This is a genomic window from Microcoleus sp. S13_C5, from assembly GCF_036700845.1.
GTDB lineage: Bacteria > Cyanobacteriota > Cyanobacteriia > Cyanobacteriales > Microcoleaceae > Microcoleus.
Genome location: NZ_JAUBPR010000042.1, coordinates 1 through 49016 on the forward strand (window position 1 = coordinate 1; position 49016 = coordinate 49016).

General features: G+C 45.0%; 38 protein-coding genes. 22 read left to right on the top strand and 16 right to left on the bottom strand.

The features are described 5' to 3' along the window. The first annotated feature begins 76 nt into the window (after positions 1–76). The 7 genes from QUA04_RS13505 (at position 77) to QUA04_RS13535 (ending at position 7415) form a co-directional block, all read left to right on the top strand. On the top strand, positions 77–385 hold the full coding sequence (locus tag QUA04_RS13505) for a hypothetical protein (RefSeq protein ID WP_333257848.1): 309 nt from the start codon (positions 77–79) through the stop codon (positions 383–385). 99 nt (positions 386–484) lie between these two features. Further along, entirely contained in the window at positions 485–1273 is a 789-nt protein-coding gene (gene modA / locus QUA04_RS13510; RefSeq protein WP_333257850.1) for a molybdate ABC transporter substrate-binding protein, read from the top strand. A gap of 27 nt (positions 1274–1300) precedes the next feature. Further along, positions 1301–3811 (top strand): ATP-binding protein, encoded by a 2511-nt coding sequence (locus QUA04_RS13515; RefSeq protein WP_333257852.1) that lies wholly within the window; start codon positions 1301–1303, stop codon positions 3809–3811. Positions 3812–3871: 60 nt separating this feature from the next. Continuing rightward, the gene (locus QUA04_RS13520; RefSeq protein WP_333257853.1) at positions 3872–5164 is read left to right on the top strand and encodes a response regulator; all 1293 of its coding nucleotides are present in this window, start codon (positions 3872–3874) and stop codon (positions 5162–5164) included. A 1066-nt stretch (positions 5165–6230) separates the two neighbouring features. Beyond that, on the top strand, positions 6231–6440 hold the full coding sequence (locus QUA04_RS13525; RefSeq protein ID WP_015176940.1) for a DUF2997 domain-containing protein: 210 nt from the start codon (positions 6231–6233) through the stop codon (positions 6438–6440). 40 nt (positions 6441–6480) lie between these two features. Beyond that, positions 6481–6867 carry a DUF1257 domain-containing protein gene (locus tag QUA04_RS13530; RefSeq protein ID WP_242716193.1) on the top strand — a complete coding sequence of 129 codons (387 nt, stop codon included), beginning with the start codon at positions 6481–6483 and terminating at the stop codon, positions 6865–6867. Positions 6868–6944: 77 nt separating this feature from the next. Next, positions 6945–7415, top strand: a complete 471-nt coding sequence (locus QUA04_RS13535) for a ferredoxin (RefSeq protein ID WP_333044207.1) — start codon at positions 6945–6947, stop codon at positions 7413–7415. A gap of 94 nt (positions 7416–7509) precedes the next feature. Here QUA04_RS13535 and QUA04_RS13540 read toward each other — a convergent pair whose 3' ends face one another. The 8 genes from QUA04_RS13540 to QUA04_RS13575 all read right to left on the bottom strand — a co-directional run bounded on the left by QUA04_RS13540 (position 7510) and on the right by QUA04_RS13575 (position 13019). Further along, positions 7510–7791, bottom strand: coding sequence for a YiaA/YiaB family inner membrane protein (locus QUA04_RS13540; protein WP_333257855.1), 282 nt, complete (start codon positions 7789–7791; stop codon positions 7510–7512). Between the two features lie 221 nt (positions 7792–8012). Next, a complete protein-coding gene (locus QUA04_RS13545; RefSeq protein ID WP_333257857.1) occupies positions 8013–8435 on the bottom strand; it encodes a PIN-like domain-containing protein in 423 nt (140 codons plus the stop codon). Beyond that, on the bottom strand, positions 8432–9157 hold the full coding sequence (locus QUA04_RS13550) for a DUF433 domain-containing protein (protein ID WP_333257859.1): 726 nt from the start codon (positions 9155–9157) through the stop codon (positions 8432–8434). Before QUA04_RS13550 ends, QUA04_RS13545 begins: the two co-directional genes overlap by 4 nt. 146 nt (positions 9158–9303) lie before the next feature. Then, a complete protein-coding gene (locus QUA04_RS13555) occupies positions 9304–10398 on the bottom strand; it encodes a hypothetical protein (RefSeq protein WP_333257861.1) in 1095 nt (364 codons plus the stop codon). A gap of 99 nt (positions 10399–10497) precedes the next feature. Further along, positions 10498–11475, bottom strand: coding sequence for a hypothetical protein (locus QUA04_RS13560; protein WP_333257862.1), 978 nt, complete (start codon positions 11473–11475; stop codon positions 10498–10500). Between the two features lie 56 nt (positions 11476–11531). Beyond that, complete coding sequence (locus tag QUA04_RS13565) at positions 11532–11900, bottom strand: hypothetical protein (RefSeq protein WP_333257864.1); 369 nt, start codon at positions 11898–11900, stop codon at positions 11532–11534. A 59-nt stretch (positions 11901–11959) separates the two neighbouring features. Next, the gene (locus QUA04_RS13570; protein ID WP_333257866.1) at positions 11960–12664 is read right to left on the bottom strand and encodes a hypothetical protein; all 705 of its coding nucleotides are present in this window, start codon (positions 12662–12664) and stop codon (positions 11960–11962) included. A gap of 88 nt (positions 12665–12752) precedes the next feature. After that, positions 12753–13019, bottom strand: coding sequence for a hypothetical protein (locus QUA04_RS13575; protein ID WP_006634886.1), 267 nt, complete (start codon positions 13017–13019; stop codon positions 12753–12755). A gap of 254 nt (positions 13020–13273) precedes the next feature. Here QUA04_RS13575 and QUA04_RS13580 point away from each other — a divergent pair, with 254 nt between their 5' ends. The 3 genes from QUA04_RS13580 (at position 13274) to QUA04_RS13590 (ending at position 15244) form a co-directional block, all read left to right on the top strand. After that, positions 13274–13597 carry a helix-turn-helix domain-containing protein gene (locus QUA04_RS13580; protein ID WP_006634885.1) on the top strand — a complete coding sequence of 108 codons (324 nt, stop codon included), beginning with the start codon at positions 13274–13276 and terminating at the stop codon, positions 13595–13597. A gap of 15 nt (positions 13598–13612) precedes the next feature. Continuing rightward, entirely contained in the window at positions 13613–14302 is a 690-nt protein-coding gene (locus QUA04_RS13585) for an ImmA/IrrE family metallo-endopeptidase (protein ID WP_333139673.1), read from the top strand. An 87-nt stretch (positions 14303–14389) separates the two neighbouring features. Then, positions 14390–15244: a YheC/YheD family protein gene (locus QUA04_RS13590; protein ID WP_333257868.1), complete on the top strand. Its 855-nt coding sequence runs from the start codon at positions 14390–14392 to the stop codon at positions 15242–15244. A 70-nt stretch (positions 15245–15314) separates the two neighbouring features. Here QUA04_RS13590 and QUA04_RS13595 read toward each other — a convergent pair whose 3' ends face one another. Both QUA04_RS13595 and QUA04_RS13600 read right to left on the bottom strand, forming a co-directional pair. Beyond that, positions 15315–17174 (bottom strand): hypothetical protein, encoded by a 1860-nt coding sequence (locus QUA04_RS13595; protein WP_333257869.1) that lies wholly within the window; start codon positions 17172–17174, stop codon positions 15315–15317. A gap of 21 nt (positions 17175–17195) precedes the next feature. Further along, entirely contained in the window at positions 17196–18278 is a 1083-nt protein-coding gene (locus QUA04_RS13600) for a restriction endonuclease (RefSeq protein ID WP_333257871.1), read from the bottom strand. Positions 18279–18442: 164 nt separating this feature from the next. Here QUA04_RS13600 and QUA04_RS13605 point away from each other — a divergent pair, with 164 nt between their 5' ends. Next, a complete protein-coding gene (locus QUA04_RS13605) occupies positions 18443–18856 on the top strand; it encodes a hypothetical protein (RefSeq protein WP_333257873.1) in 414 nt (137 codons plus the stop codon). Continuing rightward, entirely contained in the window at positions 18853–19113 is a 261-nt protein-coding gene (locus tag QUA04_RS13610; RefSeq protein ID WP_172190774.1) for a ParE family toxin-like protein, read from the top strand. Before QUA04_RS13605 ends, QUA04_RS13610 begins: the two co-directional genes overlap by 4 nt. Before the next feature lie 108 nt (positions 19114–19221). Here QUA04_RS13610 and argS read toward each other — a convergent pair whose 3' ends face one another. After that, positions 19222–20979 carry an arginine--tRNA ligase gene (gene argS / locus QUA04_RS13615; protein ID WP_333257875.1) on the bottom strand — a complete coding sequence of 586 codons (1758 nt, stop codon included), beginning with the start codon at positions 20977–20979 and terminating at the stop codon, positions 19222–19224. A 349-nt stretch (positions 20980–21328) separates the two neighbouring features. Between argS and QUA04_RS13620 the strand changes: the two genes are divergently transcribed. The 3 genes from QUA04_RS13620 (at position 21329) to QUA04_RS13630 (ending at position 27959) form a co-directional block, all read left to right on the top strand. Continuing rightward, the gene (locus QUA04_RS13620) at positions 21329–21724 is read left to right on the top strand and encodes a hypothetical protein (protein ID WP_333257876.1); all 396 of its coding nucleotides are present in this window, start codon (positions 21329–21331) and stop codon (positions 21722–21724) included. Between the two features lie 880 nt (positions 21725–22604). Further along, complete coding sequence (locus QUA04_RS13625) at positions 22605–23996, top strand: malic enzyme-like NAD(P)-binding protein (RefSeq protein WP_333257878.1); 1392 nt, start codon at positions 22605–22607, stop codon at positions 23994–23996. 120 nt (positions 23997–24116) lie between these two features. Next, complete coding sequence (locus QUA04_RS13630) at positions 24117–27959, top strand: PAS domain S-box protein (RefSeq protein WP_333257880.1); 3843 nt, start codon at positions 24117–24119, stop codon at positions 27957–27959. Positions 27960–27982: 23 nt separating this feature from the next. Here the strand turns inward: QUA04_RS13630 and QUA04_RS13635 are convergent, their stop codons facing one another. From QUA04_RS13635 to QUA04_RS13645, 3 genes are all read right to left on the bottom strand, one after another. Next, positions 27983–28477 (bottom strand): GNAT family N-acetyltransferase, encoded by a 495-nt coding sequence (locus QUA04_RS13635; protein WP_333257881.1) that lies wholly within the window; start codon positions 28475–28477, stop codon positions 27983–27985. 90 nt (positions 28478–28567) lie between these two features. Further along, positions 28568–29164, bottom strand: coding sequence for a tRNA isopentenyl-2-thiomethyl-A-37 hydroxylase MiaE (locus QUA04_RS13640; protein ID WP_333257883.1), 597 nt, complete (start codon positions 29162–29164; stop codon positions 28568–28570). A gap of 38 nt (positions 29165–29202) precedes the next feature. After that, on the bottom strand, positions 29203–31383 hold the full coding sequence (locus QUA04_RS13645; protein WP_333257885.1) for a tetratricopeptide repeat protein: 2181 nt from the start codon (positions 31381–31383) through the stop codon (positions 29203–29205). A gap of 99 nt (positions 31384–31482) precedes the next feature. On the opposite strand from QUA04_RS13645, the gene QUA04_RS13650 reads away from it, so the two are divergent. Beyond that, positions 31483–32148: a glycosyl hydrolase 108 family protein gene (locus QUA04_RS13650; RefSeq protein ID WP_333257886.1), complete on the top strand. Its 666-nt coding sequence runs from the start codon at positions 31483–31485 to the stop codon at positions 32146–32148. A gap of 314 nt (positions 32149–32462) precedes the next feature. Here the strand turns inward: QUA04_RS13650 and QUA04_RS13655 are convergent, their stop codons facing one another. Both QUA04_RS13655 and QUA04_RS13660 read right to left on the bottom strand, forming a co-directional pair. Next, a complete protein-coding gene (locus tag QUA04_RS13655) occupies positions 32463–33005 on the bottom strand; it encodes a GUN4 domain-containing protein (RefSeq protein ID WP_333257888.1) in 543 nt (180 codons plus the stop codon). Between the two features lie 101 nt (positions 33006–33106). Next, positions 33107–36751, bottom strand: a complete 3645-nt coding sequence (locus QUA04_RS13660) for an FG-GAP-like repeat-containing protein (protein ID WP_333257890.1) — start codon at positions 36749–36751, stop codon at positions 33107–33109. A gap of 300 nt (positions 36752–37051) precedes the next feature. Here QUA04_RS13660 and QUA04_RS13665 point away from each other — a divergent pair, with 300 nt between their 5' ends. From QUA04_RS13665 to QUA04_RS13690, 6 genes are all read left to right on the top strand, one after another. Further along, complete coding sequence (locus QUA04_RS13665) at positions 37052–38182, top strand: serine/threonine-protein kinase (RefSeq protein WP_333257892.1); 1131 nt, start codon at positions 37052–37054, stop codon at positions 38180–38182. Between the two features lie 645 nt (positions 38183–38827). Further along, a complete protein-coding gene (locus tag QUA04_RS13670; RefSeq protein WP_333257894.1) occupies positions 38828–42334 on the top strand; it encodes a PAS domain S-box protein in 3507 nt (1168 codons plus the stop codon). A 212-nt stretch (positions 42335–42546) separates the two neighbouring features. Next, entirely contained in the window at positions 42547–43818 is a 1272-nt protein-coding gene (locus QUA04_RS13675; protein ID WP_333257895.1) for an FAD-dependent hydroxylase, read from the top strand. Between the two features lie 274 nt (positions 43819–44092). After that, on the top strand, positions 44093–44314 hold the full coding sequence (locus tag QUA04_RS13680) for a hypothetical protein (protein WP_333257897.1): 222 nt from the start codon (positions 44093–44095) through the stop codon (positions 44312–44314). Positions 44315–44342: 28 nt separating this feature from the next. Then, positions 44343–45674 (top strand): P-loop NTPase fold protein, encoded by a 1332-nt coding sequence (locus QUA04_RS13685; RefSeq protein WP_333257899.1) that lies wholly within the window; start codon positions 44343–44345, stop codon positions 45672–45674. Continuing rightward, the gene (locus QUA04_RS13690; protein ID WP_333257901.1) at positions 45675–47762 is read left to right on the top strand and encodes a tetratricopeptide repeat protein; all 2088 of its coding nucleotides are present in this window, start codon (positions 45675–45677) and stop codon (positions 47760–47762) included. It abuts the gene before it with no gap. Positions 47763–49016: the final 1254 nt, after the last annotated feature.

Genomic DNA, 49016 nt, shown 5'->3' on the forward strand with positions numbered 1-49016 from the left:
TTTGATAATTTTCGAGAACGCGTATTAGCTTGCTTTTCTAATTAGATAAAAATATCACCGCAACTTCAGGAGAGCCATGTTGATTTTAACTTTCCGCGATTATGTTTCAGCAGAGCTTCATGGAAATCAGCGTTTTATTCCTGTACAAAGTGATGAATGTACAATCCTCACTTGTTTCTTGGAGTATCAGGAAAACAGCGTAGCAGTCCATGACTTACTCTATCAAAAACAGGGCGATGGGTGGTCATTCAGTGCCAGTTCTTACCAAAAACTGCGGCTCAATAAATATTGGTTGTGCGATCGGCTATCTGAAATAGGTTTACAGGTACTTCAGAACGAGATGATTAATGGAATGGTTTTTATCATTGCCAAGAAATTATATTAAAGACTTTATATTAAAGACAACCGAGAGTCGCTGTAGTGACTGTTCCGACATTTACAGCCCCATCCAAGGCTTAGAAACTGAAATCTCACAAAACCTGACATGAAACTCCTCCGATGGCTGACATTGTGCTTTCTCTCCTTGACACTCACCCTCTGGCTGGGTAGTTGCTCCTCCCCACCCCAAATCCAGGCGGTGACGCTCAATTTGGCTGCGTCAGGCATGGTTCGCACTGCCGTGGAGGAAATCGATCGACTCTATCAGCAGGAACACCCCCATATCTGGTTGAATCCGACATTTGCCGGCACTGCCTTAATCCGGGCAGCCCTTGACCAGGGAGAACCTTTTGATGGGGTTTGGTTCGCTGATATTGCACCGCTGGATGCGTTGCAAGCCCAATGGCTAATTCTGCCCGAAAGCCGTCGGGAGTTAGTGACCACCGATATTGTGGTGATTGCTGCGGCTGATTCTGCGGTGCAACTGACTGATTTGCACGAGTTAGCGAGCGATCGCCTCAAAACGGTGGCAATAGGCAACAAAGACCTGTCGCTTGGCAATTATACCCACGCCATTCTGAGTCGGTTAGGCATCCTTCAGGCAGTGCAGTCCAAGGCAGTCTGGGCAAAGGTGGATGTGCGGGAAGTCTTGCGAGCCGTCGAGCAGGGAGAGGCAGACGTGGGCATTACCTTTCTGCCAGAAGCCAAAGCCTTTGGCAAGGTCAAGGTGTTAGCCACCGTATCGCCCGACCTCTATAAGCCAATTCGCTCCGGTGCCGCTGTGGTTAAAACCTCTCCCCATCTCCAGGAAATGCAGGCGTATCTGGACTTTTTAAGCACCGATCGGGCAATGGCAGTCTTTCAAAAATTTGGACTCCGCCCTCTGCGGTCTTAGATCGACGAAACTAAGCACAAGACAGACATGATGAAACAACAATCTCACTTTCTCAAAACCGTTGCCGGGAGCCTGGGAGCAGCCACTTTCCTGGCATTAGCAGTGAGTGGAATCGCATTTTGGAGCGCTAACCGCACCTTAGAAACTAACCGCCTGATCGCCGAACATCTGAAAGCGCTCAATAGTTTGAAAGCGTTGACCAGTGCATTTCAAGATGCTGAAAAGATGCAGCGGCAATACCTGCTCACCCAAAACAAAAATGACTTCAGGAAATTTGGGCTTCGGACACTCGATGTCGATCAAGAATTGCGACAATTGCAAAGCTTGCTAAAGAACGCTCCCCGCCAACAGGCAGCTACCAAGCGCCTGGAAGAATTTATCCTGCGTCGCCTGGAGGAACTGCGGCAGGGCGTGGAGCTCCGGGACACCAAAGGGCTGGCGGCGGCGATCGATCGCACCCCCCCACGACTGCTCGATGAGATTACGTTGCTGACCCAGCCGATCGAAGCGATGGAAACTGTAGCGTGGCGGCAGAAACAGCAAGCTGCCATCCACACAACCCTTCTGGCAATGATGGCATTTCTGGTGGGCATCGCCCTCAACCTAGGAATTATTCTGTGGACTTACCGCCTGATTTGCCATGAAATCCTGAAGCGGAATCAAGCCGAAACCGACCTTCAGCAAAGTAACCAGACGTTTCAAAACCAGACTAGCCTGTTACAACTAATCCTCAACAGCATGAGCGATGCCGTGCTCGTTGCCGATGAAAATGGTCGATTGCTGCTGTTTAACCCCGCTGCCGAGCAGATGTTTGGCAAAATAAACGACAGCCAGCCGGAAGAATGGTCGGAGCAATATGGACTGTTTCATGCCGATGGGGCAACTCCGATCCTAGCGGAGCAAATTCCCTTAGTGCGGGCTGTTCGGGGTGAGCAGGTAGACAATATGGAACTTTTTAGCCGGCATAGCAAAGCCCAACAGGGCGTCTGGATGACTGTTAGTAGCAGACCGCTCAAAGATGCCAGTGGTGCATTGAAAGGGGGAGTTGTTGTGTGCCACGATACTAGCGATCGCAAGTCCGTAGAACTAGAGATATTGCGGGCAAAAGAAGCTGCCGAAGTTGCCAACCGCACCAAAAGCGAGTTTCTTGCCAACATGAACCACGAACTCCGCACCCCCCTCAACGGCATCCTCGGCTATACCCAAATCCTCCAGCGCGACCCCGCCACCACAGCCAAGCAGATGAAAGGATTGGGGGTGATTTATCAATGCGGTACCCATTTACTCACCCTGATCAACGATATTCTGGATCTGTCCAAGCTGGAAGTGCAAAAGATGGAACTCTATCCCCAGGATTTCCATCTGGCTAACTTCCTCTCTTCTACTGTGGATATTTGCCGCGTCAAGGCAGTGCAAAAAGGCGTGGAGTTTCATTACCAGCCCGCCAGCAACCTTCCCACTGCCGTCCATGCTGACGACAAACGCCTGCGGCAAGTGTTGCTCAACCTGCTCAGCAATGCGGTCAAATTTACCGATTTTGGTACCGTCACGTTTCGGGTAGAAGCGGTGGAGTCAGAAGACTCAACTTCAGAACTCAAAACTCAAAACTCAAAACTTTCAAGAATTCGCTTCCTAATTAAAGACACTGGCATTGGCATTGCCCCAGACAAACTATCCACGATTTTCTTACCCTTTGAGCAGGCCGGGAAACGCGATCGCAACATCGAAGGTACTGGACTAGGACTTGCCATCGGTCAACAAATCATCGAGAAGATGGGCAGCGAAATTCACGTCGAGAGTGTGATGGGGCAGGGCAGCAGTTTCTGGTTTGAGATCGACTTGCTTCCAGCATCGGATTGGACAACACAAAATGCGATCGCCAACCACAAGGTTATTGGCTATCAGGGCGAACGACGCAAAATTCTGGTCATTGACGATCGCGAAGAAAACCGTCTGGTGGCAGTGAATATGTTGGAACCGCTAGGCTTCAAGCTGACAGAAGCTGATAATGGGCAGGCAGGTTTGGATACCACTATCCAGACGCGACCCGACTTGATTATTACCGATGTACATATGGCGATTATGGATGGCCTAGAAATGACCCGTCGCCTGCGGCAATTGCCAGACTTTGCCCAAACTCCGATCATTGCCTCCCCTGCTACTCTGTCTCAGGTGGATATACAGGAAAGTCTGGATGCAGGGTGCAATAGCTTTTTCCCTAAACCGATCGAGTTTACTGGGTTGCTTGCCGAATTGCAGCGATATCTAGAATTGCAGTGGATTTACGAAACTGAAACAGAGGCGACTCAACCCGCTGTCAGCAACGCCGATGAGGTTAGCATGATAATACCGCCTGCTGCTGAACTGGCAACCCTCTATGCTGCCGCTCAGGGTGGTTTTATGACCGATATCCAGCAGGAAGCCCATCGCTTGAAGCAATTAACGCCGGAATATATTGCCTTTGCGAACCGAGTTTTAGAACTGAGTCAACAGTTTGATGAGGAAGCCATTCTGCGTCTAATCGAGCCACAGGTTTAGCCACTTAATATCGATCCACCATGAACAATTCATCCCTTCAATACGTTTAGGAGTTTGCTAATGTCAGTCTATTCTATGTCTCAAGAAAACACGATCTTAGTAGTAGATGATACCCCAACCAATCTGCAAGTATTGTTTGATGTGTTGAGCGAACAGGGCTACCGGGTGGCGATCGCCAAAAATGGTGAAACTGCCCTGCAACGAGTGCAATCGTCTGAGCCAAATTTGATTTTGCTGGATGTGATGATGCCAGGGATCGATGGCTTTGAGACTTGTCAGCGGCTCAAAGCTAATCCGGCCACTCGCGATATTCCAGTTATTTTCATGACCGCCCTCTCCGACTCGGTGGATCAGGTCAAAGGGCTGAGCCTGGGTGCTGTAGACTACATTACCAAGCCGATTCAGCATGAAGAAGTCTTGGCACGGATTCGGGTGCATCTCCAACTGCGGAATGCCACCCGGATCATGGAACAGCGCACCAACGAACTCAACCAGGCCTTAGAAAGTTTCAAGCAAGCCCAAGTGCATCTAGTGCAAGGTGAAAAAATGTCTGCCCTAGCCCAATTGGTGGCGGGAGTGGCACACGAAATCAACAACCCGGTGAATTTCATTCAAGGCAACCTGAACTATGTCAAACAATACACTCAGGAGCTGCTGGACTTGGTGCAACTGTACCAGAAGCACTATCCCAATCCGGTAGCAGAAATCCGAGAGCGGGCAGAATACCTGGATCTGGAATTTTTGCAAGAGGATTTTTGGAAGATGCTGGGTTCGATGAAAATGGGGAGCGATCGGATTCGCCAACTGGTGCTCTCCCTGTGCAACTTCTCCCGCCTTGATGAAGCGGACTGCAAACCCGTTGATATCCATGCAGGTATCGACAGCACTCTGTTGATTTTGCAACACCGCCTGAAAGCCAGACCCGATTTTCCTGCCATCCAAGTCATCAAAAACTACGGGCAATTACCGGAGGTCGAATGCCACCCCAGTCTACTCAACCAGGTATTCATGAATATCCTCAGTAATGCGATCGATGCCTTGCAGACATCAGGTGCCAGGGATAACCCACAACCTACTATTATCATCAGCACCTCGATCAGTAGTGCTAACTCGATCGCCATTAGCATTGCCGATAATGGAGTCGGTATCCCGGAACTCATTCGCTCTAAACTATTCGATCCGTTCTTCACCACCAAACCCGTGGGCAAAGGCACTGGTTTGGGACTCTCGATCAGTCATCAAATCGTCACTGAAAAACACGGCGGCAAGATTGAGTGTAATTCCACTCTGGAGAAGGGCACTGAGTTTGTAGTAAAGATTCCGCTGCAGCAGGTCATGGCACAGGTTGCTTAAAAGAAGGGTTACGGTTGCCGCAACAATTATCAATCAATTTGAATACTCTTTATCTTAGAGAATAGTAATTAGGATTTTATGGTAATAGGACTTACTCACAAACTAATTCTGTAGGGTGTGCATTACGCACCTTAACCCCTACCGATAACGCATTCAACTATTTTTTACATAGGTTCTCCATGTATTAGCTGGCGCTACGGCGAAGCTAGTTACATTAATATCGTTATCCCTATTTCATCTACTGAGAAATCATCCTTGCTATCATTCACTAATTTAGCTAGAACTGTTTCTGTAAATAGTTTAGTTACGGAAGCGATTTCGTAAATTTTACCAGCATTTAGGAATAGCCGAAACGGTGTCGCTGAGCTTGCCAAATTCTTTGATGTAATGATGCCCTTGCTCAACTACTCCAATCGTTAAAGCCTGTTTTTCTCTCTTGCTTAGATAATCCTGCGTAATTTTATCGATTTTAGACTCAAGACATTGATAAGCCAGAATTATTAATTGAACCGGATAGATAAGGAATTACGTAGTATAAACAGAATACCCAGAACCCCGACTTTTTTAAGAACTTGGTATCTAAAGCGCGATCGTATTTTACGTTTACAAAACTTACGCAAAGATCAGCCCAGAGGCATCTAAGTTTTACCGTCACTTTCGATAAAATTATTCTGGGGTGTCCCGCCCGCCCGAAAAATAAAATTTAGAGGCCCAACAGCTTACTATCTTTAGGGCGAAGCACAGGGAACCTTACCCTCGGTCTACTATCTCGCGATCCATCCTCCCTCCCCGAGGATCAATCCCAAATAGCCGTTGCTAATATTCGCGACTCATGTATGACTTGACTGATGTCACGATCTACGCGAAACTTTACATACAACTGATGTATTGCTTCTACCTATTAATAAGTTCTGTTAAGTTGTGACTCAAAACCTATCAATTCGTCAAAATTGATATAGCGCTTTGTCAGTCAGCCAACTCTCAAGAAGCTACTTCAGGAGGCATCGTCCCTGGCTTGCTGGTGTCGGTGTCTGTTCTCAATATTCCTATTCAGTCAGCCCGCATTATGGAAACACTAGAGTTTGTGATCTATCCAGATGGCCGCGTACAGGAAACGGTCACCGGCATTGTCGGTGCTTCCTGTGCTGAGGTAACGGCTGCAATTGAAGCTCAGCTCGGCGTGGTGCTTCACCAAGAGTCAACATCTGAATATTTCACGCAAGCGCTGCATCAGTCAGCCGAAGCGACGGCCCAAGTGGCTTTTAGCGATTGGTAATTTTTTTTGTTGAGTTCACTTAAGTTTTTTTGGAACCACCATGTCACATTTTAGCCAAATTAAGACCCAGATCCGCAATTTGAATTCTTTGGAAGCTGCTTTAACTGACTTGGGTATCGACTGGAAGTCGGGCCCGACAGAGGTGCGGGGCTATCGCGGCCTAACCAGCACCGCTGAGGTCGTGATTGAGCAAAAAAACGGCTACGACGTAGGTTTTAGCTGGAACGGGACTGAGTATGAATTAGTGGCTGACTTGCAGTTTTGGCAGCAAGCTTGGTCTGTAGACCGTTTTCTGAATAAGGTGACTCAGCGCTACGCTTACCATACTGTCGTGAATGAAAGCGCTAAGCAGGGTTTCCAAATTTCTGAGCAAAAGCAAAATCAAGACGGTTCGCTCCGCTTGGTGGTGCAACGCTGGTGCGCTTAATAATTTTTCGAGATTTTTGCAATCTTGTGTCATCAAAGTCCGCCTGCGCGGACTTATTTACTATTGTGGGGGTCTAAATGTCTGAGCTTTCTGGACTCGGAATAGATACAGCAATTGATCGCTCTGGTTTAGAGCCGGAGTTGGGGGGGTTTTTGCGGGATGCGCCCGATCGCTCTGGTTTGGAACCGGAATTGGGCGGTGTGTTGCGCCAAAAAGGTGTCTATGTTGATGAGATTACCTGCATTGGCTGCAAGCACTGCGCTCACGTTGCTCGCAATACTTTTTATATTGAGCCGGATTACGGTCGATCGCGCGTAGTTCGACAAGACGGGGATTCTGAAGAGTTGATTGCTGAGGCGATCGACACTTGTCCGGTGAATTGCATTCACTGGGTTGATTACACCGAACTCAAGAATCTGGAAGAAGAACGCAAGGATCAGGTGATTCCTGTCGTTGGTTTTCCGGTGGATTTTGCGATGGTTAAGGCCGGTATTCGCCAGCGACAAAAGAATAAGTTGCGCGATCGTAAGTTCAAAGGTAGCCATTGAAATCCCCAATTCCCATCCGCAGCTTGAAACCTGTGGCTCAAACAACAAAAACAGCCCGCGCGGGCTGTTTTTTGTATACATTGTATAGTGAAATTTATTTCAAAGGATGGTGCTCAGCGAGAATTTTCTCAACTCTAGCTTCGTCGATTCTGGCAGTTAATGTTGTTGCCTCGTTGTTATCGCGAATGGTTTTTGCTAAAGTAAAAGACGAGCCGACTGAAAAAGTTAAACCCATACCCATAAAAGCTTTCTGCCATGGGTCTACCTGTAAATAAATGATACCTACAGTAGTTGCGGAAAGGGCAACAATAAAAGAAACCCAGCACTGAAGTATCCAAGCATTAGTATCTTTTTGACGTAGGATTTGTTTCTGCATAGTGCCTCTAGATCAAATATATCTTTTGGTTGATTAACTTAAAGCATAGAGAGTGCGACTGAAGCGGTCAGGAGAGGAAGGGACAGTTTCGATAAGTGAACAGTGCGATCGAACTTTTCACTAAAAACTATAACGCTGTAGATAGGGTTTAAGGCTCAAGGAAGACTCGCAGCGAGTGGACAGTTGGAAAACTGGACTAAGGGAGATTGATTTGGGATGATTTACTCACTGGTTTTAGGGAGCATTCTCAAAAGTTCTTTTTGGTTCTTGCAGGGCTTTACCACACCCGACTGGTACACCTTAGCGATGAAAGGAGCTGGATTCCCCCGAATAAATTTTTGCATATTTTCTAAGGCCTTTACAAAAGCTTGTGCCACTACATCTCCACGAACATTGCCGTCCACAAATGCAAAAAGCCGTACATTGCCTTGAGCCACGGCTAATAACTCCAAAAGACGGCTAGCGATTTTCTTGTCCTTTGTTAATACCACCCAATTGCGCTCTCCAACTATCCTCAGCCAATCCTCATCATTGATATCTTGACTAAAATGATCGTCGTGAATTTCTACTGTAGCCCCCACATTTCGTAGTGAATCTGCCAGTTTCTTTCCTAAACATCTGTCTATGAAAAATATCTCATTCATGCTGCTACTAGCTGAAGTTCGCAGCGAATACCTTCCTCAATTTGGAGCCGATTGCAATTGTAGTCTTCGGCAAGTTCATCGATGGAATCCCCAGCTTTGTAACGTTCCGCCAGTATAGCTGTGGGAATGCCAGTTCCAGCTAAAACTGGGCGGCCAAAGGAGATTCTGGGGTCAATCATCACTGTTTTAGGTTCGTCGGAACCTGGTAGCTTCGTGAAAGGGTAGAGTTTGAGGGGTAATCCAGCTTCATCTCGTACAATGCGATCGAAATAAGTGTTTAGAATCTGTTTTGCTTCCTGTTCCCTGTCCGATGCTGCAAGCTTCTGTCCGAATCTCTCAAATAAAAGATTTCTTACCTTGCGTTCAAACTCCTTTCCAGCATATAATTGAGGAGTCGAAAGATAATCGTTGATGTAGTCGAGTGCAGTGCTAAGTTGTTTTCGGGAGAAGCCAGTAGCCTTAAAAATGGCAATCAAGACATGAGCCTCTACCAAATTTATGAAAGAAAGTAATGTAGTTTTGGACTGGGGAAGCAGTTCAAAATTTTTGGGGTTAGGTAACTTAATCAGTGGCTCAAAGAAGCGCTTGTCCGCTTTTGTTTTCGAGGACCAGACACCAACCCAAGATCGCAACCTATCCTTCGGCAGCCGGAGATATTGCGCTGCTTGAGGGATAGAATATATAGGAATCTCGCGCGGATCGAAGTTGTCAGTATCAAGCATAGCAGTTGTCCTATTCCTAAATACTTATATTTTTGCACAGTTCGCGGGCGATCGCAAAAATCTCTCCCTTCAATACCCAGATACCCGACTTCTTCAAGAAATCGGGTATCTAAAGCAAGCTAATTAGCTCCTAAAAGCGCTACGGATTACTTATTTTTCTGCTGAGTCTTCGCTTGTTCGATCGCAATTTCCCTGACTGCTTGCAAAGAACTCAAATTGGATGCTCCCTCAATCGCCTTCACCGCCAAATCTTGAACCTGTTTCAAAGCAGAATCCAGTTGTTTCGACAAGCTAGCAAGGCGCGCATCTTGATTTTGAATTGTCTGCAACATCCCTTGAATTTGCAGCTCATAATTTTGCTTTTGCCCTTCGATATCTTTAGCAGACAAATCAGCCTTAACTTTAGCTTGGTAATTGCCAATATTGCGGCCGTTATCTTTCCCGTTCTTGATATTAGCTTCCAGTTCTTTCGGGAAAGCTTCTACCTTAGCTTTAACCTCAGCATAAAGTTTTTCCCGTTCCGAAATAGATTTTTCGCGTTCCGCCCACTGTTTCTCCTGTTCTTGCTGAAACTCTTCGATTTCTTGATACAGTCTTTTCTGGCGCTGTTGGTATTCTTCGATGTCGAGATTTCGCTGAAGATTCAAATCGTAAGCATACAACTCCTCATCCCGCTGGCGAGCTTTTTGGTGGTTCTCATTGCGTTCTTTAACTGCCAACTTTTGCAGTTCCTGCTCTTTTTCCCAAGCTTGCCGGCGTTCCCACAATTCCTGTTCAACAGTTTCGCGCTGTTCGCTGAGTTCCGCACTAAATGTTTTGGCGCTTTCTTCGTATTGTTGGATTAAAGTGTCCAGCGTATCTTCTGCAACATCTTCTAAACTATGCAACTCTTGCAGTTGTTGGATTTCGTCGCCGACAGTTCGCTGCAATTCCCCCAGTTTAGACGCTTCTGTTGTTAGTTTTTCCGACAGTTCGCTGACAGCGGCACCGAAGCCAAATTGCAGTAAGATTAAATTGTCGATCGTCCCCTGCATTTTTTGTTTGCTTTCAGTTAAAGCCATTGCTTTTCTTGCTTCCGCTATTGCTAGTTCTTGGACTGCGATCTCTGGTCGATCAATATTGGCAGATTTATCGTTGTTAAGCTGCTTCAGTTGCGAATCCAGTGCATTTTTTTCTTGTTCCAACTGTTTATAAGCTTCTAATATTTCAGCCTTCGTATTTTTGTCATTCATTCTCGCCATCGCTTTCATCTCCTAACTTTGTTAGTCCGCATCGGCGGACTTTGTTTGACAAGAAGCGGTTGAAACCGCCGATTATTATCAAAAATTGAGCGACAAACCTTAAGCTTTGGTAGCAAAAGCTTTCATGGCCAAGTCTTGCGCTTGCTTCATCGTCGCTTGCAATTGTGCAGAGATTTCGGTGATTTGTTCGGTTTGTCGCTCAATTGTCTGCTGTAGAGATTGCACTTTCAATTCATATCCCTGCTTAGTGCCTTCCCATTCTTTTTCCACTAAATCTGCCTTGACTTTAGCTTCGCGGGAAACTTCTTGAATTGCTTCTTCTTTGGCTTTAACATAAGCCTGTTTGAGTTCTTCTTCAAATCCGGCGACTTTTCTTTGATTCTCTTCAAACTCCGCTTGATTGTCGTTGAGGACTTTTTCGCGCTGTGTCCAATTTTTCTCTTTTTCGCGAGTAGATTGCTGCAAGTCCCGTTCTAGTTTGCGCTTCGTTTCTTCGTATTCGTCAGTTTCGATTTTGCGGGTGCGTTCTAATTCGTATTGGTAATCGGCTGTTTCTTCCTGACGCTTTTTAGTTAGGAGTGCAGTTTTTTCTTGAACTGCTGCATCAAAATCTTGCTGTTCTTTTTCCCAAATTTTACGTTTTTGGGTGGTGTCTTTTTCGATAAGTTCGCGCTGGTTGGCGCTGTTTTGTTCGAGCAGGGTCAGTTTTTCTCGGTGCTCTTGAGTTAAAATGTGGAGGGCGTCTGCTACAACTCTGATTTGCTGCAACTCTTGCAATTGTGCGGCTTCAATTTCGATCGCGCGTTTTAATTCGTCTAATTTTGAAGATTCCGCCTTCAGTTTTTCGGAAAGTCCGCTGGTGATGCTGCCGAAATCTAATTGCAAGTCTGCCAAGCCTTTGACGATGCTGTCAATTGTGTAGGTGGAGGCGAGTTCGAGGACTTGTTTATTTTTGGCTTTTTCGGCTGACTGTTCTTTGGTTTCTACTTTGGATTCGATCTTTTTTTTGTCGGCTAAAATCTGCTGAAAGCTTTGCAAAATTTGGGCTTTGCTATCCTTGGCCGTTGCTATTGTCATAATTTTTGCTTCTCCTGATTATAACTTTCCGAGGCTTTTGAGTGAGACTTTCTCAGTTATTCTAAGTTGCGGAGTTTGCTGAGAATGGAGCGGTATTTTCTGGCTGCGTCGGGTTTTTCTTCTGAATTATCGCTGGCTAGAATTTTTAGAAGTTTCCAGCAGCGATCGCACCGATTTCCTTCCCAGCAGCCGCACTCATCAATTATACTTAAAAGTGTGCCTTTTAGCAATTGATTTTCGGCTAACAAAGCTCGGTAATTCCGCTGGACTGATTCGGCAACTAAAGTCATGTGCTGGAAGTCTTCGGTGAGACTTTCGATGTCGTTAACTGCGTCTGCCCGAATTTGGTCGAGCAGCTCAAAATTCTCTCTCAAACGGCTTTCTTGCAGGTTTTGTTGGGTTTTCAGCTTGGTTAATTTCTTCATTTCACTCTGTTGTAACAGTTATGGTAAAGGCGCGATTAAATCGCGCCTTTACAACAGAATTAGAACAAGTCAGCAGTTGATTTGTCTTCCGCTGGCGACAACGACATAGCGCTGTTAGAATTCAAAGCAATAGCATCACTTTCACCCTTAGTATGAGCAGCCATCAAGCGCGCAACTTCCTGGGGAGGGACATTATCCAAACACACCATTTGCCGCGTTCCTTCTAAGTCAATCATCCGCGATTGATTGCTAGAATCTGACAAAATTGCTGCTGCTTGGTCGATAATTGCCCAGTTGCTACGCTCCATCCACGACCATTTTAAACTGTAATAATTGATTGGTTTAACGAATCCGCTGTCGTCTGGTTTTTCGCCGGAATGCTGGGTAAACTCGGGAATGAAAATACCTGTAGCAGGCTCTACTCCGCGAGATTGAACTGAGGCAACTAAGCCGTTAAAATCGCTCAAACTGCGGTTTTTGATGTATGTCACCATGACTACTCCTTGTGGCAATTCGCCGGTTTCTGCGACAAACCACAGTTGACCCCATAGTGTGTGGGAAGTTTGACCGAGGGAGCCGAAGAATTTGGAGAATTTGAGGATTGTCATTGAGCATTTTGAACCGTAGTCGGTGTCGCCGATCGCCCATTGGCCACTTTGGCAATTATTACGGACTGCGATCGGGATTTCTGGTACTAGCAAAGCATTGCTCGGTTTGGCACCAAATACTGAAAATGTAGGTCTTTCTTGTGTTTTAGTAGTCATTGTTGGTTTTTCCTTAGTTATTTATTGCTGCTTTACGGGGAATTGGTAATCCGTTAAATCTCGTACATTGCTCGTGGCCGAACTTCGATTACCGAATGAGATGTGTTGTTGCTTTTGGTTCTGGATAGGTATACTCAAGCATCGCCTCTTGTTGAGCTTTGATAATCCGCAGCGCGGCGAGCAAATGCTCTAACGTTTCTAGGTGCGCTGGGGTGAAGTGGATGCTGAAGCCTTCGCCATCCCGCGCGTAGCCGGGACAAACCAGGGAGGCTGAGCTTTGTTCTTCGTGGGTGGCGATGTATAGCCAGTCATCGTCTTCGAGCTTGTAATGCGTGTCTGTCCAGGTTCTCAGCATTTGCGATCTGCTCCTCCTTATTTGCTGCGTACAAGCGTTTTGACGCCCAGCGCTTCTCACTCCTCTGAAGTTGACGACGCTATATGTAGCGTGTGAGCTAGGCTAATTTGCACCCTTAACTCTACCAGTCCGGGTTTACGGGTTGATTAAATCGTCAACTAACTTCATGGTAGCGCGGGTTGATTTTCCCGTCAAGTATTTTGTTGAACTTTTCATCAAAACAGGCTAGAATGCTTGTCAGGAGGCAAAAAACCGTGGAACAAACATTTGGAAGACTGATCCGTCAAGCTCGCAAGGACAAAGCTTACTCACAACGTGAGCTAGCAGCTATGCTAAGTGTGGATTTTACTTATTTGTCGAAGTTGGAGAACGATCGAGCGGATTATGCGCCAAAAGAGGAGGTAATCCGAGCATTAGCGCGAAATCTAGACATAAACGAAGAGGAATTGATTTTCTTGGCGGGGAGGCTGCCGCAGCAGTACGAAGCGCTGCTGAAGCAGAATCCGAAGGAAATGCAGGCTCTTTTCCGCCGGATGCAAGAAAATCCAGATTGGCTCAAACAGTCTTTTGAAGCGTAAGAGAGGCCCCTCATAGTGAGTATTTTTAAGCCGTATTGCTTCTATCCCAAAGAAACGATCGAGCGTTTGGCAAATGACATCTTGATGCAGATGCAGAAAACGCAAAATTTTGCTCCGAGATGGCCTTTTGATGCGACAACGGTTGCTGATTTTCTGGATTTGGGCGTAGTTTGGGAGTGCATTGAGCCGGATGAAGAAGGTGCGATCGCGGCGAGGATTTTGCCGCAGCAGCGGTTAATCGAAATCAACGAACAGATTCTGGAAAAACCGCCGGGTTTCATCGAATCGACGATCGCCCACGAAATCGGACACTGGGTGCTACACGTCAATCAAGACGAAGCAGACGGCACTGTGGAACAGTTGGAATTAAACTTAGGGAATGAAGGAAAAACGGCGTCTGATGTCGAGGAACCGTTTGTTTGTCGGGGCGCGAGTGCGGATAATAAGGTTTTGTCGATCGAATGGCAAGCGCAATATTTTGCAAGCTGTTTGTTGATGCCTCGGTGTATTTTGGAGGAAAAAAGGCAGGGACGCGATTTAACAAAGTGGTCGCATTTATACAAAATGAGGGATGAATTGGGAGTGAGCATTTCCAATTTGACAAACCGCTTGCAAGAATTCGATTGGATTTATATTCCCAAGGGAACGCGCGAGATTTATGCCGGGAAAGATGCGGCAAACGGGCAGCAGCGATTGTTTGGATAGAAGTGCGATCTAATTTGAGGTTTGAGATTTGGAAGCGATTCTCAAATCTCAAATCTTTAAAATTAATTTCTAATTAAGTTACATTTTATGCTAACCAATATTGAAATCCTGCTGGCAGCTTGTGAGAAATTAAATATCCCTTACGAAATCCTGCATCCTTCCCAAAACTTGATTAGACTCAAACAGGGCGGCGAAGAATATTATTTTGTCAATTACATGACGCCATTTAACAGCGCGTCACTAGCAGAGATTTTTAAAGACAAAGAATATACTTATCAATTATTAAACGGCAAAATAAATACTCCCAGAACTCTCGGTTTTGTCTCGCCTCACTGCGAGGAGAAGTATAAAAAGTATTTGACTTTCCCAGATATTGAATCCATAGTTTTAGAAGTAAACAAAAAATTCGCTTTCCCGGTGATTCTCAAAAGAAATCGCGGTGCTGGTGGCAACAATGTTTTTTTGTGTGAAACTAGAGAGCAAATTAAAGAAGCCCTAGAAATTATATTTAACGTCAACAGCAAAGATTATGACTATGTGGCCCTAGCTCAAGAATATATCGAAATTGCCCACGAATATCGGGCTGTATGCTGCAAAGAAAAGCTAGTTTTGCTGTACGAAAAAGACAAATCTCAGGCTGAATTTGCGGGAAATTTAAGCCCGCTGCACTGGGAAGGTGCAAAAGCCAAACATATAATTAACCCCACTCTCATGTCTGAGATTGAAGATTTTGTTAAACCTGTTTTTGCTGATATTGCGATTAATTATGCTGGGCTTGACATCGCGCTAGATAAAAACGGAGCATATTGGTTGATTGAAATTAACTCAAGTCCCAATTACGATATATTTGTGAGAGATAACGATCGCCAAATTGTCGTAACAATGTTTAAAGGCATTCTGGAGAGCTTGGTTGTTAACAAAAAGCCGAACAAAAAGCCGTAAATGCTCGCTTTGAATGTACTCGATCGTATTTAGATGAATGTGGTGTAAGCTGTAGATTAGCTAAAAGGCTTTAAGCGAAATAGGTTTCAGCCAATAACTTAAAATTCACCTTTTTTAATTTAATGTAGCCATCCATGAAAGGATCGCTATCTTGTAACAATTCTGAATCATCAGGTAGGTAGCTAGGGAGCCAAAAGCTACTCCGAATACTCAAATTACTGTAGTGATCCTTTCTCTTCTCTAAAGTCTTTTGAAGCAAGTGCTCATAGACAAACTGTTTACGGATACTTCTACGTTTAATTTCTTCAATTTTGTTGGGATATCGGAAGTATTTAGTGTCTAAGTATTTGATATCGATTATTTCACAAAAACATTCATCTTGATTTAAAAATTGTCGAATAAAATCATTAAACTGTTCTCTCATCCACTCAACATCTTTATCCCGAAAAAGTGAAGCATTGAAAACATCAGATCTGGGACCTTGATAGAAAGGACCAGAAAATATACCCAAAGGTTGAAGAATTTTTTTATTAAATCTATCCCAGTCCATAATCTGTTTTTTTATGGGCAAATAAAAGAAATGATTGAAGTAATACATCTTATGGAGAGATTCTGAATCAAGCGGAAAAGAAATTTCCCAAAATGAGTAGAAATTTTGGGGTAACGGAGTATCAATAATCACAGACCCCCACTTATCAATCTGATACAATTCCTGTAACTTTTTAATAGTATGATGACTCATAGTATCTCGCATACTCGGCATCTGACCAATATAACCAATTCTCGCAATTTTCCCCCAGTCATTAATAATACCATTTATTGTGGTTTTATAGTAATTATCATCCCACTTATCAGCAGACACTTTATAAGTCTTCTCACCCTTAATTTTATGGGTAATCAAAGTTAGTACGAGCGCATCGGGCTTCAGTAAAGAACCATTTATATTGAAAGTCTTTGATAAGTCAATAAGCTTAGCAGATGATTTTGCTCTTTCCACGGTTCTAGAACTTAGATAGCGATCATCTAAGTGCAGAAGCAATGAGGGATCGACTATTTGTACTAGATGAGTCAAACACATCGACTCCCAGACACTATGAAAATTTTTAATTCCCCAAATTTCACCATTTTCTGCTTGATGCCAATTGCCATAAAGAAATAACTTGATTGCTTCGTAATACTGCCAATAATCAGCATCTTTTATGGGTGTGTTATGGTCAATTGTTTCTAAGGCATCCTTGAGTATATCTAAAACCTGCTCATAACTATGTTCATCAAAAAGACTGTCTTGATTTCCGAGATGGTGCTGACGAAATCGCTCAGCTAATGCTGTAATTTCAGCATTTACCCCTTCTCCAAGTTGCTGCTTAATCTCGCAAAAGAGATAGCAATACATCGTGACAATATCAGTAGATTCAAACTGCATTACTCGTCGTGGAAAGAGCATTTCATCGACATAAGCTGCATGATTAGGTAAATACACAGCTTGGTGTAAGTATTTATGAATCTGGCTGACATCAAACTTGTTACTTTTGCCCAATCGATAAGCAAGGGCTAAAATTTTGGGTTCCTCATAAGCCTTCAAAAAGTGAGTAATAATGTCCAGTTTTGAGTAAAATATATTTTCTGAGTCGTCTTCCTCATCTTCGATTTCAGAACCCCGATGACTGTTAATTACACCATCACGATCCTGGGTGCCCAACTCACCAATATCATCTATATAACCTTTCTCAATACAGATTTCTTTAAAAGTGCCGAAAATTTTATATAGTAGGAAAAACAAATCTCGTTTAGCGACAAATGTGTCAAGCTCAGATAGTCGAGCATCAAACCCTTTAGGTAGATAAAAGTACAGTTCGTCATCTTGCTTTTGAATGCCAACAAACGAGTAATTATCGGGGACTATTAACTTTAAGGAATTGAAGTTAATCATAATTGGCCAATCCTAAAACAACTATTTTTTACCCAGCTCACCTACTTTCCTCATAAATTCTGGCATCAAATCTAGAAAGTCTGAATATGCTGTTAATTTTACCGCATTATCTGAATTCGATAAAAACTCCTCTATCGGTCGTTTATCTCTCGCAAATACACTATCCCAAAGATAAAACATTAATTTATCTTTTACTTGCTCAAGATCGACTTGATTGTCTTCTGGTTTTATGAACCACCAACCAATTTGTTTATCTTCAATCCGCCGAATCACCTGATGATTTGATTTAATCAATACATTAATTCCCACAATATACTGTGACCAGGCTCCTTTTTCCTCACCCTCAATTATTAACTTCACATCACGCAATTTTTCTGGAACAGATGTGTCTCTTACTGGAGCCTGAACATATTCCCAGTCCCACCGCCGCTTAAAGGCACTGTCAAGGTAGTAAATTGATTCATCCGAAGTGTTAATTGTCGCGAGAATAGACAAGTTAGGTGGAATATTAATTCGACGTTGCTGTAGAAGGCTACATACTTTGTGGTCATCCGACCATAGCAATACTTCGATCTCTTTGTTTTCAAAAAAATCTTTATACGGTTTTTTACCTGTTCCATCTTTGACATAAATTACTCCATTAGTGTCAATGCTTGGCTCCTGATTCATTGCTTCCAGTAAGCCCACTAACTCCATTTCAGAAATATCGACTTCATAACTCGACCAGCCATCACTTTCCCGATCGAGCAACTGAAATACAGTACCAAAAATAGCGGCAGCATTTCCTCGATTTAATTCATCAATTACGAGCAAGTAATGGTCTTTACTGCCATCAATTAAACCTTGGTATGCCATTCCCAAAATGCGAATAAAATGCCCTGGATAAAATTTATAAATAACTGAGTTGCCTTGGGTGAGGGGCAACAATTTCCCCATAAAATCAGCATAAGTGTACTCTGGATGAAACACTGTCTTGACAGTGTGAGTAGTGTCATCCAATGGAATTCCTAATTTATCTCTAGCAATTTCCCGAATCTGGTAGCTTTTTCCAGTCCCTGGGCTACCAAACAGAATCTTTTGAATCGGCTTAATGTTTTCAGGCATTAGGGCTATCTAGTATTAATTTTAATATCTTACAGCTATAAGTATAACATCCTCTCTGTGGCCAAATCAAAAAATACTTCCATTAGCCTGACATTTGACGCAGGAAGGGGCGATCGCACTTCTTCACACGCTAAAATAAACTTAGTCACAATTCCATGAAAAAAATGACAAAACAACTACTAGAACTAGAGGGAACGTGGGAAGAAATTCTCGCCCAATCAGCCAAATTTGCCGATCGCCGAGTTCGCCTTATTGTTCTGGCGGATGAGGAACCGCTGAAGTCAGCAGAAGACTGTTTTCCTCAAGGATGGCACGAAGCAATGACAGGAGAGACTGTACCGGTTTCTGAACTGTGGGAAGAAATTGATGCAGCGATCGAGATGATGCAGTCTCTCCCAGAAACTTTACAGCAGCAAGTAGCAGAATACTTGAAAGAGTATATCGCAGACTTAAAAGATGAGCTTCAATGGGACGAATCTTTCAAGAAAACGCAACCGCAACTTGTGGCTGCTGCCCAACGCGCAAAACAAGAAATTGCTGAAGGAAAGGCACAGGAAATGAAACTTAATGAGTTATGAAATCTGCCACCCTTCCTTCCTTTTGGGAAAAATACAATTCTCTTGACAGTAGAGTAAAAGAGCAAGCTAGAAAAGCTTATCGTTTCTGGCTGGAAAATCCCTTTCATCGATCTTTGCACTTCAAGTGCATCAACCAGGAAGAAAATATCTGGTCTGCGAGAATCACGCGCGGCTATCGAGCAGTGGGGATTTTACAAGGAGATACCGTGACATGGTTTTGGATTGGAAACCACGATGATTATGAACGTTTTTTCTAGTAATCAGGCCGGGGCGGGTTTTCGAGATGGTTGGTTTCAGGCAATTATTGTTAGCGAACCCGCCCCTACATCGCCTCGAATGTTGCCTGTTTCACAAGAGTTAAAAATTTACATTCTTTCCAATACCTTAATCCCCAACAACTCCAAACCTAACTTCAAAGTCCTCGCGGTCAAATCGCACAAAATTAACCGCGAAGTCCGCAACGGTTCCTCAGATTTCAACACCTGACACTGTTCGTAAAATTGATTATATTTTTGACTCAATTCAAACAAATACTGACAAATCCGATTCGGCAACAAATCACCCTCAACAGCATTTATCACTTCACTAAATTGCAATAAATGCTTGGCTAAAACTAACTCCGCATCCGACTGCAAAATTACTTTCGCACTAGCATCTAAATTCTCGAAATCAATCTCACCTTTGCGGCTAATTCCGTGCACGCGCGCGCAAACATAGAGCATATAAGGTGCTGTATTTCCTTTCAAATCCAGCATCTTATCGTAACTAAAAGTGTAATTGCTCGCCCGGTTTTGACTTAAATCGGCATACTTAACCGCACTCAAACCAATTACTCGACCTACGTTAGCTATAAACTCTTCAGTTTCGTGTCTTTTCTCATCTTCCAATCTCTCTTCCAAATCTTTGGTGGCGCGGAAGATCGCCTCATCTAACAAATCCTGCAACCGCACTGTTTCCCCAGAACGAGTTTTGAGTTTTTTGCCGTCTTCTCCCAATACCAAACCGAAGGGAATGTGGACAATTTCGACATCATCAGGAATCCAACCGGCTTTTCTCGCAACTGCAAATACTTGGGCAAAATGGTTTGCTTGTCCCGAATCGGTGACATAAATTATGCGCTTTGCATTGTCTTTTTGGATGCGGTAGCGCACTGCTGCTAAATCTGTTGTGGCGTAATTGTAGCCGCCGTCGGTTTTCTGCACAATTAGCGGCAGTGGTTCGCCTTCTTTGTTGGTGAAACCGTCTACAAAAACGCATTTCGCGCCGTCACTTTCTACTAGCAAACCTAAGTTGGTTAAATCTTCGACTACTCCGGGCAATAGAGGATTATAAAACGATTCGCCGCGTTCGGTTAATTTGATATCGAGCAAGTCGTAGATTACTTGGAATTCGCGGCGCGATTGATCGCACAGCAATTTCCAAGCGCGGCGGGTGTCTTCGGCGCCTGCTTGCAGTTTTACTACTTCTTGGCGGGCGGTTTCTTTGAAGGTTTCGTCTGTGTCAAAGCGCTGTTTTGCTTGGCGGTAAAATGCGACTAAATCTCCTAAGTCTAGGGCGTCAGCAGTTGTGAGGGCTTCGGGGTGAACTTCGCGCAAGTATGCGATCAGCATTCCGAATTGGGTGCCCCAGTCGCCGATGTGGTTGATTCTGAGTACGTCGTGGCCTTGAAATTCGAGGATGCGGGCGATCGCATCTCCGATGATTGTCGATCGCAAGTGTCCGACGTGCATTTCTTTGGCTATATTCGGACTCGAAAAGTCGATCGCGATTGTCTGAGGCGTTTTCGCCGGTTCAATCCCCAAACGCGAGTCGCCGGCGATCGCACTAATTTGCGCTTCCAAATAAGCCGGTTTCAGCTTCAAATTAATAAAACCGGGCCCGGCGATTTCTGGGGTTTCGCAGATGTCGGTAATATCTAGGTTTTCGATGATTGTCGAGGCGATCGCCCGTGGGGGCTTTCCTAACTTTTTCCCCAAACTCATCGCCGCGTTGCACTGAAAGTCCCCAAAGTTGGGATTGGTGGCGGCGGCTAGCATCGGATCTGCACCTGCATAACTTTCGCCGAATGCAGCGGTGAATGCTTTTTCAAATTTTGCTTTTAACTGTTGGGCGATCGAGTTCATCTTGAATATTTTGATTGGATGTTTATTTTAAACTCTAGATTAAGCAGTTTTTGCCAATAATACTCTTACTACTTAGGTAATTACCCTCTCCCCCTCTCCCTCTCCCCCTCTCCCCCTCTCCCCACCTACTAGGAAATTTTGTACTTAGCTTTGAGCTGCTGATCGGATCAAAATCACTGGCAGTGATAGCACAGAGTACATTTTATCACAGTTGCGATCGCTACACAAATTAAAAAATGTCACATCAAGTCCATGATCTCGATCGCTAGATCATTTTGTTAAATCCCTTACATTAAGGTATGTTAAACTTTTTTCAATGCACCCAAAAATCCTACGAAAGGAAGTAGTTATGTTATCTCAACCTATTTTTGGCGATCGCTCTCTGACCCAAGCCTTTTATCAAGCAGTAATCGATCGCTTCTACAACGGTTTCAGTCTCTCTACCGAAGCACTATTACGAGACTGTACCCTGGGCTTCGCCCCCTGTCCTGATGGAGTCAAAACCTTTTTCATTATCGCGCCGAGTCTCGATGCAGCAGAGCAACTAATGAAAAAAATGGACAGTATTTTGGAGCGAGTTGCCGAACTCATGGCTGGAGTCGGACAAGTTGCCCTGTGCATAGTTCCCCCCGGCAGCGAAGCAGAGCAACTGGTAGATATGCAAGACTTAGAAAAAGTTCCCCCAGATTGTCTGGCTTGCAAATTCTTTACAATTATATGGGCCGATGCTGCGGCCGATCGGTAAAATTGACAGTTAGCAACCAGCAACTCAACACGGTTCGGCTGAACCTGTGCCCGTGGTGGCGCGGGATAGATTGTCTGTTAGTTACAGTCCCTGGAATTATCGGGCAAAGCGTGTAGGTAATTCGATCGTTCGCAAGGTTGCACTCGCAATCCTTGGCAACTGTTAAACAAGCAGACAAAATATATATCAAAGGCCCGCTTGTCAGTCGCTCAGATTTTTACCTGCCGGCTCAAACAGCCGTGCATCTACTTTTTACATTCCCAATAAAGGCCACCAAAAAGCCGCATCAACTCTCCTGGGTGTCTCGTTTCAAAAGACAGCAGCAGAAATTAGGCGGTATCGCTGGAAAATAGATTTTTGCGAAATATCTGCTAATGTTCACAATAAGCAGAAATATTCTCAAAAATAGATAATAGTTCCGCAGCTTGACCGAAAGCATCCAGGATACAAGCCCCCGGATTCATCCGTCCAGAAATAAAAAACCTGTATCCGATGAAACTTGCCCCCCCAATTAATCCGTGGGGTCATTGCTTCTATTCTAAAATCTAAAATCTAAAATCTAAAATCTAAAATCTAAAATCGCGCAATCGATTGACCTCAGAAACCTGGTTTCTACCCCCGCGCTTCATATTCGCGGTTCGCTGGGAAATTGACAGAAAATAGGCTGTTTGTGGGAGAGTCACCAGCTAGAAACAGAGCAAAGCTTTACTCAAAAAAAGATCACTTTTCCAGCCACACCCCTGGCAGTGCAGAGTGAGCGTACCACAGGCTCATAGAATTTGTTAAAATTTTCAGTTAAAAATTTGAATTATTAAATTTTATGCCTAACATTGGCGATAAAATCTAAGATTGAAATTCTCAAATCTGAAATCAAGGCATCATGGTAAAACTGACACCAAATCCCAGCTTTAGTTTAACAATTCGGGTTGCTCTGCCGAACCAGCCGGGAATGCTGGCAAGAGTCACCAGCGCGATCGCATCTGTCGGCGGCAACTTCGGCCAAATCGACTTGATCGAGCAAACCCGCGCTACTACCGTTCGCGATATCACCGTCGATGCCTCCAGCATCGAGCACAATGAAGAAATAGTGCAAGCAGTGAAAGGACTGCCAGATATCAGAGTGATCGACGTGTACGATCGCACTTTCAACTTGCACCGCGGCGGAAAAATCAGCGTAGTTAGCAAAATTTCCCTCAAACGCCAGTCAGATTTGGCAATGGCATACACCCCTGGAGTCGGCCGCATCTGCACGGCGATCGCCAATGACCCGCAACAAGTTTATAACCTCACAATTAAACAAAATACTGTTGCCATTGTTACCGACGGTAGCGCAGTTTTGGGATTGGGAAACCTCGGCCCTGCCGCCGCACTGCCAGTCATGGAAGGCAAAGCCATGCTATTTAAAGAATTTGCAGGTATTGACGCCTTTCCTATCTGTTTGAACACCCAAGATACCGACGAAATTATTCGCACAGTGCAGAATATCGCCCCGGTTTTTGGCGGCGTTAACCTCGAAGATATTTCTTCTCCCCGCTGCTTTGAAATCGAAGCAAGATTGCGGGAAACCTTAGATATTCCGATTTTTCACGACGACCAGCACGGCACTGCGATTGTCAGTTTGGCCGCATTAATTAATGCCTTGAAAATAGTCAAAAAAACCATCGCAGAAGTGTGTATCGTGATTAACGGAGCCGGTGCCGCCGGAGTCGCGATCGCCCGGTTGCTGCGTAAAGCAGGTGCACAAAACATCATCATGTGCGACTCCAAAGGCGTCCTCTCCGAAGACCGCACGGATATGAACCCAGAAAAACTAGAATTTGCCGTGCCTTCGAGCGGTACTCTGGAAGATGCGATCGCCGGTGCCGATGTATTTTTAGGAGTCAGCGCCCCCGGCGTAGTCACCCGCTCGATGGTGCGTTCGATGGCCGAGAATCCCATTGTTTTTGCAATGGCAAATCCCATTCCCGAAATTCAGCCAGAATTAATTATGGAAGATGCGGCGATCATAGCAACCGGACGCAGCGACTACCCGAATCAAATTAACAATGTTTTGGCATTTCCGGGGATATTTCGAGGTGCTTTGGACTGCAAAGCAACCACGATTACGCCCACTATGTATTTAGAGGCAGCTTATGCAATCGCCTCTTTAGTCAGTCCTTCCCAGCTTGACAAAGAGCACATTATACCGTCTGTTTTTGACGAAAGAGTTGCCATTGCTGTCGCCGGTGCAGTGCAGTTGGCCGCCCGATCCGAAGGTATCGCCCGCGATTAATTGACGGAAGAAGGAAGTCTTCCTTCTTCCTTCTTCTGTCTTCCTTAATCAAGGATGAAACTCACAACAATAAACAAGATAAAAAGATATAATTAAATCACCCAAGTCCCGCTAGGTCAGATGCACAGCCAGTTAGGAAAAGCCAAGCGCGCTCGCTGCAACCGCCCATTGTTAGAACTGTGCCCGATCGGGCTGGCATTGTGCCGGACGGACGGGACTTTTATCGACGTAAATCCAGCTTTTGCAAGTATTATCGGCCGCACAGTTGCAGAAACTCTTCACCTCAACTACTGGGAAATTCAGCAAACGCAGTGCGCTGGCAGAAAAAAATATCTAGAAAGTCAAGCAAAAAATAGCTGCATGGGCCCGTGCGAAGCAGCATACAAACATAAAAACAACCATCTCGTACCCGTGCGAGTTTCCGAGCGAGCTATTGAAACAGAGGGAGAGTGCGCGATTTGGCTGAGCGCTGAAGAAATTTTTAGTCCTGGGCCTGAAAATAGCGCTCCCCTGGAATCAGCGCCGCCGCACAGCAATTCACATCTAGAAAAATTGCTGGCCAAGCAGACCGCCGAACTGGAAAAAACTCAGAAGCTACTCGAAGAAAAAATCGCTGAACTGGAACAGACTCAAGAAAAATTGCGTTTCCAAAGTCAAATTATCGACCAAATTCACGAAGCGGTGATTTCTACAGATATGGACGGCTCGATCACCATTTGGAATCAAGCCTGTCAAAATTTATACGGCTATCAAGCAACTGAGGCTATCGGACAGCACATTTCTTTAATTTACCCGCCGGAACAGCACGAATTTTTATTAGATCAAGTCATAAAACCCCTACAAGAAAAAGGCGAGCATGAAATTGAAGTTATCACACGCCGTAAATCAGGAGAAAAATTTTCCTCGCACCTGATGCTCTCGCTATTGAAAGACAAAATGGGAGAAGTTGTGGGGATGATGGGTTCTTTAACAGATCTCAGCGTTTGCAAAGCTTTAGAACAAGAATTAATAGAGAGGCAATCACTATTTGATGCCTTTTTGAACGAGGCACCGGCGGGACTTTGCATTTTGGACTCGCAATTGCGGTACCTGCAAATTAATCAATTTTTAGCAGAAATAAATTGCCTGAGTCCAGCAGATCATATCGGCAAAACTGTACGCGAAATATGGCCAAATATCGCTCCAATAATAGAGCCTTTGTACGAACAAATTTTGAGAACGAAACAACCCCTAATTAACATCGAGATGAGTGGTGACAATCCAAGAAAGCCGGGGTTGGTTCGACACTTGACAGGCTCTTATTTTCCCCTGCTCGACAAAGATGGGGAGGCTCTCGGCATCGGTGCAGTCGTAGTTGACATTAGCGATCGCAAACAAGCAGAAGCAGCACTGCAAAAAAGCGAACAGCTTTACCGCACTATGGCAAGCAACTTTCCTAACGGCGCGGTGATGCTGTTCGATCGAGAAATGCGCTACACGCTGGTAGAAGGTACAGAATTAGCGGCAGTGGGGCTTTCCAAAGAGTTGATGGAAGGCAAGACAATCTCGGAAGTATTCGAGCCAGATTTTTGCGCTGCTGTCGAGCCAAATTATCGGGCGGCACTGGCAGGAGAAACAGTTGTTACAGAATTTATTTACAGCGATCGCGTTTACCTAGGTTATGCTTTGCCAGTCAGAAACGAACGGGAAGAAATCATCGGCGGATTGCTAATGACTCAAAACATTACTGCTCGCCAATTAGCAGAAGAAGCGCTCAGAGAAAGTGAGGAAAAATACAGGTGTATTGTCGAGACAGCAGACGAAGGGATTTGGATGATAGATACGGACGGTAAAACTACTTTTGTCAACCGAAAAATGGCCGATATGCTTGGCTGCACTCCCGAAGAAATGATCGGACAGCCCCTATTTGGTTTCATGGATGCAGAAGGCATCGCACTCGCACAAGCCAATCTCAACCGCCGCAATCAAGGAATTCGCGAACAGCACGATTTTAAGTTCCTTCGCCGAGACGGCAGCGACTTCTGGGCGATACTTTCTACTAATCCCTTGTCAGACAAACAGGGACGCTATGTGGGCGCTTTGGCAATGGTTGCCGACATTACCGATCGTAAGAAAACAGAAGCCGCATTGCAGCAGTCGGAAGCCAAATTTCGATCGCTCTACGAATTAACCAGTTTGCCTGTTTTTATGTTATGTGACAATCACATCTGCGATGCCAACACAGCCACCCTAAAACTATTTGGCTGCACTACCGCGCAACAGTTGTACGGCCAAAACCCAGGCAAACTGTCGCCTCCTTTCCAACCCAACGGCAGAGATTCTTTGAACTTGGCTGAGGAAATGATCGCGATCGCCTTTGAGCGGGGAAAGCACCGTTTTGATTGGGTTCATCAGCGCTTAGACGGTACTGATTTTCCCGCAGAAGTGGTGCTGACAGTCATTGAGGTGGGAAATGAAAAAATTATCCAAGCAGTTATCCAAGATTTAACCGATCGCAAACTTGCAGAAGAAACTTTAGTGCGATCGGAACAAGCGCTCAGACAGCAAGCTCAGCGAGAATTACTGCTCAATCAAATTGCCAACCAAATCCGCAATTCTTTAGATTTAGATACAATTGTAGAAACCGCCGTTCAAGAAATTCGCAATTTGATGCACCTAGATTGGTGCATTTTCACTTGGTATCGCCCCAACAGCAATCCTCCGGTTTGGGACGTAACTTTTGAAGCCAAGAATGCAGATTTGCCGAGTATTCTCGGCACTTATCCTATAGACGACAAATCTTGTTTTGCTGTGAGACAGATTTTGCGACGAGAAATTCTACGAATTGATGATGTCAGCACTTTTGAAGATGTAGAATTGCGCGAAGTTTTCCAGGCTTCAAATTTTAACTCAGTGCTGTCGCTGCCAATTCATACTGCTTCCGGCGATATTGGGGTGATTACCTGCTATCAGGCTATGTCCATGCGAAATTGGAGCGACTCGGAAGTCGAACTGATGCAAGCGGTGGTTGCTCAAATTGCGATCGCGATCGACCACGCCGAACTCTACACCCAAACCCGCACAGCGGCCCGATTAGCTCAAGCTCAAACTCAACAGCTAGAACAAACTTTACACGAACTCCAACGCACCCAAACTCAATTAATTCAAAGTGAAAAAATGTCGAGTTTGGGTCAGTTAGTAGCAGGTGTCGCCCACGAAATTAACAACCCGGTTAATTTTATCTACGGTAATCTCAGCTACACCAGCGAATACACTCAAAACTTGCTAAAAATGCTGCGACTTTACCAGAAAGAATACCCGCAGCCTAGCGCAAGAATTGTAGATGCAAGGGAAGACTTTGAAATTGATTATCTTATTGAAGATTTACCTAAAATTTTAGCATCTATGAAAGTCGGAGCCAATCGCATCCGCGACATAGTTTTGAGTCTGCGGACTTTTTCAAGACTTGACGAAGCCGAAAAGAAACAAGTTGACATTCACGAAGGCATTGAAAGCACGCTGCTGATTTTGCAAAACCGCCTGAAACATAAAACCGATCACCCAACAATTAATGTGATTAAAGAATACGGTAATTTGCCTTTAGTTGAATGTTATCCCGGTCAGTTAAATCAAGTATTTATGAATTTGTTGAGCAATGCGCTAGACGCATTGGAAATGGAGATGAAGAAATCCGATCGCGCCGCCAAAAATCTCGCAATTACGATTCGCACCCAAGTAACCGACAATAACAGCGTTGCCATATGGATAGCTGACAGCGGCCCCGGGATGAGCGAAGATGTGCAAAAGCGCTTGTTTGACCCGTTTTTCACTACTAAACCCATTGGCAAAGGAACTGGCTTAGGATTGGCGATTTCGCACTCTATTATAGTAGAAAAACACGGCGGCAAACTTTCTTGCAATTCTGTATTGGGAGAAGGTTCCGAATTTGCGATCGAGATTCCTCTGCGGCAAAAAATAAATTAAACTTAGCGTGTAATTTTGAGTAATTATATTTTTTTTATACCTAGAGACTTTACGTAAACCCGATCGCACCTGGGCGTCTCCACACCCGTTGTCGGTAGATATCCGCTATTTTCGTACATTTTCACAGCTTCTTTGAGAATGCTCGCAGTTTCTATCCAAATTTCCTCAAAGCCGCGAGCGATAATTTTACTTTCCAATTCTTGCAGTAAAAATTTCCCCAAACCTTGTCCTCTTGCTGCTGGCAAAATATACATTTTACGAATTTCCACAGCATTATTTCCGCGCTCAATTGGATAGTAAGCGGCTGTACCCACTATTTTATCCTGCCGTTCAACTACCCAAAATTCACCGCCTTGATTATGATAATGTAGTTCTACATCATAGACATCTCGATCAGCCCCGTGAGGTTCGCATTTTAAACCGTACTCTGCTAAAACATCCCTAATTAAATAGAACGCCTCAGCGCGATCGCGCGTTTCCCAGGAACGAATTAAAAAATCCAGATGTTGGGTTTTCATTGGTGGTTGCAACGTATATTTATTTTTGACTTGAGCAACTGTAAAATTAGTTGTTTTTTGTATTTTACAGTATTTAAATGCACCTAGATTTTAACTGTGAATTCTCGGTTCAGGATGAACAATTGCCAGTAACTCGCTCTCAACTAAGGATAATTCCTCCAACCTCTGCATCACAATATCCCGATCGAAATAAGTTGTTGCCAAAATCCAATATACACCGTAATGGCGCGCCTCCGAAGCCATCAAACTGCGGTAAAACTTAGCTAATTCCGCGTCGGGACAGCGATCGCCCAGCAGCCCCAACCGTTCGTGACTGCGCGCTTCTATCAAACCAGAAACCAACAAAGAATCCAAAAGTCTCTCCGGTTCCTGCTTGCGAATTTGGGCGGACAAACCGGCACCGTAGGGAGGTGCGGCCAAAGGACCTAAAGCGATGTTGCGCTGTTCTAACCGTTGGTTGACTTGCTCGAAATGCTCTAATTCTTCGCGGGCGATCGCCGTTAGCATCCTCACCAATTTTTCCCGGGCTGGGTAGCGAAACATTAAATTTAACGCTACTCCCGCCGCTTTCCGCTCGCAGTGAGAATGGTCTAATAAGATTGTATCCAAATGGGCGATCGCCTGTTCTATCCAAGCTTCCGAAGTCGGCTGTTTTAAAAACTTAATAGTTGGTAGTGTTGAACTCATTAGTCATCAGTTATCAGTCATTAGTAATTAGTCAGCATTTATCCTATTTTACATAATTTTTCAAACACCGCATACATATCACCAGCATATTTTTTCGGATTCCAAAGCGGCGACAAATTGGCGGGATATTTAGATTTCACCAACTCTGCTTTAATTGCATTTCTCAATTCACGTTCTTTACCCAATTTTACACCCACTTCCACATATTCCGACCAAGATAAAGCCACACCAGTTTCAATTCCCAAAGTCTGCAAAAACGAATAACCCATTCTCGATAAAAATTGCTCTCCTGTGCGAGTCACCACTGGCAAATTAAACCACAACGCTTCTAAAGTGTGAGTTCCTCCGTTGTAAGGATAAGAATCTAACAACACATCGGCCAGCAAATAGATAGTTCTGTGTTCTTCCTCAGTAGCAAACCTTGGCAAAAACTTAATTCGGTGCTTGCTCACTTTCTCAGCTTCGCAAGCTTGGTGATATGCAGCCTCAAACACTGCCGCATCGCCTAAAGCTTTGTGAATTAAAATACTGTTGGGCACTTGCTTGAGAATCGCAATTTGTGATTTTACCAACTCGTGATTGAATTTTCGACCGGGAGCGACGCACAGGTAAACTATCTGATCCAAACCGATCCGATTCGACCTTCTCAATGCAACTGGATCAACTCCATACCTCTGAAAACCAGACACCGCTACAAAGGAATCAGGCATCCTAATTAGCTGCTCGTCATAATATTTTTCCCGCCCTGCCGGGTGCGAGTGCCAATCTGTAAGAAAGTAATTTTCGGGCGATATGTAAGGGGCGTCAAATCCCAGCCAAGAAACACAAACTGGTGCGGGTTTTTGGTAGAGAATGTCAGCATGAACTGGTACGCTGAGAGAATCTAAATCAACTAAAACATCCAATTCATCTTGCTGAATTTGGTCGATTATTTCTGCGGAATTGGCAAGTCCGTTCGGGTAGGTTGTCGGAAAAGTCAGTTTGCCCAAACTTTCAAATTGCTGAGTGCGATCGTCAGGAATAATTCTTTCGGAAGCGTACAAATAAACATTCGGTGTGATGTCGGACAATTCGCGAATGATGTCAGCGCTGCACCAACCTACAGAATGGCGACTAAAGTGATTGGACAAAAAGCCGATTTTTAACTTGCTGGATGGGGCAGTTGGTTTGAAACTGTAATTTGCGGGTTGAGAAAAATTAGGTTTAATACATTGGTCGATATACTTTTGGGCAATTAATCTGTAAAGTTTTGAGTTAGCAGCCAAGTCATCTCGCAAATAGGGCGTGCTGAATAACAAATTTGCATAAAGCGATTTAATTTCCACCGGGCTAGCGGTTTCTAAGTTGTGCTGCAAGTACGACTCTAGCTCTAAAAATCGATCGCCCGCAATTTGATTTAATCCCGACACTTGATATGTGCTGATGAAATAAATCGCGGTCATAATTGGATCAGTTTCGGCACACATTTGGCTGTATTGGTGCACGGCTTGCCGCGCTGCAGCTAAATTGCTAGTATCTCTGAGGATGCCGCACAAATGTTGGTGGGCAGAAATAAAATCCGGTTTAATTTCTAGGGCTTTTTGAAGGTTGGGTATTGCGTCTTTAAATTGACCCTGGTGGCGCAAAACTCGGCCAATTTGACAGTATGCTTCTGCTAAATCGGGTTTGAATGCGATCGCCTGCTGCCATGCAGCCACCGCCTCATCTAACTTCCCTTGCCGCGCTAATTTATCTCCTAAATTTAAGTGAAAATCTACCTGAGCAAGGTGGGGATTGAGTTCGAGAGCTTTTTGCTCGTATGCTACCGCTGCATCCTGCTGCCCCTGCTGCTTCAGTGCCCCTGCCAAATTCCAGTAAGCAGCAGCCAAATTTGGTTTAAGTTCGATCGCCTTTTCGTAATTGACAACCGCCTCCACCAAATGCCCTTGTTTGTAGAGCATACTGCCCAAATTAGCATAAGCCTCAGCAAAATCGGGATTCAGAGCGATCGCCTCGGAATAAAACCGCATCGCTTCCTCAATTTGACCGCTTGCTTGCTGCACATTGCCCATTGTCACGTAAGCCGCCGCCCAATCCGGTTGCAATTCCAGAGCTCGGCGACAAGCAGCGACGGCTGCTGGTAAATTGCCTTGAGAGTAATAGGTTTCTGCAGCGACTGTCAGGGATGCTGCATCTTCTAATTCGGGTGTTTCGGATTGGTTGCGAAAATCGGAATTCATTTTGCGGCCTATCTGTGCTATCAAGTTAAAGGTTGAATCTATATTATTTTGCAGAGTAGCAGTTTTAGCGGAACTACGGGCGATCGTCACAGAGAATTTATGAGCGACAAGCAAGCGACACAGCGCCAACATAACATCAAGTGGAAACCAAACCTCCTGCTGGGGATACTCTTGTTAACCTTAGCAATCCCCTTACCCTTTGCCCAAAAGACTTTCGCACAACAGCAGCAGACAGCCAGCTTTACGCAGAAATTATTTCAAACTGCTCTTTATTTCACCCTATATTTTGAGGGCGGATTCAGCAATCACCCTGCCGATAAGGGCGGCAGAACTTATCGGGGCGTCTTGCAAACGGAATACAACGCCTACCGTTACAGTCGTGGGCTTCCGCCCCTAGACGTGACGCAGATGTCGGAAGCCGAGCTCCTAGAAATTTATAAATATTACTGGGATTCGAGCCTCTCCGGCACCATGCAGCCGACTTTGGCGATCGTCATGTTTGACACCGCCGTTAATTTCGGTATTAATAACTCAATTACCTTTCTTCAGCAAGCATTAGGATTGCCGCAAACAGGAGTTTTTGACCCGCGCACCAAGGAAGCGCTGAAAGGCGCAAATAATAGAAATACCGCGCTGCAAATGATTAACGAACGAATTATTTACCGCTACAAACGGGTGCAAGAAGATCCAACTCAGATGGCTTTTTTCCGGGGTTGGCTGAGTCGCGATTACAGTTTGTGGGGCTATGTGAATAAGATTAAGTAGTTGACTGTTGACTGTTGACTGTTGATTGTTATTTCTTATTCTATATTTGTGGAACAGACATCTTGGCTGTGTTCTATAAATAGCGTTGCTGATTTACGGTATGAATAAACTTTTCTCCAACGTTACAAAACTCACCATACTTGGCCCATAGCAATTGGGAAATTTTTAATTCATACCTGTATTCAGCAAAACCAGCTTTTTAAAGGAAGCAGAAGTATGAAAGCAAAAGAACGTAAAACGCGCTCGCGCTTTAAATACCCGACTTCTTAAATAAGTCGGGTATCTGGGTGTTCTCTTTTTTTATGTTGGTCTACTTACTTGCCGCAATTAGCAAAAGTAGAGAACAAGTTATAACCTTGAACTTTCCACGCTTGCCATGTATTCCGGGTGCCAAAAAGAATCTGCATAGTTGCATCTCCATCCACGTAGCCTTGCCAACCTAATGCAGCAACTGTTGGGTACTGAGCTGGAAAATCCCCTAACATAGGAGTTGCTTGCGGGCCTAGTTTCCATCCTACCTTTTCGCTAAATTCTTTAATTTCACCTTCGCAAGTTTTACAATTTAAACCGTTGCCCGCCTTCTGCCAAATCTCTAACTGCGGGGTCAAGCCGTATTTGTTATTGCTGTGTTGCATCCACAATTGGTCGATCGCGCGGAGGTTAGGACAAGACGTGGGGTTGTTGCGGAGTATAGAGACGGTTTCGCGATCGGCGTCGTCCCATTTCTTAGCTTCTAATAAGGTTTGTAGTTGCCTGAATTCGCTGCTGGTTTCTTGTGCGCGAGTCCGAAAAGTTGGCTGCAAAACAGCAACAGATGCGGTGATGAATACTAGGATCAGTTTTCCAAACTTAAACATGATGCTCCTCCCGGTAAAAGTGATTTAACAAATGATCCGTTTTTAGTGCCTACCTCATTTAGAAAGGCAATCACAGGATTGCCCCTACGCTGGAGTTGGCTCTAAATCAACACAAAATCCGATTCAGTAATCGAACTATTCAACCCAGTCACAGTTGCCAAAACTTGATTAGTTGAGGCAACTTTCAGCAGCGTTCCTCCCGCAGTTTGACTAATTTCTAACTGCTGGAAAGTCAAACCGTTATCGATCGCAAATTTATCGATACCCACCTCAAAATCAAGCACCGTATCCGAGCCGCTACCTGGAGTTAACAAAAAGCGATCGCTCCCGCTACCTCCTATCAGAAAATCGTTGCCATTTTCGCCGCTAAGGAAATCATCTCCCAAACCGCCAAGCAAAGTATCATCTCCCTTGCCAGCGTACAAACTGTCATTGCCTTCACCGCCCTGCAAACTGTCAGAACCGCGGCCTCCAAATAAGATATCATCGCCACTGCCACCTGTCAGCGTATCGAGTCCCCGCCCACCGTAAATGGTGTCATTGCCGCCGCCACCATCGAGGGAATCGCTAGCTTTTCTGCCACTGATAAAATCGTTACCGCTGTCGCCGATTAAAGTATCGCTATCATCAGTACCGACAAGATTTTTGCCCTCAGCGCCGAGAATTTCAGGAGAAGTATTGACAAGTTCCACATCACCTTGCACAACTGGAACAGCGGGTTGAGCCGGTGCTGGATTTCCTTGAATTTTGGCAGTTAAAAATTCGCCAGTATTTTCGGAAACTACCTGTGCGATAGGTTTTGTGCCAGCCGCCGCTTCTTCGAGGGCGATCGAACTTTCACCTAATGTCACCTTTTGGACTTTGGCAATTTCCGAGGGAATAAACTCAGGCAAAAAGTTAGATTTAACTTTATCCGTGCTTTGATTTGCCTCAGCCATTACCTTCGCAGCTTCCGGGGCAATTTGGGAAAGTTTTTCAGTGTTGAGATTGGTGTCAATTTCTTTGACCTTGGCAACAGATTGCTCGATAATGCTTTCTACCTGTGCCGCATTGCTCAAATCCAGGGAACCACCGGATTTAATTTTACTGTTAATTGCCCCGACAACAGCTTTGACGATCGCAGCATTGTCCGCCGTAGATGCACCGTCTATGAGGCTGCTGGTTTGGGTGATGACGTTTTGGACTTTTGTCATGGCGACTAGAGTTTCAACGCCCCCAGGCTCATTTTTGGCTGTAGAGGCGATCGGATCTAAGTCGATCAAGTCAACTCCCGCAGGAATAGACAGAGTAGATTTAACTTTTGACTCGGCTTCACTCTGCGTCATTCCCCCAGCCATCAAATCAGTTACCAAACTGGTTAACAGAGTAACAACAGTGGCATCCGCAGGCGCTGCAACAGGCGTTTCCAGCGGCAAACCCGTGCCCGTATCCGTCCCTCCAAAAGCTACTAAATTGCCTTCATCTGCATCGATTTTCCCATTTTTATTTTTGTCGAAAGTCTCCAAGGGAATATCGAGCTGATATTCACCGTTAAAGTCAGTAGTAGTTGATGGTTCGTTACTATCTTTAATGCCATTTTTGTTAGCATCTAGGAAGATGGTTGCACCGGAGATGTAACCATCAATAACGCAGCCTATACTAACGCTCGTCTCAAGAAGAGGATCGTCATCGTCATTATTGTAAGCGTAAACAATTGATGTAGTTAACCCGGAGTAATTGGGATCGGCGCTAACAGCAGGGTAGGCAATAATACTGTAATTTTGCTCTCCATCAAATACAAAATCATCAACGCCTCTTACCGTCACGATCTGGTTTTGATTCCAATTAGTAGAATTGAAGGTAACAGTTGGCCTGTCAATTACTCCTTCTCCCACACTATTGCTACTAAAAGTAATACTCACATCAGCAGTAGGTGGGCTGTTGAGTTTGACAAAGAATTTGTCTGTGCCACCTGTTTCTGAAGTGACTAAGAATCCCGCTGGTGCATTAATAATAATGTCTGGAGTTGCAAGTATCAGTGGGGGCGTCCCTAGTGTCGGCGTCACTGGCGTCGCTGGTGTCGGCGTCACTGGCGTCACTGGCGTCGGCGTCACTGGCGTCGGCGTCACTGGCGTTGGCGTCACTGGTGTCACTGGCGTTGGCGTCACTGGTGTCGGCGTCACTGGCGTCACTGGCGTAACTGGCGTCGGCGTTGGTGTCGGCGTAACTGGCGTCGGCGTTGGTGTCGGCGTAACTGGTGTCGGCGTCACTGGCGTTGGCGTCGGCGTTGGCGTCGGCGTGACTGGTGTCGGCGTTGGCGTTGGCGTTGGCGTCGGTGTCGGCGTAGTGTCGTTATCGTCGATCGCCACTCTCACCCCTGGCACCGAAATTTTGTTATACTTAGCATCAGTGCTGGCTGCAGTGTGAGTAATATTAGCGCTGCCTGTACCTTCGGCAACTGTATCGTCAACAGCTTTTACCGTTACGGTTTGAGCAACATTCCAATTATTTGGAGTGAAAGTCACAGGGGCGATCGGCTGAATCTGATTATTGGTTGTGAGAGTGATGGTAACGGGGGCTGTTGGCTTCGACTTTAATTTGAGCTGGTAACTGCCATTCGCGCCGCCTTCTGTAACTTCCGTTTCGGTAAGACTAACAGAAACACCAGCCGTATCATTGTCCTCATTGCCGCTACCATCCGCTACATCATCGTTTTTGTTGAGCAAAACCGAGACGTTGCTAGATCCTTCATCGGTCGTAGTTAAGTCTGTCTTGCCGTCAGCATTAAAGTCCCCAACAGCAATGACAAAGGGATATTCCCCAGCCGAAAAGTTGGCGGGCGCACCAAAACTGCCCGCACCATTTCCCAACAAAATGGAGATACCATCATCGTTCGTCACAGCTAAATCTGACTTGTTATCGCTGTTAAAGTCCCCAACAGCAACGCTATTGGGAAAGTCCCCCCCATTAAAGTTAGTGGGAGCCCCAAAGCTGCCTTTCCCCGTCCCCAACAGGATTGATACGTTGCCAAATTCGTCAGATTCGTCGATGTTTGTTACAGCTAAATCTGGCTTGTTATCCCCATTGAAGTCCCCTGTGGCGAGCCCGAGCGGAAAGTCCCCCGCCTTAAATTTAGTAGGAGTCCCAAAGCTGCCTTTCCCTGTCCCCAACAGGATCGATACATTATCAGAAGAGTCTATGAAAGCTAAGTCGAGCTTGCCGTCAGCATTAAAGTCTTCCACGGCGAAAAACCCCGAATTCGACCCATTAACATTAAGGTTAGTAGGATCCCCAAAGCTGCCTGTACCAGTTCCTAACAGGATCGATAGATTGTTCTTGCCTATCGTAACTAAATCTAGCTTGCCGTCGCTGTTAAAGTCACCCGCACCAACACCACGGCCATAATCTGACTTCCCATCAGCTTCCCCCGTATCAAAGCTCGTGGGAGTGCCAAAGCTACCTGTGCCATTTCCCAACAGGATGGCTACTTGACCTACATCTGTGCTGTTCCACCTTACAGAAGCTATGTCGAGGTTGCCGTCGCTGTTAAAGTCCCCTAATGCCAGACTTATGGGCGTAAAGCCGATCTTAAAGTTGTTGGCAGTGCCAAAGCTGCCAGTGCCTGTCCCCAACAGAATGGAGATGTTGTTAGTTCCTTGATTCGCTGTGGCGATATCTGGCTTACCGTCTTTGTTAAAATCTGCTACAACAACGTCACTCGGCTCTTCGCCGACAGGGAATTTGGTTGCGGTACTGAAGATAGACATGATTAATTTACCTATTAATTGACAACAGTCGTTTCTGATGTTTGGAGTTGTAAAGCCGAATCGGCGAGACCCTAATTTGGCAATGTACTCTCTAGTTAAAAGTTGTATTTGAGATAGTACCAGTAACTACTTAAAACGTCAATTCATAAAATTCATAACATAAAGTCATAAAAGTCATATTGGTAAAAATATATTTCAATAAGTAGACAATCTAGCCAATTTAAGAGAAATTATATATAACAGAAATCTAGGGATATAAAAATGCGTGGCTCCTGTACAAATCACTTAAAATCTGAAACTATGACGGTAGAAGAAGCAATATTTTTTTTGGACAATCTCGTATACGAACAAACGGAAAAACACCTGAGTCGGTTGCAACAGTCGATAATTCGAGGCGTTGTAGGGGGTTTGACGTACAAAGAAATTCACCAAAACGATCCGATCGCCCGCGGGTACACAGTGGGCTACCTGGGGCGGTATGTCGGCTACAACTTGTGGAAAGAACTGACAAAGGTACTGAGACAAGCAGAAATTCTCGGTCAAGAAGAAAGAGTAGTCGGAGCAAATCTTTGGGACTGTATCATGAGAGCTGTACAACAAGGCACACAACCCGCTAAATATGTCGATCCGATCTTGCAAAAGCTGCTGCGGATGCGTTACCGAATCAGAGAACATTTAGTCAGCACCGAGTACAGCGATACCTACCTTGCTGATGATGAAAATTTGCCCGATCGACCTTTATGTCTCGTCAAGCGCCTCAAAAGCCAGTCTGAGAGAAGCAGCCATTTATTCGATCGAGAAACGCGCGTTTTATATCGATTGGGCCAACACGATCGGATACCGGAATTGTTAGCTCGCTTTGAAGAAGATGGATATTTTTATTTAGTCTATCAATTCATCGAAGGGCAACCGCTGTATCAAGAACTAATCGAAGGTCAACCTTGGGAAGAACCTCAAGTTATTGCTTTGTTGAAAGATATCTTGGAAGTGCTTGTTTTTGTTCACAAACAAGATGTAATTCACCGCGACGTTCACCCTCAAAACTTAATCAGGCGGACATCAGATGGCAAGATTGTATTAATTGACTTTGGGGCCGTTAAAGAAATCAACACTTCACCAAACAGCATCGGTCAAACGAAATCGTGCGGCGGTACTCAGCAAGATTATATTCCTCCCGAACAAGCCATCGGTTCCCCAAAATTGTGCAGCGACATCTATGCTGTCGGGCTCATCGGGATTCAAGCCTTGACAGGAATGCGCCCGAAACAACTCAGAGTTGATAATTTAGGGAATCTCATCTGGCAGAAAAAGGCAACTGTCACCCCGGAGTTGGCTCGCGTTTTAGACCAGATGGTGCTGTACGCTTTCCCCCAGCGTTACCCGTCAGCAACCGAAGCTTTGGAAGCACTTCAAAAGTTGGGAGTTAGTTGAATGTTGACTGTTGACTGTTGACTGTTGACTGTTGTCCTTAGTTGATGAACAAAACTCAACACGATTGTATGCGAGCGTCTGTAGGGACACGGCAATGCCGTGTCCTTACCGGGCTCTGCTACTTTTAATAATTGGTATAAGATTGAGGACTGTAGTAATATTTCTTAAGTAAAAAAATAAGCGATTTAGTGTATATTGTCAAGTCTTTTAAAGAACTGTTTAGCGTAACTTTTTTGCCGATCGCATTTCCCACAGCCACAGCAGCCGATTTACAATGCCAGTGATCTTGTTGCAGAGTGATTCATCCGCTACCATTATCCCTCGATGTACTGAGTAAAAACACTCCGTCTTGCCGATGAATCGGGCGCCAATTTCCGAGAGCGAAGGGACAAGGAACAAGGAACAAGGAATTTTTTTTAAATTTACGACCAACAAAAATTATTGAAGTCTGCCCAATGCCTTCTACATAAGAGCCTTCAACCTTCATTTGACGATATCTCTAAAGTTAGATAAAATAATTGATATTTTATGCTTAGCAGCTTTGAGGAAATCTTAAGCAGCTTTGTATAGCGGGCAACAATTTTACTAGAGTGTTTATTGTTACCTTAGATACGTAGAAGCCAAATAATTAGAGGGATAGAGAAATTGGAAGTTTTTGAACGAGCACAACAACTGCAAACGCCCTCAACCCGAATGGCTGCTGTCCAGTCTTTTTCCAAAAAAGCGAGTATTGCAGTAATGGCGATCGGCTGTACAGTCATTTTGGGTTGGATATTCGATCTGCAACTATTAAAAAGCATTCTGCCCGGACTCGTGACAATGAAAGCCAATACTGCCGTCTGCTTTATTTTGGGCGGGTTTTCTCTATTCATCCAACAGATGAGGCGGGCCAACTTAACAGTAAGAAAGTCTCAAAAGAAATACAAAAATTTAAGTTTGGTTTCCTCATTTTTAATTATATTAATTAGCATATTAACCCTCGTTCAATATAGCTTTAATTTAGACTTAGGCATCGACCAACTGCTATTTAAAGAAAGTTACACCTTGACAATCACCGGAACACCCGGACGCATGGCGCCGAATACTGCTGGCGCTTTTTTATTGTTGGGAACAGCGCTGCTGCTACTGTCAGAACGTCGGCCTAAATACCTGCGGATTCAAATCTTAAGCTGTTCAGCATTTTTAATTGCATTTATGGGTTTGATAGGCTATTTCTACGACAAAGCTTTATTTTACCAAATTGGCAATAATACAGGAATGGCTTTGCACACTTCCGCAGCATTTATGTTGCTGAGCTTCGCCATTTTATTTGCCAGTCCAGAGCGAGGATTGATCGCAGTAATGACGAGCGATCGCGCGGGAGGCATCATGGCGCGGCGCTTGTTGCCACGGGCAATCATTATCCCGCCTTTAGTCGGTTATTTCATCCTATTTGGAGAGCGGTTACAAGCCTACACGCCGGAGGTAGGGATATCGCTGTTAAGCGTATTGAACGTGATTATTTTTACAGTTCTGATTTGGCAGAATGCCAAAACTCTTTGCACCGCCGACCGGAAGCGCTATCGAGCGGAACTGGGACTGAGGAAAGCTAAATTAGACTTAGAAAATCAAGTTGAGAAACGGACTCTCCAACTGCAAATTGCCAATGAGCAATTGCAGGAGCAAATTTTCGACACTCAAACAACCAAGCAGGCACTTCAAAAAAACTACAACCTGTTGCTTGCCGTCATCAATAGTACGCCAGCAGCCCTATTTGTCAAAGATATTCAGGGCCGTTACCTGATGCTCAATGCTGCAGGAGCCAGTATAATTGGCAAGTCTGTAGACGACATTATCGGCAGAGATGACAGCCAGTTATTTCACCCGGAAATTGCCGACCAAATTATAAAAACTGATCGCCCAATTATGACAACGGGCACAACGGAAGCGATCGAAGAAGACCTGCCAGTCAAAGGAAATTTGAGGACATTTCTTTCTACAAAAAGTGCTTACCGGGACGGACTAGGAAATATTAGCGGTATAGTTACTATCGCGCGGGATATTACTGAAAGCAAAAAAGCCGAAATCGCCAACAGAAGTTTGGCAGCAATTCTGGAAGCAACCCCCGATTTTGTAGGTACTTACAACCTCGAAGGACGCGCCGTTTACATCAACAAAGCCGGCAGAAAAATGCTGGGTATAGGCGAAAACGAAGATATATCCAAGCGACAAGTTCTAGAATTCACGGCAGCGTCAGACTACAGCAGTTTGAAACAAGCGATCGCGACCGCTGTTTCCGGGGGCGTTTGGAGCGGAGAAACAACCTTCCTGTCAACATCAGGACTCGAAATTCCCGTCAGCCAAGTCCTCATCTCCCACTCCGCACCGGACGACAAACTCACATACATTTCGACTATCGCCCGCGACATCAGCGATCGCAAACACGCTGAAAAAGCCCTGCAACTTTCTCAAGCTCGTTTCGCCGGCATTGTAGAAATTGCCGAGGACGCGATTATTTCTGTGGATGCTGAGCAAAAAATTATCCTGTTCAACCAAGGTGCAGAAAAGATTTTCGGGTGGACGGCTGCTGAGGCGATCGGGCAATCCCTGAGCCTGCTGTTGTCCGAAGCTTTTGCCACCCCTCACACTCACCTCGTCAGCAATTTCGGCGGTGGCGTTAAACAAGCCCGAAAAATGGACAACCGCAAAGAAATTTTCGCCCGCCGCCGAGATGGTACGGAATTTCCCGCCGAAGCTTCTATTTCCAAACTCGAAGTGGCAGGCGAAATCATATTCACAGCAATTTTGCGCGACGTGACAGCCAGCCGGCAAGCCGAAGAATTCGTGCGTCTGAGCGAGGAAAGATATCGCTCGCTCGCAAGGGCCACCGCGCAACTGGTATGGACGACAGACGGCCAGGGAAAGCCGATCGCACCGATCGACTGGATGGCATATACAGGTCAAAGTTGGGAGGAAGCTACAGACAATTGGACTTCGGCAATTCACCCAGACGATCGCCCGATCACGGCGCAAGCTTGGATGCGCGCAGTAGAAGCAAAAAGTCTCTACGAAGTCGAACACCGTTTGCGCGCTGCAGACGGTAGTTACAGACACTTTTGGGTGCGCGGAGTTCCTGTTTTAGCAGCAGACGGCAGCATTCGCGAATGGGTGGGCACTCACACCGACATTAGCGATCGAGTCCAAGTTTTGGAAGCACTCAAGCAGTCCGAGGGACAGTATCGATCGCAAGCAGCCGAGCTCGAAAAAGCTGTCCACGATTTGCACCAAACTCAAACTCAACTAATCCAAACCGAAAAAATCTCTTCTCTCGGGCAGCTAGTCGCCGGCGTGGCCCACGAAATTAACAATCCGATTAACTTCATTTACGGCAACATCACCCACGCCCACGAATACGCCACAGACTTGCTTGGTTTGCTCCACCTTTACCAGGAAAAATACCCAAATCCCGTCCCAGAAATTGTAGAAGCAGCCGAAGATATTGAAGTTGATTACTTAATGGAAGACTTTACGAAGATTTTGGAATCAATGAAAGTAGGAGCCGATCGCATTCGCGACTTAGTTGTATCCTTACGCAACTTTTCCAGACTCGACGAATCGCAGATGAAGCGAGTAGATATTCACGAAGGAATCGAAAGCACTTTGCTAATTTTGCAGCACCGGATCAAAGCTAATGTACTTCGTCCTGCTATTGAGATTATCAAAGAATACGGCAATTTTCCAAAAGTTGAGTGCTATGTAGGTCAGCTCAATCAAGTCTTTATGAATCTTTTAGGAAATGCGATCGACGCCCTCGAAGAGTACAACAGCACTCATTCTTCAAACGATATATATTCTCACCACAACCGAATTCGGATTAGCACCAGTGCGAATTCAGACACAGTAACAATTCGCATTGCCGACAACGGGATGGGAATCAATCAAGAAGTTATCCACAAGTTGTTCGACCCATTTTTTACTACTAAACCCGTCGGCAAAGGTACAGGCTTGGGACTATCAATCAGCTATCAGATTATAGTTGAAAAACACCGAGGCAAATTGCAGTGTATTTCGACGCCCGGGGAAGGTGCAGAGTTTGTCATCGAGATTCCCATTTGCCAGGAAGTATCAGCGCTGCCTGCCGAAAACACAAAGGAAATGGTCATGAGTCATTAGACAGTTGAGTGTTGACTGTTGAGTGTTGACTGTTGGCAGTTGATAGTGGGCATTTGATCCTTGATGCTTGTCATTAATCATAAATTTCTCAACGTCTCCCCATCTCCCCGTCTCCCCATCTCCCGTCTCCGTCGCTCGATCGCCCTAAATCGAAATAATTCTTTACAATAACAAAGTAACAATCCAATTAACTTTGACAAAATCCCTTGAAAATGCCTGTAAACCAACTTTCTCCAACCACAGCCTCGACGCAAACACCGACACTCGACTTTGACATAGCCATCGTCGGAGGCGGCATAGTCGGGGCCACCTTAGCCAGCGCCTTAAAAGATTCTGGATTAAAAATCGCAATAATTGAAACCCAACTCCCCGCCGCCGCCGCCGCCAAAAAACAAGCCTATGCAATCACCCTGCTATCAGGAATGATCTTAGAAGGTATCGGCGTGTGGCAACAAATCTTGCCGCAAATCACCACCTTCGAGCAAATTAGCCTCTGCGACGGCGACTATCCCGGTGTCGTCGAATTCCACCGCCCGGATTTGGGAAATACTGGCAAATTGCCTGTACCAAAAGCAGCTTTAGGTTACGTTGGCGAGCACCGAGTCATGCTGTCAGCTTTGCAAGAATCTTTGGCAAAAAACCCGAATTTTAGTTGGGTTTGTCCGGCGGAAGTAGTGGAGGTAAAATATTTAACCGATTGCGCGGAAATAGAAGTCAAACAACACGGCGAAACTCGGACAATTCGCACCAAATTATTAGTCGCAGCCGACGGTTCGCGATCGCGCATCCGCACCGAAGCCAACATCAGCACTCGCGGCTGGAAATACTGGCAATCCTGCGTTGCTATCACTATTAAAGCAGAAAAACCGCACAATGATATCGCTTTTGAGCGCTTTTGGCCGAGCGGCCCGATGGGAGTTTTACCATTACCTGGGAACCGCTGTCAAGTAGTTTGGACAGCACCCCACGCGGAAGCAAAAGCTTTGCAACAAATGGATGAAACTGAGTTTTTGACTTTGTTGGAACAGCGCACGGGCGGGCTTTTGGGGCGTTTGGAATTGGAGAGCGAGCGGTTTTTATTTCCCGTGCAGTTAATGCAGAGCGATCGCTACGTTTTGCCCAGATTAGCACTAATTGGCGACGCGGCCCACTGCTGCCATCCCGTCGGCGGCCAGGGATTGAATATGGGCATTCGAGACGCAGGGGCGATCGCCCAAATCTTGCAGCAAGCGCACCAAAAAGGCGAAGATATCGGGGATTTGCGAGTATTGAAACGGTATCACAACTGGCGCAAAAAAGAGAATTTAATCGTGTTAGGATTTACAGATTTTCTAGACAGATTATTTTCCAATACTTGGCTGCCAATTGTAGCATTTCGCCGCTTCGGATTGTGGTGTTTGCGGACAATTCCGCCAGTGAGGTTTTTAGCCTTGCGGCTGATGACTGGTTTAATGGGCCGGCCGCCAGAATTAGCGCAAAATTAGAAGAAACCCGATTTTTTACCATTTATCCTGTAGGGGCGGTTTTTACTCACAATAATTGCCGAAAACCAACAATCTCATAAAGCCGCCCCTATCGACTAAATTCATCTGCGTCCATCAGCGTATATCCGCCGACATCTGCGGTTCACAAACTTTAGAAACCGGGTTTTTTCCCATCTCTTCGGCTGTAACCAAATATTATCGAAAAAACCAGGTTTCTGGCCACTAATCGAAATCATGGTAAAATAAACCTAGGTGTTGCTGACAACTCCCCACAATGGACGAAACCCGCGCCCAGGGGTATCTGCAAGTGATTCAGAGAGTCCTGAATTGCCCCAACGGTGAGGAAGCGCAGATTTTACAGGATAATTTAAAGTTGCTGGATTTGGGGTTTGTGGAAGTTTGCAAGAAAGTAGCGGCACAGTTGGCAGAGACCGGAAAGGAAAAGCCAAGAACGAGCAGTAGAGGGGTGAGATTACAGGGCATTGTGATAAACTAAGAATTATAGTCCATATATAATATTTCCTATGACCAACAACCGCCTGGAATCCTTCCGAACAGCCTTCCAGAATCTTCAGTTACTTCCTTTGATCACCCCAGAGCAACTGAATAAATTTCATGTGGAATATGGTACTGAGATTTTAGAAGAATTGGAGCATTTGGTTGAAGATTGCTCACAGGACAATAACAAAATTATTTTTACGGGGCATCGTGGGTCAGGCAAATCAACATTGCTGGGTCAGTTTTGCCAGCACACGCAGAATCGCTACTTTGTCGTGTTCTTTTCCATCTCTGACCTGATTGAAATGTCAGATGTGAATCATGTCAATATTTTGTTTGCTATGGCAGTACAGCTTATGGAAGCAGCAGAAAAACGCCATATCAAAATCGGTTCTCAAACAAAAAAAGCTTTTTATAAGTGGTTTAGTAAGCATACTCGAACAGAGGGAAGTTCAGTTGATTCTAGCATTGAGCTCGAAACGAGTGGAGAAGCTGGTGTAAATGCTTTGTTTGTTAAATTCTTTGCCAAGTTGAAAGCAACTTTGAAGGCAAACTCTGTGATTCGTGAGGAAATTACGACTGAGTTTTCGAGACGTATTTCCGACTTGGTAGATCGGATTAACGATATTGCTAGTGCGATTCAAGCGGGGTGCGGACAAGAAATTATGGTCGTGATTGACGATCTTGATAAACTCGATTTAGAGATAGTAGATCGTGTTTATCGAAATAATATTAGTGCGTTATTTCAGCCTCAATTTCGGATTATTTATACAATTCCAATGGCAGCGACACGAGATATGTCGTTGCGAGGAATTATTCATAATGCTACCAATAATAAGATTCAATCCATGTGGGCGACAAAGTTGTTTCCGCGTGGAGAAGATAGAGTTCCAAATGCTTTTCCTGTCCAAGAAGCTGTAAAAGTATTTGAACAAATTCTTTACAAGCGACTTCCCAAGCATTTGATTGAGCCGGAAGCAACTCAAATGATGATCGTCAAAAGTGGTGGGGCATTGCGGGAATTTATTCGTTTGGCTAGTCAGTCCTGTGGGTTATGTTTGAGGCAGTTACGTCGCACACCTGAGAAACAAGATTTGATAATCACGTCTGAAATTTTAAAAGATGCTATTACCGAATATCGGATTAATTTAACAGAACCCCTTGGACAAAACCGTTATCAAATTCTAGTGGATGTATACCAAAATTATTTACCAAACGATGGGATGGATCAGGATTTCTTAGATTTATTGCATAACCTCTACATCCTCGAATATCGCAATGCTGATTTGTGGTTTGGAGTCCATCCAGTAGTTCAGGAAATATTGCAGAAACGTGGGTTAATCGGAGTGACAGGATAAATGCTCAACAGTGAGATCGCGAACTATCAATCCATCAATGAGGATAGTTACGATGGCCTTGTCTCTTTAATTGAAGCAAGTCAAGGTGTATTGTCATTGTTGATTGCATCTTGTAAACCGGGAGATTTTCAAACCCAGATTATTAATCGTTACGAGGCAGAACTTGCTCCCCATATCCCCAGTTATCGCGTGGTTTTGAATCAAAAAGAACCTAGCCTGAGAGCGGCGTTGGAGCAACTTGTCAATGATTACCCAGAGTTAAAAGCGCCCCACGCATCAGGCGCAATTACTGTAACGGGAACGGAGGCTTTGAGGGATAGTGTGTCACAAGCTGACTCTAACCATCAGTCGGAGTTAAGCCGTTTTTTCGGCTATTTGCAATGGACGCGGGAGGGGTTGCGGGAGTTTCCTTTTCCGATCGTACTTTGGGTAACACCAAATATTCTGAGTCGCTTGAGTCTGGAAGCGCCGGATTTTTGGAGTTGGCGGAGTGGCGTATTTCGATTTGTGTCGCCTGCGGTGCCAGAAACGGGTGTCGTTAACACGACTGAGGAAAGTTCTCTGCTGATTGAGCCAGAGAGAAGACTGAGTTTACCCCTAGATGAACTGTTAGAACAGGTTGAAAATCTGGAGAAACAAGCTAGGGAAACTCCTGCATTAGCAACCCTATACAATCGAGTTGCTAATGCTTATGCAAATCTGGTAAAGACCCGTCAAGCACAGGATTATTCACAGCAGATCGATCGCGCAATTCATTTCTTTGACAGGTCACTTGCCTTACAAGAAAAATTGAACTTACGCCAGGCGCAATCTGACACTTTGTTACAGTTAGGTGATATTTACCGTGACTTAGGATTGTGGGAACGGGTATTTGAACCCTATCAGCAGTCTTTAGAAATTGCTAGGAATTTGAAAGATCGCCTACGAGAGGCGGCTGCTTTGGGGCGACTGGGGAATCTTTACCAACAATATCGTCAAGGCGATCGTGCGAGTAACTTGGAAAGGGCGATCGCATATTTCACTGCTGCATTAACCGTCTACACGCGTGATGCCTTTCCCGAAAATTGGGCGGCGACGCAAAATAATCTAGCAAATGCCTACTTATACAGAATTAGGGGAGAGAAAGCTCAGAATATCGAACTGGCGATCGGATATTTCACTGCTGCATTGTCCGTCTACAGCCCCGAAGCCTTTCCCGAATATTGGGCTATGACGCAAAATAATCTGGCAATTGCCTACACTTACAGAATCAGGGGAGAGAGGGCTGATAATATCGAAGTTGCGATCGCATCTTACACTGCTGCATTAACCGTCTACACCCGCGATACCTTTCCCGAAAATTGGGCTGCGACGCAAAATAATCTGGGAGAAGCCTACCGTAACAGAATCAGGGGAGAGAAAGCAGAGAATATCGAAGTTGCGATCGCATCTTACACTGCTGCATTATCCGTCCGCACCCGCGAGGCTTTTCCCGAACAATGGGCTAGGACGCAAAATAATCTAGCAACAGCCTACAGTAACAGAATCAGGGGAGAGAAAGCAGAGAATATCGAAGTTGCGATCGCATCTTACACTGCTGCATTATCCGTCCTCACCCGTGATGCTTTTCCCCAAGATTGGGCCCTGACACAAAATAATCTGGGAGTTGCCTACTTTGACAGAATCAGGGGAGACAAAGCAGAGAATATCGAAGTTGCGATCGCATCTTACACTGCTGCATTAACCGTCCGCACCCGCGAGGCCTTTCCCGAACAATGGGCTATGACGCAAAATAATCTGGCAAATGCCTACTGTGAAAGAATCAGGGGAGACAAAGCAGAGAATATCGAACTGGCGATCGCATATTTCACTGCTGCATTATCCGTCCTCACCCGTGATGCTTTTCCCGAATATTGGGCCCTGACGCAAAATAATCTGGGAGAAGCCTACCGTAAGAGAATCAGGGGAGACAAAGCAGAGAATATCGAAGTTGCGATCGCATCTTTCACTGCTGCATTATCCGTCTACACCCGCGAAGCCTTTCCCGAACAATGGGATCAGACGCAAAATAATCTAGCAACAGCCTACTCTGACAGAATTAGGGCATAGAAAGCAGAGAATATCGAACTGGCGATCGCATTTTACACAGCCGCCCTCGAAGTTTACACCCGTGAGGCTTTTCCCCAAGATTGGGCAATAACGCAACATAATCTGGGAGAAGCCTACCGTAAAAGAATCAACGGATTCGGTTCTATGAAAACATAAAAACTTTGTCAACCGTTACTGCTCTCAATGAGGCACAACAATGGCTGCGGAATCTGACCTCACAGAAGCTGGAAGCCGTCTTACAAGACCTCAAACCCGAAATCGCTCAAATACTTGAGTAAGTGCCCCCAAAGGAACGAACTCGCAATCAAGCTCCTCTGAATGGCGCACTGAATCGCAAGCCGTTTTCCTTTGCTGAACCTCATTAGTCGGCTGGCTTTAGTGCGATCGGCGTTTAGCAATCCTGACAAAAATTGTCCAAATTTTTCGTGCTTATGTAAATAAGTACCAGGGTTAATGGTACTCCTGGGTAAATGCCAGCAGTTATTAGCGAACCCAATGCAACAGCAAAACCTTGACTCAATACGTCTTTAAAGGCTTGCGTACAAATATGAGGACGCAATTTATCGGCTGATTTTTCTAACCAGCTAGGCTCATTCGGTTTTTTTTCATCTAGATCGTTGTCTAATTCTCCTGACTCAATTGCTAAGGTTTCGGCTGCATATTCTCAATCGCCTTCACACTCTTCAAGTACATCAAGAGCTTTTAGAGCATCGGGATATTCTTGTAATTGGGAGCGATACTGTTCAATTTCTGTTTGGGTAACGGTAATCATTGGGATAAGGGCGATCAAATAAATGAGTAATTCTTATTTTGCCATAATTATTGTACTTCTTTTGTGTAGAAACCCGGCGGTTGAAACCGCGGCTACACAAACAAAGAAACTTCATCCCTTCTTTAGTGCCATTATATTTAGTTGCTTAGGTGGTGGAGTCTTGGGAGGGGTTGCTTTGCTAATTACTCGTAAAGTGTTAAAACCATCATCCGCGAAGACAAGTTTACCTAGTCCCCAAAATCAACTTCCCTCTGGGGATGAGTAATCGCCCTCTGCTTTCTTTGTTAATTACATTTTCGCAGTCATATTCTCGCGACTTACAGATAAATCTGTTTACTCTTTCACAACCTCCATCAACTCCTCAATCAAAACATCGAGGGTGCGAGCTATTTTTTGAATTGATGTGATAAGCTGATACGCAGCTAGATTGTATAATAGAAATATAAGATAAGCGATCATTAGTTAGAATGTATGCCAGCCAA

Excerpts from the sequence above, each read along its gene's own strand:
- QUA04_RS13505 (WP_333257848.1), top strand. The coding sequence starts at position 77 with ATGTTGATTTTAACTTTCCGCGATTATGTTTCAGCAGAGCTTCATGGA.
- modA (WP_333257850.1), top strand. The coding sequence starts at position 485 with ATGAAACTCCTCCGATGGCTGACATTGTGCTTTCTCTCCTTGACACTC.
- QUA04_RS13515 (WP_333257852.1), top strand. The coding sequence starts at position 1,301 with ATGATGAAACAACAATCTCACTTTCTCAAAACCGTTGCCGGGAGCCTG.
- QUA04_RS13520 (WP_333257853.1), top strand. The coding sequence starts at position 3,872 with ATGTCAGTCTATTCTATGTCTCAAGAAAACACGATCTTAGTAGTAGAT.
- QUA04_RS13525 (WP_015176940.1), top strand. The coding sequence starts at position 6,231 with ATGGAAACACTAGAGTTTGTGATCTATCCAGATGGCCGCGTACAGGAA.
- QUA04_RS13530 (WP_242716193.1), top strand. The coding sequence starts at position 6,481 with ATGTCACATTTTAGCCAAATTAAGACCCAGATCCGCAATTTGAATTCT.
- QUA04_RS13535 (WP_333044207.1), top strand. The coding sequence starts at position 6,945 with ATGTCTGAGCTTTCTGGACTCGGAATAGATACAGCAATTGATCGCTCT.
- QUA04_RS13540 (WP_333257855.1), bottom strand. The coding sequence starts at position 7,791 with ATGCAGAAACAAATCCTACGTCAAAAAGATACTAATGCTTGGATACTT.
- QUA04_RS13545 (WP_333257857.1), bottom strand. The coding sequence starts at position 8,435 with ATGAATGAGATATTTTTCATAGACAGATGTTTAGGAAAGAAACTGGCA.
- QUA04_RS13550 (WP_333257859.1), bottom strand. The coding sequence starts at position 9,157 with ATGCTTGATACTGACAACTTCGATCCGCGCGAGATTCCTATATATTCT.
- QUA04_RS13555 (WP_333257861.1), bottom strand. The coding sequence starts at position 10,398 with ATGGCGAGAATGAATGACAAAAATACGAAGGCTGAAATATTAGAAGCT.
- QUA04_RS13560 (WP_333257862.1), bottom strand. The coding sequence starts at position 11,475 with ATGACAATAGCAACGGCCAAGGATAGCAAAGCCCAAATTTTGCAAAGC.
- QUA04_RS13565 (WP_333257864.1), bottom strand. The coding sequence starts at position 11,900 with ATGAAGAAATTAACCAAGCTGAAAACCCAACAAAACCTGCAAGAAAGC.
- QUA04_RS13570 (WP_333257866.1), bottom strand. The coding sequence starts at position 12,664 with ATGACTACTAAAACACAAGAAAGACCTACATTTTCAGTATTTGGTGCC.
- QUA04_RS13575 (WP_006634886.1), bottom strand. The coding sequence starts at position 13,019 with ATGCTGAGAACCTGGACAGACACGCATTACAAGCTCGAAGACGATGAC.
- QUA04_RS13590 (WP_333257868.1), top strand. The coding sequence starts at position 14,390 with ATGCTAACCAATATTGAAATCCTGCTGGCAGCTTGTGAGAAATTAAAT.
- QUA04_RS13595 (WP_333257869.1), bottom strand. The coding sequence starts at position 17,174 with ATGATTAACTTCAATTCCTTAAAGTTAATAGTCCCCGATAATTACTCG.
- QUA04_RS13600 (WP_333257871.1), bottom strand. The coding sequence starts at position 18,278 with ATGCCTGAAAACATTAAGCCGATTCAAAAGATTCTGTTTGGTAGCCCA.
- QUA04_RS13605 (WP_333257873.1), top strand. The coding sequence starts at position 18,443 with ATGACAAAACAACTACTAGAACTAGAGGGAACGTGGGAAGAAATTCTC.
- QUA04_RS13610 (WP_172190774.1), top strand. The coding sequence starts at position 18,853 with ATGAAATCTGCCACCCTTCCTTCCTTTTGGGAAAAATACAATTCTCTT.
- argS (WP_333257875.1), bottom strand. The coding sequence starts at position 20,979 with ATGAACTCGATCGCCCAACAGTTAAAAGCAAAATTTGAAAAAGCATTC.
- QUA04_RS13620 (WP_333257876.1), top strand. The coding sequence starts at position 21,329 with ATGTTATCTCAACCTATTTTTGGCGATCGCTCTCTGACCCAAGCCTTT.
- QUA04_RS13625 (WP_333257878.1), top strand. The coding sequence starts at position 22,605 with ATGGTAAAACTGACACCAAATCCCAGCTTTAGTTTAACAATTCGGGTT.
- QUA04_RS13630 (WP_333257880.1), top strand. The coding sequence starts at position 24,117 with ATGCACAGCCAGTTAGGAAAAGCCAAGCGCGCTCGCTGCAACCGCCCA.
- QUA04_RS13635 (WP_333257881.1), bottom strand. The coding sequence starts at position 28,477 with ATGAAAACCCAACATCTGGATTTTTTAATTCGTTCCTGGGAAACGCGC.
- QUA04_RS13640 (WP_333257883.1), bottom strand. The coding sequence starts at position 29,164 with ATGAGTTCAACACTACCAACTATTAAGTTTTTAAAACAGCCGACTTCG.
- QUA04_RS13645 (WP_333257885.1), bottom strand. The coding sequence starts at position 31,383 with ATGAATTCCGATTTTCGCAACCAATCCGAAACACCCGAATTAGAAGAT.
- QUA04_RS13650 (WP_333257886.1), top strand. The coding sequence starts at position 31,483 with ATGAGCGACAAGCAAGCGACACAGCGCCAACATAACATCAAGTGGAAA.
- QUA04_RS13655 (WP_333257888.1), bottom strand. The coding sequence starts at position 33,005 with ATGTTTAAGTTTGGAAAACTGATCCTAGTATTCATCACCGCATCTGTT.
- QUA04_RS13660 (WP_333257890.1), bottom strand. The coding sequence starts at position 36,751 with ATGTCTATCTTCAGTACCGCAACCAAATTCCCTGTCGGCGAAGAGCCG.
- QUA04_RS13665 (WP_333257892.1), top strand. The coding sequence starts at position 37,052 with ATGACGGTAGAAGAAGCAATATTTTTTTTGGACAATCTCGTATACGAA.
- QUA04_RS13675 (WP_333257895.1), top strand. The coding sequence starts at position 42,547 with ATGCCTGTAAACCAACTTTCTCCAACCACAGCCTCGACGCAAACACCG.
- QUA04_RS13680 (WP_333257897.1), top strand. The coding sequence starts at position 44,093 with ATGGACGAAACCCGCGCCCAGGGGTATCTGCAAGTGATTCAGAGAGTC.
- QUA04_RS13685 (WP_333257899.1), top strand. The coding sequence starts at position 44,343 with ATGACCAACAACCGCCTGGAATCCTTCCGAACAGCCTTCCAGAATCTT.
- QUA04_RS13690 (WP_333257901.1), top strand. The coding sequence starts at position 45,675 with ATGCTCAACAGTGAGATCGCGAACTATCAATCCATCAATGAGGATAGT.